The 57,671-nt window shown below is 47.5% G+C and carries 52 protein-coding genes and 3 pseudogenes (1 of these 55 running past the window's edge); 39 read left to right on the top strand and 16 right to left on the bottom strand.

What is annotated here, in order from left to right; all coding sequences use genetic code 11:
• A protein-coding gene (locus tag AB447_RS17610) for an alpha/beta hydrolase family protein (protein ID WP_231592032.1) crosses the window boundary here: on the bottom strand, positions 1-258 show its beginning. The gene continues 1,557 nt to the left of window position 1, outside the view; the window shows 258 of its 1,815 coding nt (coding positions 1-258); its start codon is at positions 256-258; its stop codon lies off the left edge, out of view.
• 140 nt (positions 259-398) lie between these two features.
• Between AB447_RS17610 and AB447_RS17605 the strand changes: the two genes are divergently transcribed.
• On the top strand, positions 399-980 hold the full coding sequence (locus tag AB447_RS17605) for a YhcN/YlaJ family sporulation lipoprotein (RefSeq protein WP_048353486.1): 582 nt from the start codon (positions 399-401) through the stop codon (positions 978-980).
• Positions 981-1,101: 121 nt separating this feature from the next.
• The gene (locus AB447_RS17600) at positions 1,102-2,049 is read left to right on the top strand and encodes a peptidase MA family metallohydrolase (protein WP_048353485.1); all 948 of its coding nucleotides are present in this window, start codon (positions 1,102-1,104) and stop codon (positions 2,047-2,049) included.
• On the opposite strand, the gene AB447_RS17595 is transcribed toward AB447_RS17600, so the two are convergent.
• A complete protein-coding gene (locus AB447_RS17595; protein WP_048353484.1) occupies positions 1,972-2,625 on the bottom strand; it encodes a spore coat protein in 654 nt (217 codons plus the stop codon). The genes AB447_RS17600 and AB447_RS17595 overlap by 78 nt on opposite strands.
• A gap of 517 nt (positions 2,626-3,142) precedes the next feature.
• Between AB447_RS17595 and AB447_RS17590 the strand changes: the two genes are divergently transcribed.
• From AB447_RS17590 to AB447_RS17560, 7 genes are all read left to right on the top strand, one after another.
• On the top strand, positions 3,143-5,173 hold the full coding sequence (locus tag AB447_RS17590) for an ATP-binding protein (RefSeq protein ID WP_048353483.1): 2,031 nt from the start codon (positions 3,143-3,145) through the stop codon (positions 5,171-5,173).
• Between the two features lie 113 nt (positions 5,174-5,286).
• Positions 5,287-8,865: a 5'-nucleotidase C-terminal domain-containing protein gene (locus AB447_RS17585; protein ID WP_057957677.1), complete on the top strand. Its 3,579-nt coding sequence runs from the start codon at positions 5,287-5,289 to the stop codon at positions 8,863-8,865.
• A complete protein-coding gene (locus AB447_RS17580) occupies positions 8,862-9,434 on the top strand; it encodes a class D sortase (protein WP_048353482.1) in 573 nt (190 codons plus the stop codon). The genes AB447_RS17585 and AB447_RS17580 overlap by 4 nt, the downstream gene beginning before the upstream one ends.
• A gap of 277 nt (positions 9,435-9,711) precedes the next feature.
• Positions 9,712-10,866 carry a betaine/proline/choline family ABC transporter ATP-binding protein gene (locus AB447_RS17575; protein ID WP_048353481.1) on the top strand — a complete coding sequence of 385 codons (1,155 nt, stop codon included), beginning with the start codon at positions 9,712-9,714 and terminating at the stop codon, positions 10,864-10,866.
• A complete protein-coding gene (locus AB447_RS17570; RefSeq protein ID WP_048353480.1) occupies positions 10,859-11,512 on the top strand; it encodes an ABC transporter permease in 654 nt (217 codons plus the stop codon). Before AB447_RS17575 ends, AB447_RS17570 begins: the two co-directional genes overlap by 8 nt.
• Positions 11,513-11,526: 14 nt before the next feature.
• Entirely contained in the window at positions 11,527-12,438 is a 912-nt protein-coding gene (locus AB447_RS17565; protein ID WP_048353479.1) for an osmoprotectant ABC transporter substrate-binding protein, read from the top strand.
• Between the two features lie 19 nt (positions 12,439-12,457).
• Entirely contained in the window at positions 12,458-13,111 is a 654-nt protein-coding gene (locus AB447_RS17560) for an ABC transporter permease (protein ID WP_048353512.1), read from the top strand.
• A 50-nt stretch (positions 13,112-13,161) separates the two neighbouring features.
• On the opposite strand, the gene AB447_RS17555 is transcribed toward AB447_RS17560, so the two are convergent.
• Entirely contained in the window at positions 13,162-14,073 is a 912-nt protein-coding gene (locus tag AB447_RS17555) for an RluA family pseudouridine synthase (protein ID WP_048405702.1), read from the bottom strand.
• A 121-nt stretch (positions 14,074-14,194) separates the two neighbouring features.
• On the opposite strand from AB447_RS17555, the gene AB447_RS17550 reads away from it, so the two are divergent.
• The 5 genes and pseudogenes from AB447_RS17550 to abc-f all read left to right on the top strand — a co-directional run bounded on the left by AB447_RS17550 (position 14,195) and on the right by abc-f (position 19,464).
• A complete protein-coding gene (locus AB447_RS17550; RefSeq protein ID WP_046129694.1) occupies positions 14,195-14,557 on the top strand; it encodes a DUF5365 family protein in 363 nt (120 codons plus the stop codon).
• 163 nt (positions 14,558-14,720) lie between these two features.
• Positions 14,721-15,125 carry a CBS domain-containing protein gene (locus AB447_RS17545; protein ID WP_373688041.1) on the top strand — a complete coding sequence of 135 codons (405 nt, stop codon included), beginning with the start codon at positions 14,721-14,723 and terminating at the stop codon, positions 15,123-15,125.
• A 137-nt stretch (positions 15,126-15,262) separates the two neighbouring features.
• Positions 15,263-15,925 (top strand): HAD family hydrolase, encoded by a 663-nt coding sequence (locus AB447_RS17540; protein WP_046129765.1) that lies wholly within the window; start codon positions 15,263-15,265, stop codon positions 15,923-15,925.
• Positions 15,926-15,947: 22 nt separating this feature from the next.
• Positions 15,948-17,482 (top strand): annotated as a pseudogene (locus tag AB447_RS17535) (GNAT family N-acetyltransferase).
• A 344-nt stretch (positions 17,483-17,826) separates the two neighbouring features.
• Positions 17,827-19,464 carry a ribosomal protection-like ABC-F family protein gene (gene abc-f / locus AB447_RS17530; RefSeq protein WP_048353478.1) on the top strand — a complete coding sequence of 546 codons (1,638 nt, stop codon included), beginning with the start codon at positions 17,827-17,829 and terminating at the stop codon, positions 19,462-19,464.
• Between the two features lie 52 nt (positions 19,465-19,516).
• Here abc-f and AB447_RS17525 read toward each other — a convergent pair.
• Positions 19,517-20,048: pseudogene (locus tag AB447_RS17525) on the bottom strand (N-acetyltransferase family protein).
• Positions 20,049-20,167: 119 nt separating this feature from the next.
• Between AB447_RS17525 and AB447_RS17520 the strand changes: the two are divergent.
• A complete protein-coding gene (locus AB447_RS17520) occupies positions 20,168-21,079 on the top strand; it encodes an AEC family transporter (protein ID WP_048353477.1) in 912 nt (303 codons plus the stop codon).
• A gap of 114 nt (positions 21,080-21,193) precedes the next feature.
• Complete coding sequence (locus AB447_RS17515) at positions 21,194-22,537, top strand: aspartate aminotransferase family protein (protein ID WP_048353476.1); 1,344 nt, start codon at positions 21,194-21,196, stop codon at positions 22,535-22,537.
• Positions 22,538-22,583: 46 nt separating this feature from the next.
• On the opposite strand, the gene AB447_RS17510 is transcribed toward AB447_RS17515, so the two are convergent.
• Positions 22,584-23,576 (bottom strand): quinone oxidoreductase family protein, encoded by a 993-nt coding sequence (locus AB447_RS17510; RefSeq protein ID WP_048353475.1) that lies wholly within the window; start codon positions 23,574-23,576, stop codon positions 22,584-22,586.
• Positions 23,577-23,741: 165 nt separating this feature from the next.
• Here AB447_RS17510 and AB447_RS17505 point away from each other — a divergent pair, with 165 nt between their 5' ends.
• The 12 genes and pseudogenes from AB447_RS17505 to AB447_RS17455 all read left to right on the top strand — a co-directional run bounded on the left by AB447_RS17505 (position 23,742) and on the right by AB447_RS17455 (position 34,286).
• Positions 23,742-24,299, top strand: a complete 558-nt coding sequence (locus tag AB447_RS17505) for a glycerol-3-phosphate responsive antiterminator (protein ID WP_048353474.1) — start codon at positions 23,742-23,744, stop codon at positions 24,297-24,299.
• A gap of 198 nt (positions 24,300-24,497) precedes the next feature.
• On the top strand, positions 24,498-25,313 hold the full coding sequence (locus AB447_RS17500; protein WP_048353473.1) for an MIP/aquaporin family protein: 816 nt from the start codon (positions 24,498-24,500) through the stop codon (positions 25,311-25,313).
• A gap of 28 nt (positions 25,314-25,341) precedes the next feature.
• Positions 25,342-26,832 carry a glycerol kinase GlpK gene (glpK, locus tag AB447_RS17495; protein WP_048353472.1) on the top strand — a complete coding sequence of 497 codons (1,491 nt, stop codon included), beginning with the start codon at positions 25,342-25,344 and terminating at the stop codon, positions 26,830-26,832.
• 144 nt (positions 26,833-26,976) lie between these two features.
• Complete coding sequence (gene glpD / locus AB447_RS17490) at positions 26,977-28,644, top strand: glycerol-3-phosphate dehydrogenase (RefSeq protein ID WP_048353471.1); 1,668 nt, start codon at positions 26,977-26,979, stop codon at positions 28,642-28,644.
• Positions 28,645-28,833: 189 nt separating this feature from the next.
• On the top strand, positions 28,834-30,576 hold the full coding sequence (locus tag AB447_RS17485; RefSeq protein ID WP_048353470.1) for a phospho-sugar mutase: 1,743 nt from the start codon (positions 28,834-28,836) through the stop codon (positions 30,574-30,576).
• Positions 30,577-30,714: 138 nt separating this feature from the next.
• Positions 30,715-31,173, top strand: coding sequence for a DUF6773 family protein (locus AB447_RS17480; RefSeq protein ID WP_048353469.1), 459 nt, complete (start codon positions 30,715-30,717; stop codon positions 31,171-31,173).
• Positions 31,174-31,220: 47 nt separating this feature from the next.
• Positions 31,221-31,421: a helix-turn-helix transcriptional regulator gene (locus AB447_RS17475; RefSeq protein ID WP_048353468.1), complete on the top strand. Its 201-nt coding sequence runs from the start codon at positions 31,221-31,223 to the stop codon at positions 31,419-31,421.
• Between the two features lie 40 nt (positions 31,422-31,461).
• On the top strand, positions 31,462-31,677 hold the full coding sequence (locus AB447_RS26975; protein WP_053071174.1) for a hypothetical protein: 216 nt from the start codon (positions 31,462-31,464) through the stop codon (positions 31,675-31,677).
• A 3-nt stretch (positions 31,678-31,680) separates the two neighbouring features.
• Complete coding sequence (locus AB447_RS26970; RefSeq protein ID WP_232517642.1) at positions 31,681-31,848, top strand: hypothetical protein; 168 nt, start codon at positions 31,681-31,683, stop codon at positions 31,846-31,848.
• A 129-nt stretch (positions 31,849-31,977) separates the two neighbouring features.
• Positions 31,978-33,125 (top strand): annotated as a pseudogene (locus AB447_RS17465) (GAF domain-containing sensor histidine kinase).
• Positions 33,113-33,763 carry a response regulator gene (locus AB447_RS17460; RefSeq protein ID WP_048353467.1) on the top strand — a complete coding sequence of 217 codons (651 nt, stop codon included), beginning with the start codon at positions 33,113-33,115 and terminating at the stop codon, positions 33,761-33,763. Before AB447_RS17465 ends, AB447_RS17460 begins: the two are co-directional and overlap by 13 nt.
• A gap of 4 nt (positions 33,764-33,767) precedes the next feature.
• The gene (locus tag AB447_RS17455) at positions 33,768-34,286 is read left to right on the top strand and encodes an NADPH-dependent FMN reductase (RefSeq protein WP_048353466.1); all 519 of its coding nucleotides are present in this window, start codon (positions 33,768-33,770) and stop codon (positions 34,284-34,286) included.
• Positions 34,287-34,311: 25 nt separating this feature from the next.
• Here AB447_RS17455 and AB447_RS17450 read toward each other — a convergent pair whose 3' ends face one another.
• A complete protein-coding gene (locus tag AB447_RS17450) occupies positions 34,312-34,560 on the bottom strand; it encodes a YhdB family protein (protein ID WP_048353465.1) in 249 nt (82 codons plus the stop codon).
• Between the two features lie 206 nt (positions 34,561-34,766).
• On the opposite strand from AB447_RS17450, the gene AB447_RS17445 reads away from it, so the two are divergent.
• Positions 34,767-35,087: a DUF3889 domain-containing protein gene (locus tag AB447_RS17445; RefSeq protein WP_048353464.1), complete on the top strand. Its 321-nt coding sequence runs from the start codon at positions 34,767-34,769 to the stop codon at positions 35,085-35,087.
• A gap of 26 nt (positions 35,088-35,113) precedes the next feature.
• Here AB447_RS17445 and nsrR read toward each other — a convergent pair whose 3' ends face one another.
• Positions 35,114-35,545, bottom strand: coding sequence for a nitric oxide-sensing transcriptional repressor NsrR (gene nsrR, locus AB447_RS17440; protein WP_048353463.1), 432 nt, complete (start codon positions 35,543-35,545; stop codon positions 35,114-35,116).
• 264 nt (positions 35,546-35,809) lie between these two features.
• Here nsrR and hmpA point away from each other — a divergent pair, with 264 nt between their 5' ends.
• Both hmpA and AB447_RS17430 read left to right on the top strand, forming a co-directional pair.
• Positions 35,810-37,021, top strand: a complete 1,212-nt coding sequence (gene hmpA / locus AB447_RS17435; RefSeq protein WP_048353511.1) for an NO-inducible flavohemoprotein — start codon at positions 35,810-35,812, stop codon at positions 37,019-37,021.
• 78 nt (positions 37,022-37,099) lie between these two features.
• Positions 37,100-38,509 (top strand): SpoVR family protein, encoded by a 1,410-nt coding sequence (locus AB447_RS17430; protein WP_048353462.1) that lies wholly within the window; start codon positions 37,100-37,102, stop codon positions 38,507-38,509.
• A gap of 30 nt (positions 38,510-38,539) precedes the next feature.
• On the opposite strand, the gene AB447_RS17425 is transcribed toward AB447_RS17430, so the two are convergent.
• Entirely contained in the window at positions 38,540-39,898 is a 1,359-nt protein-coding gene (locus AB447_RS17425; RefSeq protein ID WP_048353461.1) for an alkaline phosphatase, read from the bottom strand.
• Positions 39,899-40,339: 441 nt separating this feature from the next.
• On the opposite strand from AB447_RS17425, the gene AB447_RS17420 reads away from it, so the two are divergent.
• Positions 40,340-40,696: a serine O-acetyltransferase gene (locus AB447_RS17420; RefSeq protein WP_232517643.1), complete on the top strand. Its 357-nt coding sequence runs from the start codon at positions 40,340-40,342 to the stop codon at positions 40,694-40,696.
• A 336-nt stretch (positions 40,697-41,032) separates the two neighbouring features.
• Positions 41,033-41,857 (top strand): C40 family peptidase, encoded by an 825-nt coding sequence (locus AB447_RS17415; RefSeq protein ID WP_048353459.1) that lies wholly within the window; start codon positions 41,033-41,035, stop codon positions 41,855-41,857.
• A 48-nt stretch (positions 41,858-41,905) separates the two neighbouring features.
• Here AB447_RS17415 and AB447_RS17410 read toward each other — a convergent pair whose 3' ends face one another.
• Positions 41,906-42,784: a LysR family transcriptional regulator gene (locus AB447_RS17410; protein ID WP_046129714.1), complete on the bottom strand. Its 879-nt coding sequence runs from the start codon at positions 42,782-42,784 to the stop codon at positions 41,906-41,908.
• Between the two features lie 111 nt (positions 42,785-42,895).
• Between AB447_RS17410 and AB447_RS17405 the strand changes: the two genes are divergently transcribed.
• Entirely contained in the window at positions 42,896-43,996 is a 1,101-nt protein-coding gene (locus AB447_RS17405) for a citrate synthase/methylcitrate synthase (protein ID WP_057957676.1), read from the top strand.
• A gap of 385 nt (positions 43,997-44,381) precedes the next feature.
• Here AB447_RS17405 and AB447_RS17395 read toward each other — a convergent pair whose 3' ends face one another.
• On the bottom strand, positions 44,382-44,840 hold the full coding sequence (locus AB447_RS17395) for a MarR family winged helix-turn-helix transcriptional regulator (RefSeq protein WP_053075372.1): 459 nt from the start codon (positions 44,838-44,840) through the stop codon (positions 44,382-44,384).
• A gap of 461 nt (positions 44,841-45,301) precedes the next feature.
• On the opposite strand from AB447_RS17395, the gene AB447_RS17390 reads away from it, so the two are divergent.
• The 3 genes from AB447_RS17390 to AB447_RS17380 all read left to right on the top strand — a co-directional run bounded on the left by AB447_RS17390 (position 45,302) and on the right by AB447_RS17380 (position 49,857).
• A complete protein-coding gene (locus AB447_RS17390; protein WP_048353457.1) occupies positions 45,302-46,714 on the top strand; it encodes a branched-chain amino acid transporter BcaP in 1,413 nt (470 codons plus the stop codon).
• Positions 46,715-46,848: 134 nt separating this feature from the next.
• Positions 46,849-48,207 carry a sodium-dependent transporter gene (locus AB447_RS17385; RefSeq protein WP_048353456.1) on the top strand — a complete coding sequence of 453 codons (1,359 nt, stop codon included), beginning with the start codon at positions 46,849-46,851 and terminating at the stop codon, positions 48,205-48,207.
• 24 nt (positions 48,208-48,231) lie between these two features.
• Positions 48,232-49,857: a pyridoxal phosphate-dependent decarboxylase family protein gene (locus AB447_RS17380; protein WP_048353509.1), complete on the top strand. Its 1,626-nt coding sequence runs from the start codon at positions 48,232-48,234 to the stop codon at positions 49,855-49,857.
• A gap of 69 nt (positions 49,858-49,926) precedes the next feature.
• On the opposite strand, the gene AB447_RS17375 is transcribed toward AB447_RS17380, so the two are convergent.
• Positions 49,927-50,778: an AraC family transcriptional regulator gene (locus AB447_RS17375; protein ID WP_048353455.1), complete on the bottom strand. Its 852-nt coding sequence runs from the start codon at positions 50,776-50,778 to the stop codon at positions 49,927-49,929.
• Positions 50,779-50,860: 82 nt separating this feature from the next.
• The gene (pdxR, locus tag AB447_RS17370; RefSeq protein ID WP_048353454.1) at positions 50,861-52,249 is read right to left on the bottom strand and encodes a MocR-like pyridoxine biosynthesis transcription factor PdxR; all 1,389 of its coding nucleotides are present in this window, start codon (positions 52,247-52,249) and stop codon (positions 50,861-50,863) included.
• A 107-nt stretch (positions 52,250-52,356) separates the two neighbouring features.
• Between pdxR and AB447_RS17365 the strand changes: the two genes are divergently transcribed.
• Complete coding sequence (locus tag AB447_RS17365) at positions 52,357-52,788, top strand: GNAT family N-acetyltransferase (RefSeq protein ID WP_411801445.1); 432 nt, start codon at positions 52,357-52,359, stop codon at positions 52,786-52,788.
• A gap of 32 nt (positions 52,789-52,820) precedes the next feature.
• Here the strand turns inward: AB447_RS17365 and AB447_RS17360 are convergent, their stop codons facing one another.
• The 3 genes from AB447_RS17360 to sigM are packed head-to-tail and all read right to left on the bottom strand — an operon-like array spanning position 52,821 to position 54,653.
• Entirely contained in the window at positions 52,821-53,111 is a 291-nt protein-coding gene (locus AB447_RS17360; RefSeq protein WP_048353453.1) for a hypothetical protein, read from the bottom strand.
• The gene (locus AB447_RS17355) at positions 53,099-54,169 is read right to left on the bottom strand and encodes an anti-sigma factor (protein ID WP_048353452.1); all 1,071 of its coding nucleotides are present in this window, start codon (positions 54,167-54,169) and stop codon (positions 53,099-53,101) included. Before AB447_RS17355 ends, AB447_RS17360 begins: the two co-directional genes overlap by 13 nt.
• The gene (sigM, locus tag AB447_RS17350; protein ID WP_006636629.1) at positions 54,162-54,653 is read right to left on the bottom strand and encodes an RNA polymerase sigma factor SigM; all 492 of its coding nucleotides are present in this window, start codon (positions 54,651-54,653) and stop codon (positions 54,162-54,164) included. Before sigM ends, AB447_RS17355 begins: the two co-directional genes overlap by 8 nt.
• Before the next feature lie 437 nt (positions 54,654-55,090).
• On the opposite strand from sigM, the gene AB447_RS17345 reads away from it, so the two are divergent.
• Positions 55,091-55,690 carry a lysophospholipid acyltransferase family protein gene (locus AB447_RS17345; RefSeq protein ID WP_048353451.1) on the top strand — a complete coding sequence of 200 codons (600 nt, stop codon included), beginning with the start codon at positions 55,091-55,093 and terminating at the stop codon, positions 55,688-55,690.
• 91 nt (positions 55,691-55,781) lie between these two features.
• On the opposite strand, the gene AB447_RS17340 is transcribed toward AB447_RS17345, so the two are convergent.
• Entirely contained in the window at positions 55,782-57,638 is a 1,857-nt protein-coding gene (locus AB447_RS17340; protein WP_232517644.1) for an acyl-CoA thioester hydrolase/BAAT C-terminal domain-containing protein, read from the bottom strand.
• Positions 57,639-57,671 lie beyond the last annotated feature (33 nt).

The following is a 57,671-nucleotide window of genomic DNA, read 5'->3' as shown; positions in this document are numbered from 1 at the left end:
TTGTTCATCTCCGTCGTTGTCAAATGCGGCAAAGAGCTCTGAACCGTCTTTGCTGTAGGCGATTCCGCTTGAATCCTGATTCAAAAAAGTGATCTGATAAGGATAGAGATGAGGAAGATCCATCGCCCACAGGTTTGATTTTCCGTTGATATTGGTATCAAAGACAAGCTGCGTTTCCTCAGGATGGACGGCAAAATCGGTAATGCGCAAAACGTCAAATATTTGTTTCGCCTTCTTCAAAGCATCGGTATGCTGCACTTCTCGAAGCACCTCCAATTTTTGTATGTCTTCAAAGATCATCATAACAGATTTGCGGGTATAAAAGTCGTGCTTTGTACGAATAAATAACACGAAAAAGAAAAACCTAAAGGTAAATCATTAAAGGAGGCACTTTGTTCATGTTCAACAAGAAAAAAAGCGCAATTGCCGCTTTTCTTCTCCCGTTATTATTTGTCACCGGATGCGGAATGGCGAATCAGGGGGAGAATGGCCGTAACAACGATAATTTTAGAAATGTCACATACAGGGATAACCGCGATGCTAATGACCGTACACCAGTGGACAATGTCGCAGATCGAAACAATGTCAGAGACGTCAATGATGTCAACAATGTCAACAATGTAAATGATGATAACCGCAATGGAAACAATATGAGAGAGGCTGACGATATCGCCGACAAAATCACTGACATGAAGGAAGTTAACAATGCGACTGTTATCGTGACAGACAACAATGCTTATGTGGCGGTTGTATTGACGGGAAATAAGCAAGGAGATGTTACGCAAAGTTTGAAAAAGAAAATTTCCGACAAGGTCAAAGCAACAGACAAAAGCATTAATAATGTCTATGTTTCGGCTAATCCGGACTTTGTTGACCGGATGCAGGATTATGGAAGAAGAATTCAAAAAGGTGAACCAATCAAAGGTTTGTTTGATGAATTTGGCCAAATGACCCGCAGGATGTTCCCTGAGCAAAAATAACACCAGGTTGAAAAAGGCAGACGATTTAAAAATCGCCGGCCTTTTTTATTTTGGCCGAACGCACACATTTAGAGTTCCCTGCATAAAGTAAGAGACACACTCTTAAAGTGGGGGTGCAGCGGTGGGGAAACGTGTAAAAGCGGCCCTCGTTCTATTGGCGGCGGGCATATTGTTTGCGGCCGTTTTTCATCAAGACAAGGCAGGCGATATCCCCGTTTCCGGCGGCCCGGACACGCAGGAATTGCTCAAGTCGAAGGAGATGACCCGTTTTCGCCAAGTCAGCATGTATTATTCAGAACGGGAAAAGCCTTTGCTAAAGCTGACGAAACAGACGCTGAACGATGCTGCAGATCTCAATCGGATGCTGTTTCAAAACCTGCGTTTACACGGGATTGATCTCGTCTTTTTTTCAAGCCCAAAGGAAATCGAAGCATTTTCAAAGCTGTCAAATATCACAGGCTTTTATTCGGATGAAACGCGAATGATCGGACTGCTTCCTGAGGAACGGGAGCGCCTTCTCAAAGGAGAAGGATTTGCCGTTTTTCTTTACGAGCGGGTGCTGATTCATGAATATACTCATTATGCCTTTCATGAAAAGCTCAGGGAGCTCGGATCTGAGCCGGAGGACTATCCGCTCTGGTTTCATGAGGGTGTCGCCGAATGGGCTGCGGCCCATGATACGGCATATGTACGGGCGCTGCCGTCCGTCGTCCCCTTTGCCAAATTAAAGACTGACCGGCAATGGCAAAAAATGCGCGAGGAGGATGAAGCGGACATTTATTTGCAGAGCTATTACATGATTGATGAGCTTGTCAGAAAAAAAGGCAAAAGCGTTATCCTCGATATCATGAAAGAGACAGCGGAGGGCCATACTTTCGAACAAGGCTTCAAAGCCGCCGTCAACGAGGATATATCACAGTTTGAAGAGGAGTTTAGACGAAAATATGATCACGAAAAAACGGCATTGTGCGATCCAATGCCGTTTTCTTTGTTAATGAATGGGTCCCTGCTGTCCTGCGCCTTTGGTTGGCATCTGCATTTGGCCTTGGACCGGGGCGTAAAGGGATAGCATTTTTTGCATGTCCTGAGGAGCGAGCTGCGGAACCTGATAATAGCCGTGCTTGTTTTGATAAACAAAAATTTCGTAAGCCATTTCAATATAGTGAGGAATTTGGTCCGCCAGCACCCTTCTGCAAACCGGGTTTGTCACTTCCGGAGCAGCCATCGCCAAAGCTGAAGTGCCCGATTTAAGCAAGCCGAGCATGAAGCTGCTGATGCACGCATCATCAATTTGCTGAGGGGACATCTTCGGCTTTTTCGGCTGGGTTTCCTTTAAGCCGTATACGAATTGACGATTCTCTTTCATCATATAAGTAGCGGTTTCCTGGCTTGGCTTTTGTCCCGTCCGGAAGCACTCCGCCGTAAGATTGTACTGTGACATAATAAATTGATGCTGTCTGTCTAAAATGTCCATCAGCTCACGATCCTGGACATGCTGTCTGAACATCATGTACTGCTCAAGGATGCCGATCATACCAGACAGCACTTCGTGCATGTCAAAAACCTCGTGGCCCCCGTGATTCATGTGCTGCATTCCTTCGTTGCCCTTGTTGATTTGCATTTGATCCTGGTTTTGCTGATCCATTGTGGAATCCTCCTTCAATTTAGTACAGGTGTTATTTTTTGTCTGAACCTGCATTTTTATTCAAAAAAGGAGTATTCGCTGGAATGGATTTAAAGGGATTTTGTACGAACCGTCGAATAGAGTAGTTCAGAAGAACAAATTAAAAGGGGTTCATAGCTGAATCCTCCTTAGGATTTAGCCCGCGAACAATGGCGGTCTCCGAATCTAAAGATCCGTGTCAGATCCCCCGTCTGTTATGGACGAAAGGCCGGCGAAAGTAAAAAATGATCGTGCCCAAATCAGAGGGCCGCCGGAATTTCGGAACTTACGAAACCGGCCGGTTTTTCGTCATGAAAGCTTTTTAAAATGAAAGGAAGTGTACTCTCTAACATCCCTTACCGCCTCTCCGCGTTCATCTGTAAGGATTCTCCCTCCGGAAAAACCGTATCAGCTGCCGAAGCATTTATTTTCATCATGATTCTTGAGAAAAAAGGTTTGTTTCCTTTTTTATTTTGCGCTTAGAAAAGGAGGATTTTATATGCTGGGCTCAAGTGAAACAATCGGAAAACTATCAGGTTTATTTTCTGATGCTGAAACTGTGTATTCAAAGGTGCAAACGGACGTATATAAAAAAATCCATGAACTAAGTGAATTCCACAAACTGGATGATATTTTTCTGTCATTGATCGATCAGTATGTAAACCCGTGCCTGATCCTCAATGACAGGGGAGAAATCGTGGCGTCTTCGGTCAGTGCAGATCAATTTTTAAAATGTTCAAAAGGAAACAGCAGCCGCGTTTTTCCCGCCGGTCTCTCCGTTCCGGTCAGCGCAGCTTTGCAAAAGGCAAGAAAAGAAAAAAGGGAGGTCGAGTTCAATCACGTTCCGGTTTATTTGAACGGAAAGCTTTCTTTCATCACCTTGAAGCTGGAGCGTTTTCCGCGCCAATACCATACGCTTTACGTGCTGTTTATGAAAGAAGAAAAAACGGGGAAAAACAAGCTGCCGCCTGTTGAAGGTGACGAAGATCAGTCCCATTCCGATATTCGGCATTTACACCGGATAATAAAGGATCTTGAGGTTTCTAATGAAGCATTGACCGCCGCCAATCAAAAGCTTATGACCGCAAACAGGGAATTGATGACGATCAATCAGACATTTGAAAGGAAAATTGATGAGCTGTCTTCCCTCAATGACCATTTGGACCATCTGCTGATCAACACGAACATAGCCGCGCTTTTTTTGGACGGGAATTTGAACGTGAAATTGTTCACTCCTGAAGCGGCAAAGATGCTTCAATTGAAGCAGAGTGACACGGGCAGACCGATAGGCGATCTCAAAGGTCTGTTCAAATATGCCGATTATACGGAAGACTTAAAAAGGACGCTGGTTGAGAAAAAAACGATTCAAAAGGAAATAAAAGCAGGGAACGGTGACTGGTACGCGGTCAAAATGATCCCTTCCTATTCGGGCGAAAAAGCGGAGGGGATCGTGATGACGTTTTCCGATATTACCGAGCTGAAAGCGACGAATGAGGCGCTGCACATCAGCGCTCAGGCGATTGAACAAAGTCCGGCCAATATTTTGATCGCTTCTGTCGACGGAACCGTCCAATATGCGAATAAACGGTTTTGTCAGCTGATCGAAAAAGAACAGTGCGAGATCATCGGCGAACACGTTATAGCTTTGTACGAACATCATTTTATGTGTGATGAACTTTCTGCCCGTTGGAAACTGGCCGCTGAAAAGCAGCCCTGGACCGGCGAAATTCATTATCAAGATGAGAAAGGCCGCGACAAGTGGGAGCAGGTTTCGCTCGTTCCCGTGGAAGACAGGATGGGGAATGTGCAGCAGGTTCTGCAGATTTCCGAAGATATCACAAATGAGAAGCAATCGGAAAAAATGCTTATCAAATCGGAAATGCTTTCAGCCGTTGGACAGCTTGCAGCAGGCATTGCCCATGAAATCCGCAACCCTCTTACATCGCTGAGAGGATTCCTCCAATTGATGATTCAGACGAAAACATACGAGAAGGAATACGCCGAAGTGATGATGTCGGAATTCATCAGGCTTGAGTCGATCATCAACGAGTTTCTCGTATTGGCGAAAACAAAATCGGCGACACTTGATCAGGTTCAGGTGAACACGCTCCTCAAAGATGTCTGCATGATTTTGGAATCGCAAGCCGTTTTGAACAATGTGCGGATCGAGAAGGAGCTGAGCGAGAAGCTTCCTGAGATTCTCGCAGTCTCAAATGAGCTGAAACAGGTGTTTCTTAACATTCTTAAAAACGCGATCGAAGCGATGGAACATGCCGAAGGAGTGATTTCCATCCGCTCATACAGGGAAAAAGACAGCGTCTTCATTACCTTTGAAGATCAAGGCAAAGGCATTTCGAAAGAAGCGCTCGAAAAGCTCGGCGAGCCTTTTTACACGACGAAAGAAAAAGGTACGGGCCTCGGGCTCATGGTTACGTTTAAAATCATCGAAAATCACGGGGGAAGCATTCATTTTGAAAGTGAAGAAGGCAAGGGAACGAAGGTGACATTGAAGCTTCCGGCTAAAGAATGAGAATAAGGTCAGCCCTGTTCTCATTCTTTTTTAAAATGTTTACAAAATCCTAATATGGATTTTATAAACATCAGGTATATTTGACAGGAAGCAACAAAAAAGGGGGCGGATATATGGTCAAAATGTTAAAGAAGCGTTTTGCGCCTTTGGCGGTCATCGCAATGTTTATGGCGTCATCGTTCCTCGCGCCGTATACGCAAGTCTCTCGAGGAGAGGAGCAGCCGATAACGGTAAGGGAAGCGATCGGCAATAACCCGGGGAGCGCTCTTGTTGAAGGGGATGTCGTCGGCCACACCGTTTCGAAAGGAAGCTACAGATTCACCGGCCCATTTGAGAATGATTACAACATGGCAATCGCTGATCAAAAAGATGAAACATCGCCTGAGAACATACTTCCCGTTCAAATTCCCGCCGCATTCAGAAGCCAATTCGGCTTAAAAACGAATCCGCACCTTATCGGAAAAAAACTGATCGTTAAAGGAGAACGTTCCTCATATTTTCAATCCCCGGGTTTAAAATCTGTTCAATCCATCAGGCTGACGGAGGGCAGCGGAGAACCTCCCCGCCCGGACGTAACGTCGATAGCGGAAGCACGCAAGCGCATGAATGAAACCGTCACAATCAAAGGGACCGTCACGGCGAACCAGTCTGCGATAGGCGGCGGGAAACTGTCAACCTACATGCAGGACGATACGGGGGGAATCAACATTTTTTCTCCTTCCCAAGCTGATTTTCCGGAGCTGAAGGAAGGGATGAACGTTTCGGTCACTGGAAAAGTCGCGTCATATAAAGGGCTGACAGAAATCGTTCCCGCCTCCGGCGGAATCGAGGTAACAGGTGAAGGTGCGACCCTGCCGAATGCGTTCTTATTGCCCATAGAAGAACTGAAACGCGCAGAAATCGAGGATCAATATGAAGGGCGTCTCGTGAAAATAAAAGGATTTATTGAAACAAAGCCTGACTCCCCGGCGGGGGGAGGCTACAACATCACGATGATCGATGCAAACTACAACCCGCTGACGCTCCGGGTAATGGAAGACACGAACGCCGTTCACTTGATTGAACAAGGCAGATGGTTTGAGGTTACTGGGATTTTAAGCCGTTATAATACGCTTCAGCTGCTGCCGAGAAAGCAGGAGGACATCAAAAAGCTGGACGGGACCGACAATCCGCCTCCCGTTTCGGAAGGCGAGTATGAAGGCGTTGTGGACCGCGTCGTTGACGGGGATACGATCCACTTAAAGGAACCGGTGCTCGGGACGACAAAGGTGCGATTTGTGAATATGGATACGCCTGAAACGTATCATACACCAAAAAACGAGCTGGATGAAAACCAGCTGAAACACGGAAACCGTGCGAAACAATACTTGCAGTCGATGTTGTCAAGAGGAGACAAGGTAACCGTAAAAGTCGGCAAAGAAGCGAAGGACAGCTACGGCAGGCTGCTCGCCCAGGTCATGACAGAGGATGGCGTAAACACGAATTTGGAACTCGTCAAAAAAGGGCTGGCTGTGACATATTTTATTTGGCCTGTCAGCAGCGGAACGGACTACGAGCTGTTCCAACAGGCGGTCAAAAAAGCGAAAGACGAGCGGCTTGGCATGTGGGACGCGGATGACCCGCTTCTTGAACTGCCGTTTGAATTCCGTGCAAGAGAGCAGGGGAAAGGGCTGACGAGGTATGTCGGCGACTCGGAGGACAAAACGTATGTGGCGCCCGACAAATGGCGCGAGGTTCCGGTTGAAAGGCGAATCTTCTTCGCATCTTCAGAGGAAGCGGAAAGAGCCGGCTATTCGAAAAAGGAAAACAGCGGAAATATCTCTTTGCGCCTTTTAAGCATGAACGACCTGCACGGCAAAATCGATCAGCAGTATAAGCTTGATCTTGACGGTGACGGACAAACGGACGGAACCTTCGGCAGAATGGACTATGCCGCCGCTTTAATAAAAGAGCGAAAAGCCGGGCGGAAAAACGCGCTCCTCGTTCACGCGGGAGATATGATTGGCGGAAGCTCGCCTGTATCCTCTTTGCTTCAAGACGAACCGACGGTCGAACTCATGGAGGAAATCGGCTTTGATGTCGGCACGGTCGGAAACCACGAATTTGACGAAGGAACAGACGAGTTTCTTCGAATCCTGCACGGCGGAGAGCATCCGGAAGGCAAAGGGACGAAAGGCTACGACGGGCAGAATTTTCCGCTCGTCTGCGCCAACTGCAAGCTGAAAAACAGCGGTGCCGCCTTTTTGCCTCCGTATGAGATTTTTGACGTGGAGGGCGTTCCGGTTGCTTTCATCGGCGTGGTTACAAGGTCTGCCGCCGATATGGTCATGCCTGACGGAATCAAGGACATCGAATTCACCGATGAGACAAAAGCTGTCAATCAGGCCGTTAGTGAATTGAAGCAAAAAGGCGTCCGCTCAATCGCCGTGCTTGCTCATATGACGGCTTCCCAACATGGCACCGGCGTAACGGGTGAGTCGGCCGAGCTTGCAAAAAAGGCGGATCCTGAAGTAGATGTGATTTTTGCCGGGCATAACCATGAAGAAGTAAACGGCATGGCAGGCGGGGCTTTAATCGTTCAGGCCTCCGAATACGGCAAAGCGATTGGTGTGGTTGACCTGGAAATCGACAGGGACACGAAGGATATCGTCCGAAAAAAGGCGGAAGTCGAATACGTCAACAAGAAAACGATCAGCCCCGATCCGGCTGCAGCCGGCATATTAAAAAAATATGAACAGATGGTCGGCCCGATCATCGGAGAAAAAATCGGTGAGGCGGCTCATGACATGGCCGGCGGATATTCAAACGACGGGGATACCCCGCTCGGAAATTTAATCGCCGACGGAATGAAGCATGCGATGAACTCTGACTTTGCCTTAATGAACGGCGGCGGAATCCGCCAGGACTTAAAAAAAGGCCCGATTACATGGGGAGATGCTTTCAATATCCAGCCATTCGGAAACGTCCTTGTCCAGCTTGAGATTAAAGGAAGGGATTTGTACGACATCATCGATGCGCAAATTTCTCCGGTATACGGTCCTGACTACAGCATCAGCGGCTTTACATACACCTGGGATCCAAAAACAAACAAAACGGCCGAAATCCTCTTAGAGGACGGTTCACCGATTGACAAAGACCGAACCTATACGGTAACCGTCAATCATTTTATGGCATCTGCATCAGGCGGCAAATATCAGCCGATTTCCCGCCTCGGAAAAAACCCGGTGACAGGGCCTGAAGATATCGAGGCAACGGTGCAATTTATCAAAAGCTTTAAAGAACCGATATCGTATACCTCTGAAGGGAGAATTAAAAAGCTCGGGGGAGACGGAGGTGCGGGAGAGAAACCGGGAAACGGAGGAAGTGAACCGCCTGATGATGCTCCGAACGATCCCTCGCCCGGAGAAGATGAAAAACCTGATGATGCAGGCGGCTCTTTGCCGGGCCCGCCTAAAAGCGCAAAAGGGTTTTTGCCCGCGCAGGGCGGAGACGAAATAAGCGCTACTCAAGGTACCCATACAGCAGAACGTTCGGAGGGAATATTTCCGGGGAAAAGAAACGATAACGAACAAAACCGGCATTTCCTTTCGGATACCGCCGCGAATCTGTACAGTCCGTTGTTTTTGGGAATTGTGCTTCTTTTCTGCGGTATAATGGTTTATATGCGGAAAAAGGGGTCATCCAATCTATGAAAATGAAGGTGTTTTCTTTGCTGCTTATTGCAGCCGGTTTATTGATTATCGTTTACGGCGGCTGGAAAATATACGACACGAACAGGCAAACGGGAGATTCATTGACAGATGCCAAAAAGGCGGTCGCCGCGGGAGGCTCCCTTGACGGATCGTCTGCCGAATCGTTCAAACCTGCAATGGGAGAAGCTGTCGGCATTTTATACATTCCGAGATTAAAGGCCGAATTGCCGATCGTGGAAGGTACGAGTGCTGATGATTTAGAAAAAGGCGTCGGCCATTATAAAGGCAGCTACTATCCTAAGCAGAACGGCCAAATCGTTCTTTCCGGGCACAGGGACACGGTTTTTCGCAGAACGGGGGAGCTTGAACTCGGAGACCGGCTGGAAGTAGAAATGCCGTATGGCCGTTATGCATACGAAATCATCAAAACAAAAATCGTTGACCAAGACGATACTTCGATCATCACGCTGCAAAACAAAAAAGAGGAATTGGTGTTGACGACGTGTTATCCGTTTTCTTACATCGGAAACGCGCCGCAGCGCTACATTATATACGCGAAGCCGCTTTAAGAAAGCAACGGCTGTCACATGGCTGACAGCCGTTTTCTTATTCGTGACAAATTGCTTATTTCACGAGGATTCCAAAGGAATATGGAGCAAACTTGAGGATACGGCAGTTGAACAGAGGACACTTGCATTCACAAATATTTCACATCTAATATGGCCGCTTCATCAGCTTTAGGTTTTTCAGATGATCATTTATAATATAAACGTTAAATTTTTCTGAAAAAACAAAAATAAATTTAACGATTTTAATATTTTTAACAAAATTGTGGAGGTGCAGTTGTTGCTAAAACTGGAAAACGTCTCAAAGGTGTATAAAGGAGGCAAAAAAGCTGTTAACGGCATTCATTTGGACATCGCAAAAGGCGAATTTATCTGTTTCATCGGCCCGAGCGGCTGCGGAAAAACGACGACGATGAAAATGATCAACCGCCTGATCGAACCGACGTCAGGCAGCATCTATATTGACGGTGAAAATATCATGACTCAGGACGCCGTCAAGCTTCGCCGAAAGATCGGCTATGTCATTCAGCAAATCGGGCTTTTTCCGCACATGACGATTCAGGAGAACATTTCGCTCGTTCCGAAGCTGCTGAAATGGCCTCAGGAAAAACGGAAAGAACGGGCGCGCGATCTGTTACAGCTCGTTGATATGGGGCCGGAGTATTTGGACCGCTACCCTCACGAACTGAGCGGGGGTCAGCAGCAGAGAATCGGCGTTTTGCGGGCGCTCGCCGCCGGGCCGCCGTTGATTTTAATGGATGAACCGTTCGGCGCGCTTGATCCGATTACCCGTGATACGCTCCAGGAAGAGTTTAAAAAATTGCAGAAAACCTTGAACAAAACGATCGTTTTTGTGACCCATGATATGGATGAAGCGATCAAGCTTGCGGACCGGATTGTCATTTTAAAAGACGGCGGGATCGTCCAGGTCGGCACTCCAGATGACATCTTGCGGTACCCTGCAAACGATTTTGTCGAAGATTTTATCGGAAAAGACAGGCTCATTCAATCGACCCCCGAAATCGAACGTGTGGAACAGATCATGAATGCCGATCCAGTCACCGTAACGGCTGATAAAACGTTGTCAGAGGCGATTCAGATCATGAGGCGGCATCGCGTCGACTCGCTGCTTGTCATCGATGAAAAGCGGCGGTTTCGCGGATATGTCGATGTTGAAATCATCGATCAGATGCGAAGAAAAGCAAAGCTCGTCGGCGAGGTCGTCCATACCGACATTTATACGGTGAAAAAACACGAGCTTCTTCGCGATACCGTAAGGAAAATTTTAAAACGGGGCATCAAATATGTGCCTGTCGTCGATGAACACAACCGCCTCACAGGCATCGTCACAAGAGCGAGCCTCGTCGAAATCGTATACGAATCGATTTGGGGAGAAGAAAATCTGCTGAGCGCAGGAGGTGCTTCGTTTGGCTGAAGCTCTTCATTTTTTGCAGATAAACGGATCAGAACTGCTTTATAAAACATGGGAGCATTTTTATATTTCATTCATCGCCCTATTCCTCGGAATCATTGCGGCGGTTCCTCTCGGTGTGCTGTTGACGAGAATGAAAAGGGGAGCGGGTGCTGTCATCGCGGTTGTAAATGTCATTCAGACGCTGCCGAGCCTTGCGATTTTGGCATTTTTTATTCCGCTTTTAGGAGTTGGAAAGGTACCGGCGATCGCAGCTTTATTTTTCTATTCAGTCCTACCGATTTTACGAAACACATATACAGGGATAAAAAGTGTGAACGGCAATTTATTGGAGTCGGGAAAAGGAATCGGTATGACTGCATGGGAACAGATCCGCCTCGTGGAGCTGCCGCTGTCGGTTCCGGTAATCATGGCAGGGATCAGGACATCGGCGATTTATTTGATCGGCTGGGCGACCTTAGCATCTTTCATCGGCGGCGGCGGCCTTGGCGACTACATTTTCATCGGGCTTAATTTGTATCAGCCGGAATATATCATCGCAGGCGCCGTACCGGTTACGCTTCTCGCCATGATAACCGACGCTGTATTATCACGGACGGAACGAAAAGTGACGCCGAATGGATTAAAAGGGCTGAAAGAAGTTTCATAAGGAGTTGGCTGAATATGATCATGACATATGTCAGGAGGATACTGATCGCCGCATCTTTCATCATGCTTAGCGCCTGCGCGCTCCCCGGACTAAAAGGAGACGCCGGACAAACGATAAAGATCGGGGCGCAAAGCATGAGCGAATCGGAAATCATCGCAAGCATACTCGCTCAGCTGATCGAACACAACACAGGTTTACAAACGGAAACGATCAAAAACCTCGGGTCCAATGCGGTACAGCAGCAGGCTTTGCAAAAGGGCGAAATCGATGTGGCGGCAACCCGCTACACAGGGGATGCTTTAACGGGAACGCTGAGGATGAAGCCTGAAAAGGATCCGGAAAAGGCGCTCAAGCTGACGCAAAAGGAATTTAAAAAACGGTATCAAATGAAATGGTTTAATTCGTACGGGTTTGATAACACCTATACGTTCACCGTGACACGGGAATTGGCGGAAAAACATCACCTTGAAACGATATCCGATTTGAAAAAGGACGCATCCCAATATAAGCTTGGCGTCGATAACTACTGGATGAAAAGAGAGGGAGACGGATACAACGCTTTTATGAACGATTATCGCATCGCATTCGGCTCCACGTACCCGATGCAGATCGGCCTCGTCTATGACGCGGTAAAAAACGGGAAGATGGACGTCGTTCTCGCGTATTCGACAGACGGGCGGATTAAAGCGTACAACCTGAAAATGTTAAAAGACGACAAACGGTTTTTCCCGCCGTATGACTGCTCTCCCGTCGTTCCCGAGAACGTGCTGAAGGAGCACCCGGAGCTTGAAGGCGTTATCGATAAGCTGATCGGAAAAATCGACACGGAGACGATGCAGGAACTGAACTATGAGGTCGACGGAAAGCTCAAGGAGCCGTCGGTCGTCGCCAAGCAGTTTTTAGAAAAACATCACTATTTTAAATGAAACGGAGGGATCGATGGCAATGGATGTCTTGCAGCAGCTTGGCACGTATTATGCGCATAACGGCGGCTATGTTCTTGAAGAATGTTACAGGCATTTTCTGATGGCCGCCTACGGCGTGCTGTTTGCGGCAATTGCCGGCATTCCGGCGGGAATTTTCATCGCCCGCTATCAAACATTGAGCGGCTGGATCTTTGCCGTAACGAATGTGATACAAACGATTCCGGCACTGGCGATGCTCGCCGTTTTGATGCTTGTGCTTGGCCTCGGAGCGAATACGGTGATCGTCTCGCTGTTTCTCTATTCGCTTTTGCCGATTATCAGGAACACTTATACTGGGATCAAAAGCATTGACCACGCCTATTTAGAAGCCGCGAAAGCGATGGGCATGACGAAATTGCAGGTGCTACGGATGGTGGAGCTTCCGCTTGCCCTGTCCGTCATCATGGCAGGCTTGAGAACTGCGCTTGTCATCGCGATCGGAATAACGGCAATCGGAACATTCGTCGGGGCGGGCGGTCTTGGCGATATCATCGTCAGGGGATCAAATGCAACAAACGGAACGGCGATTATTTTGGCGGGGGCGATCCCGACCGCCCTCATGGCGATTATCGCCGATCTTCTCATGAGCTGGCTGGAACGGACACTTTCTCCGCTAAAGGGAAAAAAAGCTTAATGAAAAAGGATGATCCTAAAAACTTCACGGGATCATCCTTTTTTGAGTGATCATAGCAGTTCCGCTTTTGCGGCAGCGGTTTTCAAATCATCGGGAAGCGGAGCTTTGACGGTCAGACGTTCACCGCTGATCGGATGGGTGACGATGATTTCTGCGGCGTGCAGCGCCTGCCTTTTCAGGAGGCCGGTTGAGCCGCCGTACAGCGCGTCTCCTGAAATGGGATGGCCGAGATGGGAAAGGTGAACCCGGATTTGATGGGTTCTGCCCGTTTCGAGCCGCAGCTCGCACAATGAGACATCGTATTTTGGCCGGTAGCCTTTTACTTCATAATGGGTGACGGCCGGCTGTCCTGTCGGGGATACCCGTCTTCTGACAGGATGGTATCTGTCCTTCCCGATCGGGTTTGCAATGGTTCCCTTTTTGTTTTTGAAGGCGCCTTCCGCTATGGCGATGTATGTTCTTGCGAGCTCTTTCCTTTGCAGCTGTTCGTCCAATAGTGCGTGGGCAAGGCGGTGCCTGGCGAATACGACCGCCCCGCTCGTATCTTTATCAAGGCGATGGACATGGCGGATTTTTCGTTCTGCCCCGTTTGTTTGATCGTAGAATGCGACAAGATTGCTGAGCGTTCCTGTCTGCCCCTTTTCATTAGGATGCGTCGCCATGCCAGGGGGCTTGTTCACGATCAGCATATGGTCGTCCTCGAATAAAACGGACAGTTCGCCGTACTCAGGGATAACGCCGCTGTCTTCTTCTTCTCTAAGATCGATGTCGATTCTGTCCCCTTTTTTCAGCCGCACGTTGTCAGATACCGCTTTATGATTGATTTTTATTTTTTGATTGGCGGTCCAATATTGAATGACCGGCTTTGAAGCCTTCGTTTCCTGCTTCAAAAACGTAAACAAATGGCCGCCGTCGTGGCGGCTGCCTGCAAGGAAAGTCAAGCCGTGATATTGTTGGTTCATTTTTACTCTCCTTTCTGTCTAAAGCCTTTCAGCCGTCAGGAAACACTTACCTCCACAACCCCGGGTTTTTGTATGCTATTCTGTTTGAAGAGATTTCAACAAGGGATGAAGGGTGATACATATGCGCATTGTGAAAGCAGCAACAGAAGAACAGGAAATCTATATTGAAGAACTTGTCTCAGAGCTTTATCAAGTATTTCCGATTTACTTTAGCAAACAACAATTGAAAGAGCTGAAACAGCAGGGTGTGCTCGATTTTAAGGAGCATGTATACAAGGGGACGCTCGATGAAGCATTTCAGATCATCACCAGCCTGCAGCTGATCCACACATTGCTTACAAAATCGAAACGACAATGGGTATTAAAAGACCGCGAGCTTTTTGATAAAAACAGCCGGAAGCTCAATACTTGCGGCCTGCACTTTCCGTTAACATCGTCCGACTTCCATATCCCGCACAGTGAAAAACAGGAATTGCTGATGTAATGAGCTTTCCCCCAGGGGAGAGCTCTTCTTTTTTATGAAAAGACTATAAAGGAAAAATACGAAAAACACAAGGATGGTTTCAACTTCCTTTGTAGCCTGTTCGTTGTCTGTGCATACTAACAACCGAAAGGGGTGCAGTCTATTGAATAAAGTCAGCAATGCGATGTCAAAGCAGGTGGTGACGGTTTCATCGAATCAGACGGTAAAAGAAGCGGCGGAACTGATGAGCCGGCATAATGTCGGAGCGATTCCGGTCGTTGACCAGGGTGTATTGAAAGGGATGATCACTGATCGCGACATTACGCTCAGAACCACGGCTCAAGGCCAGGACGGCCAGACACCGGTCTCTGATGTCATGACGACGGATGTTGTATCAGGCAATCCGAACATGAGCCTTGAAGAAGCGTCACACCTTATGGCACAGAGTCAAATCCGGCGTCTGCCGATTGTGGATAACAATCATTTAGTCGGCATTGTCGCGCTTGGGGACCTCGCGGTAAACGAGTTGTCAAACGAGTCTGCGGGACAGGCGCTCACGAACATTTCCACTCCGACTCAAACGCAATAAAGCAAAAAGAGCTTGCCGAAATGAGCAGGCTCTTCTTGTGTTTAACATAACATTTTTGAATGCTCCGGGCTTTTCAAGGGAAAGTAAGAAGGATACAATTAGTGTGCAAACAGGCAAAAGGAGTTGGACAAAGCACGATGATAAAAGCAGTGATCTTTGATTTTGACGGCCTTATTTTAGATACAGAAACACACGATTATGAAGTGCTTCAAGAAATTTTTGAAGAGCACGGCTCAGCTCTTCCGATGTCGGTATGGGGGAAGGTGATCGGAACGGCTGCAGGCTTTCAGCCTTTTGTTTACCTGGAAGAACAGGTGCAAAAGAAGCTTGATCAGGAAAGGCTGGAAAGCTTGCGGAAAGAACGCTTTTTGAAACGGCTTGAAAGCGAAAAAGCGCGCCCCGGAGTCGAGGCCTACTTGACGGCGGCAAAAGAACTCGGACTAAAAATCGGCCTTGCGTCAAGCTCTGATTATAAATGGGTATCACAGCATTTGAAGCAGATCGGCCTGTACGACGATTTTGAATGCATCAGAACGGCCGATGACGTTGAGGAGGTCAAGCCGAATCCGGAGCTGTACTTGCAGACAGCCGAGTGCCTCGGCGTACAGCCTGGGGAATGCCTCGCTTTCGAGGATTCCGTCAACGGATCGATGGCGGCAAAGCGCGCTGGAATGAAGTGTGTCATCGTGCCGAATAAAGTGACGAAAAGCCTGCTGTTCGAGCATTATGATCACCGCCTTGAATCGATGGCGGAAATGGAGTTGGAACAGCTTATCAAAAAAGTGTCTGATCAAGCTTAGCCAAGCGAGAGGAGGAAGAGACGTGTCTGAAAAATTGGATCTTTCCCGTTTTGAAAAAAAGATCGTCATCCGCAATATCGAAGAAAAAGACATTGAAAGCATCATTGAGCTTCAGGAGCTTTGTTTTCCGGGGATGGTTCCTTGGAAGCGGGAGCATCTGGAAAGCCATCTTCAGTATTTTCCGGAAGGGCAGTTCTGTGCGGAGCTTGAAGGGGAAGTGATCGGCTCCTGCTCCAGCCTCTTGATCAATTTTGACGAATATGACGACCGTCATACATGGCAGGATATCACAGATGACGGCTATATTACGAATCACAACCCCGACGGCCTGAACATGTACGGCATTGAAGTGATGGTTCATCCCGAATACAGAAGAATGAAAATCGGCCACCGCCTTTATGAAGCGCGAAAGGATCTGGCGAGGCGGCTCAACTTAAAGAGCATCATCATCGGCGGCCGGATTCCGAACTATCACAAATACGCCTCTGAGATGACGCCGAGGCAGTACGTCGAACAGGTCATTCACCATCAGATTTATGATCCGGTGCTGTCGTTTCAGCTGCTGAACGGCTTTACGATGATGAGGATCAATCCGAACTATCTGCCGGATGACAAGGCATAGCAAATATGCGACATTGATGGAGTGGAATAATGTCGACTATATGCCGCAAAGCAAACGCTACTACAAATCGGCCTTCCCGGTAAGGATTTGCGTGATTCAATACGAAATGAAGCAGATTCATTCGTTTGAAGAGTTCGCCAACCATCGAGTACTATGCAGATGTCGCATCAGACGCGGGAGCCGATTTTGCTGTTTATCCGGAAATTTTCACGACGCAGCTGATGTCTTTTCTTGAGGAGCGTTCCCCGAGCCTTGCCGTTCAGCGGATTACCGAATATACGGAGGATTACATCAGCTTGTTCACAGACCTTGCCGTCAAATACAACGTCAATATTATCGGCGGCTCCCATTTTGTCGAAGAGGAAGGGAAAATCTACAACATTGCTTATCTATTCAGAAGAGACGGCACGATTGAAAAGCAATATAAGCTTCATATCACGCCGAATGAACGGAAATGGTGGGGGATCAGCAGGGGAGACGAGGTGCGTGTGTTTGACACAGATTGCGGAAAGATCGCGATTCAGATTTGCTATGACATCGAGTTCCCCGAGCTTGCCAGAATCGCAACGGAAAAAGGCGCGAAGATCATCTTCACGCCCTTCTGTACAGAAGACCGCCAAGGGTATTTGCGCGTCAGATACTGCGCTCAGGCGAGAGCTGTGGAAAACCAAGTGTACACCGTCATTTCCGGGACGGTCGGAAACCTGCCGCAAACAGAAAACATGGATATTCAATATGCGCAATCGGCGATTTTTGCGCCTTCCGATTTTGAATTTGCAAGGGACGGAATCTTCGGCGAATGCAATCCGAACATTGAAATGGTCGTCATCGGCGACGTCGATCTGGAAATTCTCAGAAGGCAGCGCCAAGACGGTACGGTCCGTCAGCTGAAAGACAGACGCCACGACATTTACCGGATTCATTATAAAAAATAACGTGTGAACAGCCGGCACCCTAGTGGCCGGCTTTTTGCGATTGACTTTCTGTTTTGTTTTTCATATATTGGATGTATGTAAAGGAGGTGGAAAAGATGAATCAAACTGGTAAGCGCATGACAGACGTGCAAGCCCACTTGTATATTTGTCGCGCAATTTTTTCCGGAGAATGCGTATTACGGGATCAGTCTGCCCTTTTTTACACATTCATGAGGAAAAAATACCAGTGAGAGACATCTGCCCACAATCGGATTTTAACTGCTTTTTGATCTTGACGGCAGCATGTTAGCTCTGCCGTTTTTTTTATGGCCGGATGTCTCTTCGCGAAACGGAGGAAGAGATTCATGGCAGTATGCAGTGTACAAAACGTGACACAGTCATATGGAGGACATGCGGTTCTCAGCGGAGTGTCATGCGAAATAAAACAAGGCGAACGAATCGGTCTGATCGGCCGCAATGGGGAAGGGAAAACGACGCTGTTGAGGCTGATGAGCGGGCAAGTGAAGCCTGATGAAGGACTTGTCACATGGAAGAAGGGAATATCGGCCGGTTTGCTGAAGCAGTCGGCGGCGCATGCCGGGGAACAAACGGTAAAAGAGCTGCTGTTTGATGTGTTTGCTTCATTATGGAATATACAGAACCAGCTGTCTGCCATCGAACGGCGGCTGGCAGAGGAACAAGACGCGGAAACACTCGAACGGCTGCTTGAACGCTATGGTGCGCTGCAGGACGAATTTCAGCAAAAAGGCGGTTACGAGATCAGCTCGCAAATCGAACGCGTCGCCGCCGGCTTGAAGATCAGCCGTCTGCTTGATGCAAAATGGCGGGATGTAAGCGGAGGAGAGCGGACGAAAGTCGGCTTGGCGAGGCTTTTGCTGTCGTCTCCCGATCTGCTTTTATTGGATGAGCCGACAAACCATTTGGATCTGGATGCGGTCGAATGGCTCACAACATTTGTCAAACAGTACAAAGGGACGGCGGTCATCGTTTCTCATGACCGGTATTTTTTGGATGATGTCGCAACGTCCATTTTTGAAATCGACCAGGGAGAGCTTCACGTATACCAGGGGGATTATTCCGGGTATACGATTGAGCGCGAAGAACGCCTGATCAGAGAGTTCCAGCATTATCAGGACCAGCAAAAAAAGATCAAAAAAATGAAGGAAACGATCAAGCGTCTGAAGGAATGGGCAAACAGGGCCAATCCTTCAAACGAGGGACTGCACCGCCGCGCCAAAAGCATGGAAAAGGCATTGGCGCGCATCGATGTTCTAAAAAAGCCCGCACTCGACCGAAAGAAAATCGATCTCGCCTTCAAAATGAACGACCGAAGCGGAAAAGACGTCGTCAAGCTTGAAAATGTGAAAAAGCGCTTTGGAAAACGGGAGCTGTTCAGCGGGTTGCACATGCATGTCCGCTTTCAGGACCGCGTTGCCATCGTCGGCGAAAACGGAAGCGGCAAAACGACGCTCCTTTCGATCATCAGCGGTACTGCGCCGGCTGACAGCGGCGAGGTGCAGCTTGGGAGCAGTTTGTCTGTCGCTCATCTGACCCAGCATGTCTCGGAAATGAATGAAGAGCACTCCGTCCTGGCTGAGTTTCGCGATCAAGTCACTGCGACCGAAGGCGAAGCCCGAATGATGCTGGCGAAGTTTTTGTTTTACGGACACTCCGTGTTTAAAAAAGTGAAGGACTTAAGCGGAGGAGAGCGCATGCGCCTTCGCCTGGCCCAGCTTGTCCATCAGCATCATAACGTGCTGATCCTCGATGAACCGACAAACCATTTGGACATCGAATCAAAAGAAGTGCTCGAAGAGGCGCTCGCCCGATTTCAAGGGACGATTATCGCGGTTTCCCATGATAGATATTTTCTGGACAGGATGTTCAATGTCACGTATTGGCTCAGCGGCGGCCGTCTGACGCGATATGAAGGCAATTATACGTTTGCGAGGGAGAAGCGGCGGAATGAAGGCGAAGGTTGAGGAGAGAATGGCGGAGCCTGAATCGGCTCCGCACTTTCCATTGGCTGTTTTGTCATTCGTTCCATCTTCCCATTATGATCGTATTGTAGTATTTGCCGTCAGAAAGGATTTTGTCATTTTTCAGGATGCCTTCTATCTCAAAACCGTATGTTTGATAGCGTTTAATCGCTTTCTCATTTGTTTCTAACACTTGAAGAGCTATTTTTTTGATGCCGCTCGCGTCGGCCCAAAAAATAGATTGCTGCAATAGGTTTGTCCCGATGCCGTATCCCCAAAAATCCTTTAACACGCATACCCCGAATTCGGTCTTGTGAGAGAATCTGTTCAAATCTGCTCCTTCGCATCTTGAAAAACCTGCGATCCGGCCTCGTACTTCCGCTGTCAAAAATAAATTCCGGCGTTTGTATGATTTGTTCAAACCGCGGCGCATCGATGAATGCATCTCCTTTTTCCCTGTCCAAATTTTCGGTTTCCCCGTCGATCCGCACTCTTAATGCGGATAATGCTCCTGCGTCTTTTTTGGCGGCCGACCGAATCGTATAGTGCATTCCTTTCACATAAAAATCCCGTTCGTTTAAGACCATGGCAGGCTCCCTTCCATTTGATCCGTCGTGCTTATTCTATCATATTGAAAATAGATGGAATTTTCTTTATCATTAAACATAACACTGAAAGCGGTTTATACATAAAAAGAAGGTGCATCATGGAATTTCTACTCGTTTTGCTCCCTGTTTTCGGAGTATTTGCCATCGGATATGCCGGGCAGAAGCTGCTTGGCTTTGACATTCAAAACCTGTCTAAAATGTCCCTTTATTTAATGTCTCCTTTTTTGGCGTTCGATACGTTTTATGAAAACAAGCTGACCATGGATTATTTATATATGTCCGTTTTTGCCCTGGGCCTTTGCATCGCTTTGATTCTATTGGTCTATCTCATCTCCTATATTTATAAGTATTCCAATCAGGAACGCTGCGCTCTTATTTTGTCGTCAGCCTTCATGAACAACGGGAATTATGGGACGCCCGTCGTTTTGCTCGTCTACGGTGCGGCAGGGCTTGACATTGCCGTTGTGCTGATGGTGATCCAGCAGCTCGTCATGAGCACGATCGGTCTCTATTATGCGGCAAAAGGGAGCTCTGAACGAGCCGGCTTTAAAACGGTGATGAGCAGCGTGACGCGGATGCCTGTCGCCTACGGGGCGCTGCTCGGAATCGCACTACAGCTGAGCCATATTTCGATTCCCGAACAGTTTATGACGGCAATTAAATTGGTCGGGGACGCCGCGATTCCGACGATCATGATTATTCTCGGGATGCAGCTCGCTGCGATTTCGTTTAAACATATCGAATATCGAAAAATCTCTTACTCGCTTTTGCTCAAGCTCATCGCATCGCCGCTTATTGCTTTGGGGTTTGCCCTTATCCTTCCTGTCAGCGATTTGGTCAAACAGATTATGATCCTGTCGGCTGCCATGCCGACTGCCGCGAATACAACGCTGATGGCTGTTCAATTTGGAACAAAACCGGAAATCGTATCAAGCGCCACCTTTATCAGTACGATGCTCAGCATCGGCACGCTGCCTGTTGTACTGTGGATGCTTTCCGTATGGGTCTGACCTGAATGTTTCAGGCGGCCCTTTTTATCTTTGAAAAGGAACTGCATCTCCTATGAAGAAATGAAATACATATAAAATTGTATGGTTTTTTAGATCATGAAATGGGGTGGACAAATGACGGTACAGGAAAATCGCGCGGATCTCAAAGCGAAAGATCAGCAATACCTTTGGCACGCCATGAGCGGGACGGCTTCCGATCCGGCCCGGCTTGTCGTGAAAAAAGCCGAAGGCGCCTGGATTACGGACATTGACGGCCGCCGTTTTTTGGACGGAATGGCCGGGCTGTGGTGCGTCAATGCCGGCTACGGCAGAAAAGAGCTCGCAGATGCGGCGTATGAACAGCTGCTTGAGATGCCTTACGCCCCGCTGACGAACACTCATGTTCCCGCCGTCCGGCTGGCTGAAAAGCTGAATGAATGGCTTGGCGGAGATTATGTGATCTTTTTTTCCAACAGCGGCTCTGAAGCAAATGAAACGGCTTTTAAAATCGCGCGCCAATATCATCAGCAAAACGGGGAACATGCGAGATATAAATTCATTTCCCGCTACAGAGCCTATCACGGAAACACGATGGGAGCGCTCGCTGCAACCGGGCAGGCGCAAAGAAAGTATAAATACGAACCGCTCGGCCACGGATTCATCCATGTACAGCCTCCTGATCTGTACCGCAATCCTGCTGATCGCGATACGCTTGAAAGCGCTGAAGACATTGGCAAGGTGATGACGTGGGAGCTTCCTGAAACGGTCGCCGGCGTAATCATGGAGCCGATCATTACCGGAGGAGGCATTTTGATGCCGCCTGACGGGTATATGGCAAAAGTCAAAGGTATATGTGAAACGCACGGTGCGCTCTTGATCTGCGATGAAGTCATTTGCGGCTTCGGCCGGACGGGCGAGCGGTTCGGCTTTATGAATTACGGCGTAAAACCCGATATCATCACAATGGCCAAGGGGATGACGAGCGGCTATCTTCCGCTTGCGGCAACCGCCGTCAAACGGGAGATTTATGAAGCGTATGCAGGTGACGGCCCTTATGACCGTTTCCGCCATGTCAATACGTTTGGAGGAAGCCCGGCCGCGTGTGCACTGGCGATCAGAAACCTTTCCATCATGGAGGAAGAGCGCTTAATCGAGCGGTCGCGCGTGCTTGGCGAAAGGCTGCTCAGCGAGCTGAAGGAGGCCGAAGACAACCCGAATGTCGGGAACGTCCGCGGGAAGGGGCTTCTTGTAGGGATCGAACTCGTAAAGGATAAACGGACGAAAGAGCCGGCCGATATGGCGGACGTGAACAAAGTGATCGGGGAGTGCAGACAGAAAGGATTGATCGTCAGTAAAAATGCGGACACGGCGGCCGGATACAACAACGTCATCCAGCTTGCGCCCCCTCTCAGTTTGACGGAGGAAGACCTTTCCTTCATCATTAGCGTGCTGAAGGAAAGTCTGCGCTGTTTAGCTTAAAAGAAGCGGGCGGCCGTCAGTCGGGCCGCCCGCTTCTAAAGGCACTTTACGCGTCCATGACGAGGGCGATTTTTCCGAATTGTTCTCCATTCGTCATCCGGTTAAAGGCATTGCGTGCATCTGACAAAGGATACATCTTATCGATGATCGGCCGAAGCGAATGGCGCTCTATAAACTGAAGCATGTCCCGGAACTCCTCAAGGCTGCCCATTGAAGTGCCGATGATGCTGAATTGCGGGAAAAAAAGCGAGCGCAGAGGAAGCTCGATGCTGTCTCCGGAGCTTGCGCCAAAATTGACGATCCGTCCGTTCGGCTTCAGAATGTCAAAGTATTTCGGAAATGTCGCCGGTCCGATGCTATCAAGGACAAAATCGACTTTTTCCCCTTTGAGGCTTTCGCTCCAATCGCTGCTGCTGTCAAACGCGCGATCTGCGCCGTGATTCAGCGCTTCTTTTCTTTTTTCTTCGCTCCGCGACGTGACGGTGACCTGTGCACCGGCCGCCTTGGCCATGAGCAGGGCGTATGTCGCCACACCGCTTCCGATGCCGGTGATGAAGAGATGCTCGCCTTTTTCCAGCCGGCCTTTTGTGAAAAGAGCCCTGTAGGCGGTAAGCGCTGATAAAGGCAAGACCCCGGCTTCTTCCCAGGTAAGATAGGCCGGTTTTGGAAGGACGTTTTTTGCAGAGGCAATCACATATTCTGCAAAGGTTCCGTCAGAAGGCCCGCCGAGAATGTCGGGAACTTGCGGGACGGAATCCGTGAATTCCCAGGTGATGCTCGGATTGATGATGACCTCTGCGCCTGCCGCGAGACCTGATACGCCCTCGCCGATTTCTTCGACAATGCCCGCCCCGTCAGATCCGGGAATGAAAGGCGCTTCGCCTTCTTTTCGCGAGCGGAAGAGAAAAAGGTCGCGGTGATTGAGCCCCGCCGCTTTTACCTTGATTTTTACTTCCCCGTATCCGGGTGATCGAACGGCTGCGTCTGTTATTTTCAATCCCGCAAGACCGTCCGTACCGCTATGGATGATCGCTTTCACGAAAATTACCCCTTTCTTTTCTCAAATGATGCTAACATTATGGCTTGGCAAAGGATGAATGTAAAATGTTCTGCCTGGGGAACGATTATACCTAACCAGGGGATTGCAATAGAGGGGAATTTCCTTTAGTGTAATACAGGATGCAAACGAAGAAGGAGATGGAACATGAGTTTTCACGATCAGCAAATTTTACCGGCGATTCGCAATATGAAGCAGTTTGACATTTTCCTGGACAGCCCTTTTTTATACGGCGTTCTTCTTGATATTCACCTTGGACGGCTGGGAGGCGTGATCAGTGCGGCGAGAGCCAGGGGCAAAAATATGTTTGTGCACGTTGACTTAATCCAGGGTATTAAGCATGACGAATACGGAGCCGAATTTATCTGCCAGGAAATGAAGCCGGCCGGCATTTTATCAACGAGATCAAGCGTGATCGCCAAGGCGAAGCAAAAGAAGGTGTATGCGATTCAACGGATGTTTTTAATCGATACGAGCGCCATGGACAAAAGTATTGAACTGGTCAAAAAACACCGGCCAGATTTTATTGAAGTCCTCCCGGGGGTCGTGCCTGAATTGATCAGGGAAGTAAAAGAAAAAACGGGAATTCCGATATTCGCGGGCGGCTTCATCCGCTCCGAGAATGACGTGAAAAACGCCTTGGCGGCGGGGGCGTCCGCTGTAACAACGTCCGATACAGAGCTGTGGAAAAAGTATTGGATCTGAGCGAAAATAATGAAAAAATATTGACAACGCTTTCATTATACGATACGATCGTACCAAGTTGATACATTGTGACGGAGACCCGGAGACCACAGCAGTTCTTTACCTTATGTAAAGAAGTTTTGCTGTGTTTTTTTATGGTCTTTTAGACACAGTGAAAACTTATATTTATAAAGACTGATTTTCTTAGGAGGGGTAGCCTTGACAGCATTTTGGGGGGAAGTTATCGGAACGATGCTGCTCATCGTCTTTGGCGCAGGAGTTTGCGCCGGCGTAAATTTAAAAAAATCACTTTCTCATCAATCGGGATGGATCGTCATCGCATTTGGCTGGGGGCTTGGCGTGGCCATGGCCGCATATGCCGTCGGCAATATCAGCGGAGCCCATTTAAATCCGGCCCTCACATTGGGACTGGCATTTGTCGGCGATTTCCCTTGGGAGCAAGTGCCTGCCTATATTTGCGGACAAATGCTTGGCGCTTTTTTAGGAGCCGTTCTTATTTTTCTTCATTATTTGCCGCATTGGAAAGAAACAGATGACCAGGGAGCGAAGCTTGGGGTGTTTTCGACAGGACCGGCCATTCCGAATACATTTGCCAACCTGTTCAGTGAAACATTCGGTACATTTATTCTCGTACTCAGTATTTTGACTATTGGCGCAAATAAATTTACCGAAGGGCTGAACCCGTTGATCGTCGGTTTTTTGATCGTGGCGATCGGCCTGTCGCTCGGGGGAACGACAGGGTATGCGATTAACCCGGCGCGTGATTTGGGTCCGAGAATCGCCCATTTTGTACTTCCTATACCGGGAAAAGGAGGCTCCAACTGGCGCTACGCATGGGTGCCCGTCTTCGGACCGATTCTCGGAGGATCGTTCGCCGGCGTTTTTTACAATGCGGTATTTAAAGGGCACATGACAAACACCTTTTGGATTGTAAGCGCTGCAGTAGCTGTGATATTGTTAGGTTTCTATATATATTCGAAAAAACAAGCGGCAGAGAATTCGGTTCATTTGTAACTTAAGGAGACAATAAGGGGGAGTTAAAATGGAAAAGTATATTTTATCTCTTGATCAAGGAACGACAAGTACAAGAGCGATTATTTTCAATAAAGAAGGAAAGATTGTGCATACCGCGCAAAAGGAATTCAATCAGTATTTCCCGAATTCCGGCTGGGTTGAACACAATGCAAACGAAATCTGGGGGTCCGTATTGGCTGTCATTGCCTCAGCGCTTTCTGAATCAGGAATCCAAGCCGGACAAATCGCCGGCATCGGCATCACAAACCAGCGGGAAACAACGGTTGTCTGGGATAAGCATACAGGCCAGCCCGTTTACAATGCGATCGTCTGGCAGTCTCGGCAATCCGCAGACATTTGCGAAGAATTAAGAAACAAAGGATATGAAGACAAGATCAGGGAAAAAACGGGACTGTTGATCGACCCTTATTTTTCAGGCACAAAGGTCAAATGGATTTTGGATCATGTAGAAGGAGCGCGGGAAAAAGCGGAAAACGGCGACCTGCTCTTTGGAACGATCGATTCATGGCTGATCTGGAAGATGTCGGGCGGCAAAGCTCATGTGACCGATTATTCAAATGCCTCAAGAACGCTGATGTTCAACATTTACGATTTGAAGTGGGATGATGAACTGATCGACATTCTCGGCGTTCCGAATTCGATGCTTCCTGAAGTCAAGCCGTCTTCCCATGTGTACGCCGAAACGGTCGATTACCATTTCTTCGGGAAGAACATTCCGATTGCAGGGGCGGCAGGCGATCAGCAGTCCGCGCTGTTCGGGCAAGCCTGCTTTGAAGAAGGCATGGTCAAAAACACATACGGCACCGGCTGCTTTATGCTCATGAACACCGGCGAAAAAGCGATTAAGTCAGAGCACGGCCTGCTGACGACGATCGCCTGGGGCATTGACGGAAAGGTTGAATACGCCCTTGAAGGAAGCGTATTTGTCGCAGGCTCCGCCATCCAGTGGCTTCGCGATGGGCTGAGAATGTTTAAAGATGCGAAGGAAAGTGAAACATACGCTGTAAAAGCACAATCTGCTGATGGTGTATATGTGGTTCCGGCATTCGTCGGCTTAGGTACGCCGTACTGGGACAGCGACGTTCGCGGCGCCGTCTTCGGTTTAACCCGCGGCACGACGAAAGAGCACTTTGTCAGAGCGACGCTCGAATCCCTCGCGTATCAGACGAAAGATGTGCTCGATGCCATGGTGGAAGACTCCGGCATTTCGGTCAAAACGCTGCGGGTGGACGGCGGCGCCGTGAAAAACAACTTCCTGATGGAATTCCAGGGAGACATTCTTGATGTACCGGTCGAACGTCCGGAAATCAATGAAACGACAGCCCTCGGATCAGCTTATCTGGCGGGTCTTGCCGTCGGCTTCTGGGATGATCGGTCAGAGATTGAAGACCAGTGGAAGCTGGATAAACGATTTGAACCGAAAATGGAAGAAGAAGAGCGGGAAAGCCTTTACAGCGGCTGGAAAAAAGCAGTTAAAGCAGCTAGGGCTTTCAAATAAGCAGCGGGTATGTTACAATGAATGCAAGTTAATAGAAACGGTTGGAGAAGAGGAGAGACCACAGGCACCAAAGCAGTTATATTGCTTTGGATGTTTGTGGTCTCTTTTTCTATTATTTGCCGTGACAACAAGGGAGGACTTTTAATGGATACAGTTTTTTCAAGCCGCAAGCGGGATGACATCCTAAAGAATATGACAAAAGAGAAGTATGATGTGTTTATTATCGGAGGAGGGATTACGGGTGCCGGAACGGCGCTTGACGCCGCATCGCGCGGGATGAAGACCGCTCTTTGCGAAATGCAGGATTTTGCCGCGGGAACATCAAGCCGTTCAACAAAGCTTGTTCACGGAGGGCTCCGCTATTTAAAGCAGTTTGAAGTAAAAATGGTCGCCGAAGTCGGGAAGGAACGGGCGATCGTCTACGAAAACGGCCCGCATGTGACAACGCCTGAATGGATGCTTTTGCCGATGCACAAAGGAGGCACTTTCGGCAAATTCACGACTTCAATCGGCCTCAGGGTGTATGACTTTTTGGCAGGAGTCAAAAAAGCCGAGCGGAGAAGCATGCTGACCGCAAGAGAAACGCTTGAAAAAGAGCCGCTCGTGAAAAAGGACGGCTTAAAAGGCGGAGGCTATTATGTCGAATACCGGACAGACGATGCCAGACTGACGATCGAAGTGCTGAAAGAAGCGGTTAAATTCGGGGCGGAAGCTGTCAACTATGCAAAGGTAAAAGAATTTATCTACGAAAACGGAAAGGTTGCCGGCGTCGTGATCGAAGACGTCTTTACGAAGAAAACGTACCGCGTCCATGCAAAAAAAATCGTTAATGCGACAGGCCCGTGGGTCGACAGCCTGAGAGAAAAAGACCGCTCAAAAGAAGGCAAGCACCTTCAGCATACAAAAGGCGTCCATCTTGTATTCGATCAGTCGGTCTTTCCGCTGAAGCAGGCCGTCTACTTTGATACGCCGGACGGCCGCATGGTGTTTGCCATTCCGAGGGACGGCAAGGCATACGTCGGAACAACCGACACCGTCTATAACAAAAACCTTGAACATCCGAGAATGACGACCGAAGACAGGGACTACGTCATAGACGCGATCAACTATATGTTCCCTGACCTGAACATCACCGCAAATGACGTGGAGTCAAGCTGGGCCGGACTCAGACCTTTGATTCACGAAGAAGGAAAAGATCCGTCTGAGATTTCCCGGAAAGATGAAATATGGACATCAGACTCAGGCTTGATCACGATTGCCGGAGGAAAGCTGACGGGCTACAGAAAAATGGCTGAACATATCGTTGACCTTATCAGAACCCGGTTAAAAGAAGAAGGGGACAAAGACTTCGGACCTTGCAAAACAAAAACGATGCCGATTTCCGGAGGGCATATCGGCGGTTCCCAAAACCTTGAAGCCTTTATCGAGGAGAAGGCGAAAGAAGGAGCGGCACCGGGCTTAACCGAGCAAACGGCCAGACACCTTGCAGCAAGATACGGATCGAACACAGACCGCCTGTTTGAACGGGTTCAAATGCTGAAAGATGAAGCTGCCAAGCGCGGTATTCCCGTTCACGTACTGGCGGAAATCGATTACGCGATCGATGAAGAAATGGCCGCGGTTCCGGCGGATTTCTTCGTTTGCAGAACGGGCGCACTGTTTTTTGACATCAATTGGGTCCGCACCTATAAAGAAGGACTTACGGATTATATGAACGATAAGCTGAACTGGGACGAAGACACGAAAGAAAAGCATCTGAAAACGCTTGATGAGCTCCTTCATGACGCGGTCGTTCCGCTGGAAAGCAAATAGCCCGTCACGTACAAATGACACGGTCTGACATGTTGAAAAACCGGACCGGAATATCCGAAATGGCGCTGCCTTTATAAAGGCAGCCTCATTTTTTATGTTGTGCCAACTTATTTTGGACAAAGCCGCCGTTTATCGATAATATAAAAGCAGAACAGCTGCTACATAAGCTAGAAAATTGGGAGGTCTGACATGAGCTGGAAAACAAGCTATGAACGCTGGAAAAACACTGAAAATTTAGATCCTGAATTAAAATCCCTCCTTCTCAATGCGGAAGGAAATGAGAAAGAACTAGAGGATTGCTTTTATAAAAAGCTTGAATTTGGAACGGCGGGAATGCGCGGAGAAATCGGACCCGGTCCAAACCGGATGAACGTCTATACGGTCCGCAAAGCATCGGCCGGCCTCGCATCGTATATAGCCGCAAACGGTGAAGAAGCAAAGAAGCGGGGAGTCGTCATCGCTTACGATTCGCGCCACAAATCGCCGGAATTTGCGCTGGAAGCAGCAAAAACGCTTGCTGCAAACGGAGTGCAAACGTATCTGTTTGACGAGCTTCGCCCGACGCCTGAGCTTTCATTTGCTGTAAGATACCTTCACGCGTATGCGGGCATCGTGATTACAGCGAGCCACAATCCGCCGGAATACAACGGCTATAAAGTATACGGAGACGATGGTGCACAGCTCCCTCCCGCCGCAGCGGACAAGCTTATCGAGCAAGTCAATGCGATTGAAAACGAATTGGAGATTCCAGAGGGTAATGAGAAAGCTTTAAAAGAAAAAGGGCTCATCAAGATCATCGGGGAAGACGTCGACCAGGCATATCTTGACAAGCTGACATCAATTTCCGTCAACCCGGACCTTGCGAAGGAAACGGATGTAAAGGTCATTTTTACGCCGCTTCACGGTACGGCCAACAAATCTGTCAGACGGGGACTTAAAGCCCTCGGCTATGAACACGTGACAGTCGTTCCCGAGCAGGAACTTCCAGATCCCGATTTTTCAACGGTGTCTTCGCCGAATCCGGAAGAGCACGCCGCTTTTGAATATGCGATCAAACTGGGAGAAAAAGAGGAAGCCGATATATTGATCGGAACAGACCCTGATGCGGACCGGCTCGGTGTCGCCGTAAAGGACCAAGAAGGCCGCTATGTCGTCCTGACAGGCAACCAGACCGGAGCGCTCCTGCTTCATTATTTGCTTTCTCAAAAACAGCAAAAAGGAATCCTGCCTGAAAACGGAGTCGTCTTGAAAACGATCGTGACAAGCGAAATGGGCCGCGACATCGCTTCTTCGTTCGGACTTGATACGGTCGACACGCTTACAGGCTTTAAATTCATCGGAGAAAAAATCAAGCAGTATCAAGCAACCGGCGAATATACCTTCCAATTTGGCTATGAAGAAAGCTACGGCTATTTGATCGGCGACTTTGCAAGAGATAAGGATGCTGTTCAGGCCGCCCTTCTTGCCGTCGAAGTATGCGCCTTCTATAAAAAGCAGGGCAAATCCCTTTACGACGGATTGCTTGAGCTGTTTAAAACGTTCGGCTATTACCGCGAAGGCTTGAAATCCCTCACCTTAAAAGGGAAGGAAGGAGCCGAGCAAATCGCGGCTATCCTGAGCACGTTCAGACAGCAGCCGCCGCTTTCAATCGCCGGAAAAGACGTTGTATCTGCAGAAGACTATCTAGTCGGCAAACGGACGCTGCTCAAAGAAAACAAGGAAGAGGCGATCGATCTTCCAAAATCGAATGTGCTGAAATATTTCCTTGAAGACGGTTCATGGTTCTGCCTCCGTCCGTCAGGAACCGAGCCTAAAGTGAAATTTTACTTCGCCGTCAAGGGAGAAACAAACGAAGACAGTGAAGCACGTTTGAATACCCTGACTGACGAAGTCATGAAACAGATCGACTCGATCGTAAAAGCAAATGCATAAAGGTTGAAAGGCCGCCGCCCGCACCCGCAGGCGGCTTTTTTGTTTGAGTTGATTTAAGAATCCATCTGGTGTAATATATATTTAACGAAATGTAATATATATATTACATCATTGGTTTTCGGAAAGGAGACGGTTGTCATGAAATTTTTGAAAAGCGGGGATGAATACGTTGAAAAGAAAATGAACCAATTTTTTAACGAATCCGGTATGCTGCTCGCTTTTTTATTGCTTTTAGATGTGATCGTCAGAGGCATCATATTGGATAGAGAACCATCAGAATACGTTGTGAGCGGAATCGGCTTTGGACTGTATGCTGGCTGGGTCTTTTTCCGGTATCTGTTTTCCGGCTTGGAATACCCGGACATTGCCAGCAAACAGACTTATCGCAAAAAAAGAAAAGAAATGATGGCAGTCAGCATTACGTCAGGTTTCATTTTTCTGTTTTTAACGATTGCGTTCACGGGAATACCCGGTCATGCAAAAGAATGGCTTGATCTTGTGATGATGGTCTTTCTGTTTGTTTTATTCTATTTTCTGATCAATGTCATCTCTTTACGCATGTCTTTTAAGAAAAATAAAGATCTTTTGGATGACTGACTGAATCTAAAGTCAAAACAGAAACATCGCAGGAAGCAGGTGAGCAAATGGTAAACCGAGTCAAATTGGCCCGGATCGAAAAATCATTAACACAAGCCCAGTTGGCAGAACGGGTTGATGTGACGCGGCAAACGATCGGGCTGATTGAAAAAGGAAAATATAATCCGACGCTGCAGTTATGCATCGCAATCGCAAAAGCGCTGGATAAAACGTTGGATGATTTATTTTGGGAGGAAGATAAAAGATGATGAAGTGGTTTGCATCAGCAGATGAATACGTTGAAAAAAAATGACTCAATTTTTCAGTGAAGCAGGCATATTGACCGCCGCTCTGCTCCTGGCCGACATCGTTATCAGAGGCGCCGTTCTGCACAGGGATTTGGCAGAATATATTGTTTATATTCTTTTCCGCTATTTGTTGTCAGGGATGGAGTATACGGACATCGATAATGAGAAAGCCTATCGCAAAAAAAGAAAACAAGTGATGTCCGGCAGCATGGTCTGAGCCGTGATCGTTCTGTTTGCCGACGTCATGTTCACCGGTCTGCCGAATGACGCCGGGGAATGGGGAAAAATGATCCTGTTCGGCCTGCTTGTCGTATTATTCTGTTCCTTGATCAGTTTGGCCTCTTTGAAAATGTCCTTCAAAAGAAACAAAGACATCCTGGACGATTAACGTTTCAGCCCAAAGTCTTATAAAAATTCAGGCGAATCGGGCCGGCTATTCCCTTCTAATGAAAGAGCCGTTTTTAAAAAAACGCGTGTATAATGAAGAAAACAAAGGGCATGAAAGGCGGATGAACGGTTGAAAGAAGACACCCGTTTCGAAAAGTTGAAAACATTGAAAGAAATAGCGGAGACGTTGAATGAAGGAAATGACCTGAAAGAAACGCTTAATGCCGTTTTGAAAAAGCTGCTCCGCTTAACAGGCCTTCAAACGGCATGGATTTTCCTGATTGATGACAAGGGCGGATTCGAGCTGACAGCCTCTGCTTTTTTGCCTGAAGCCCTGATGTACGATGAGAAGCGTTTAATGTGTGAAGGGGACTGCTACTGTCTTTATCAATACAGACAGGGAAGACTGGATAGAGCGACAAATATGATCCATGCAAGCGGATCGATACGGCGATTGACATGAAAACGGGAGACCCCGAAGGCATTACCCAGCATGCAACGGTGCCCCTCACAGATCAAAACAAGCGCTTCGGGCTGCTGAATGTTGCGGCTCCGGAGAAGATTCATTTTGATAAAGAGGAGCTCGCTCTCCTGGAAGCCGTCGCCCTTCAGATCGGCACGGCGATCAAGCGGATGAAGCTTGCCGAAAATGAACAAAGAAACGCGCTTCTGACAGAGCGGAACAGGCTTGCCCAGGATCTGCACGATTCGGTTAACCAAATGCTCTTTTCGGTAAGCCTTACGGCAAAAGCGGCGGGGGAGATGACGGACGATTCCGAGCTTCGCGAAATGCTTGAATTTATTCAAAGCCTCTCACATGAAGCGCTTCATGAGATGAGGGCGCTAATCTGGCAGCTTAGGCCGCAGGGGCTTGAAGAGGGGGTGGCGGCGGCCATTGAAAAATACGCCGAAGTCATCGGGCTCAATGTGAAGCTGACGCAAAGCGGTGTGCTCCGTTTTTCACAAGCAGAGGAAGAATTAATTTGGCGCTTGAGCCAGGAAGCCCTCGCCAATTGCAAAAAACATGCTGAAGCCGGGCTGACGGAGGTGAGAATCAGCCGTTCTTCGTCATCTATCATGCTCGAAATCGAGGATGACGGAAAAGGGTTTAAATATAACCCGGATTCAAACATCCCAACGCTCGGCTTAAAGGGGATGAAAGAGCGGACAGAGCAGGCGGGCGGTTCGTTTTCGATCAGGTCGGAAATGAATAAAGGAACGAAAATCACGATTATTCTGCCCTGCAACGGGAAGGGGGAAGCCGAATGGAGAAAGTGAAAATCGTCATTGCCGATGACCATCATATCGTCAGAAAAGGTTTGCTGTTTTTTTTCAAAACGAAAAACGACCTGGCCGTCATCGGGGAAGCGTCGACAGGCATAGAAGTATTGGACATCCTGGAAGAAAAGCGGGCGGACATCGTGTTAATGGATCTTTCCATGCCTGATATGGACGGCATCGAAGCGACAAAACGGATAAAAACGCTCTATCCTTCCGTCAGAGTCATCGCTTTGACAAGCTATGCCGATCAGTCGCACGTCATTCCCGCCATCCAGGCAGGTGCTGAAGCATATCAGCTCAAGGATACGGAGCCTGATGAACTTGTCGAAACGATCCGGTCCGTTCACGCCGGGCGCCATACATTGGATCCGAAAATCATGTCCCACGTATTCCGCCACATGGCACAGGCCGACGAAAAAGAAAAAATACACCAATTAACAAATAGAGAAAAAGACGTTTTATTTGAAATCGCCAAAGGCAAGAGCAACAAAGAAATTGGCGCAGCGCTTTTCATTACCGAAAAAACGGTGAAAACGCACGTATCCAATCTGTTGTCAAAGCTTGGCCTGTCAGATCGTACGCAGGCAGCGCTGTTTGTCGTGAAACATCATATAGATCCAAAAACTAGGAGATGAAAATATGAACATAACCGTGATCAGCGGAACCGCAAGAAAAAAAGGAAGAACGAAAATTGCCGCTTCGTATATCGCCGCTGCATATCAGGCCCGTCTCATCGATTTAAGCGAATTCAGCCTGCCGATCTTCAATGGAGAAGATGACCAGTTTCAACTGGAAAACGTCCAAACGTTAAGAACGTCAGTTAAAGAAGCAGACGCTGTCGTGTTATTATCCCCTGAATATCACAGTGGCATGAGCGGCGCGTTGAAAAACGCGCTTGACTTTTTAAGCAGCGAGCAATTCGCAAGCAAGCCGGTTGCGATTTTCGCGTGCGCCGGAGGCGGAAAAGGCGGGATTAACGCGTTGGCCAATATGCGCATCGTGGCGCGGGGAGTCTACGCAAACGTGATTCCCAATCAGCTCGTGCTCGATCCTATTCATATAGACGATGAAAACAACACCGTCACAGAAGACGCAAAAGCGAAAATAAAAGATGTGATGGAAGAACTTCTAAAGTTCGCGAAATTTCAAAAAGCCTGACGCACGAAGGTGCGCCGGGCTTTTTTCAGGTGAAAACGAGCACGCCGCTGTCTTCACCGTGTCCGGAAAATGAGGCGTGGTCAATATACTGAAGCAGGTCATACAGCCTTTTCTCGACAATCGCATCGTCTCTTTCAAAATTGTAGGCATGCAAAAAATGTTCAATCCGCTTTGACAGTAAATCATCTTCCGTGCGCACCATGAGAATGAGAAGATTATCCCATTGTGACCGGTGTGTATAGTACAAAGCTTTATCATAATCAGCGTTATTCAATTCGCCACTCTCCCTTCTTTCTTTAGGAGTCCTGATTATTTTATGTGCCGGGGACGTTTTTTTCTCTGGGCAAAAGTTGGTCTCCCTGAGGCGACAGCCTAGAAATATGAGGATTGCATAACGCAAAAATTCGAAAACTGTCTGCATGGAGCTCCGTTTTCTGGTCATGATAAAACATGAGTACAATGACAATCGGAGAGGTAAACATGAAAAAACTTTTATGCGCGGTTTTTTTCAGCATCGTCTTCATCGCGTCTTTCACGGCAAAAGGCCATCATGCAATAGAAGAGCACGATTCTGTTGAAAGATGGGAACGAATCGCCTGGAGCGCGCTGGAGGAAAAGTATAAAGGCGCTTCTCTGAAGGATTATGAATATATAGGGCGGACAGAAATCAATGATGAAGAGACAAAAGACGTATTCCGGGTAACCGTCAATCAGAAAGGCAAATCGTTCCCCGCCCATGCCGAGGTATATTTCCATCCGGTCACCAATGCGATTATCAGCGTTCAGATTTTTCCTTTATAAAAAAAAGAAGGGCGGATGCCCTTCGATTAACTCAATAATTTACGTATATTGTCCTGATTAAAGATAACATCCTGGAGCGTATATTGATCCAATACGGCCAAATATGCGGAAAGCGCTTTGTTTAACACGTGTTTTAATCCGCAGTTCGGCGAAAGAATGCAATTGTTTTTTTCTTCGCTAAAACACTCCACAAGATTAAAATCGTCTTCCGTTTTCCGGATGACTTCTCCGATAATGATCTGTTCAGGAGCCTTTCCGAGACGGATCCCGCCGTTACGGCCGCGGATCGTTTCAACGTAGCCAAGCTTGCCAAGATCGTAAATCACCTTCATCAGGTGGTTTTTTGATATGGAATAGGTATCGGCGATGTCTTTTATATTGACAAGCTCGTTTGAGTTTCTGGTTGCAAGAAAAATCAGTACCCGTAAAGAATAATCGGTATAATTTGTTAATTTCATCGCATTTACCTCAATCAAACAAGTTTCCATTATCTTATCACATTTGCATTCGTTTATGATGGTCTTAGTCAATTTGTTACAAAATTATAAAACATTCTTCTTGAATATTGCTTTAATCCTAATGGATGTCTAAGATAAAGATGTATCCAAAATACATCTTTAATTGAGAATAAACAAATGATTTTGCTTAAAGATGACCGTATTGCACCTTTAAAGATGTATTTAAAATACATTTTTAAAGTGATCTGGAGAGGAGCAAACGATATGCTATCTGAAAAAACTATGCAAATTGTGAAATCGACCGCACCTGTATTAAAGGAAAGAGGAACTGAAATCACCGTTTGTTTTTACGAGAGAATGTTCAACGCGCATCCCGAATTAAAAAATATCTTTAACATGTCCCGCCAGAAAACGGGAGGACAGCCGAAAGCTTTGGCATTTACGGTGCTGCAGGCTGCCGAGAACATCGACCGGCTTGAGGCGCTGCTTCCGGTAGTCGAACAAATCGGCCATAAGCATAAAAGCCTGCAAGTAAAACCCGAGCATTATCCAATCGTCGGCAAGCACTTGCTGGAAGCGATTGAAATCGTCCTCGGGGAAGCTGCGACTCCGGAGATTCTCCAAGCTTGGGCAGAGGCTTATGAAGAAATCGCACGGGTGTTTATCGAAATCGAAAAACAAATGTATGAGAAAGCCAAAAGGGCAGGAAGCTGGGAAGGTTTCAAACCGTTTGTCGTCGTTGAGAAACGCCGGGAATCTGAAACGATCACTTCTTTTTATGTGAAACCGGCCGACGGATCGGACTTGCCTCCGTTCACTCCCGGCCAGTACGTATCTGTCCGCATCAAAATTCCCGGAGAGCAGTACTTCTTGACCCGGCAGTACAGCCTGTCAGATGTGTGGAATAAAGACTATTACCGGATATCGGTCAAACTGGAAGCTGAAGAAGGCCAACCGAAAGGAAGAGTATCAAGCTATTTACATGAAGAAATGGAAGTTGGCGGCTCTCTTGAATTGAGTGCTCCGGCAGGAGACTTCGCCCTATCCGAAGAATCGGACAAGCCGGTTTATTTCATCAGCGGCGGGTCGGGAATTACGCCGGTTATGAGCATGGCAAAAACGCTGGCCGCAAAAGACAGCGGACGCCGGATCACATTCGTTCACGCCGCAAAATCAGAAACGCACCACGCGTTCAAAGAAGAAGCCGAAAAACTCGTCAGCGGAAATCAGGATAACAGGCTGCTGTTTATTTACAGCCGCGGAACTGAAGCCGTATCAGAACACGTGATCAACGGCCGGATTGATGAGGACCTTTTAAAATCGATCGTGAAAGATCAGGACGGAGAATTTTATGTATGCGGACCGCTTTCTTTCATGAAAAGCGTCATCAGCGGATTGAAAAAACTTGGAATTCCGACGGAAAACATCCGCTACGAAAGCTTTGCTTCATCGCTTGATATGCAAATCGCTAATTAAAACATATTCCCGCACATTTCATCTTTTGACGCCCCCCCTCATACAATAAAGATAAGTCCAACCGGGGGGGATTCAGTATTGAGCGTGCGGGAGCAGAAAAAACTGGAGCGGGCGATTGAAGAAATTACGGAGATCGCGAAAGGATTCGGCCTTGATTTTTATCCGATGAGATATGAAATATGCCCGGCTGAAATCATCTATACATTCGGCGCATACGGGATGCCGACGAGATACAGCCATTGGAGCTTCGGCAAGCAGTTTCACAAAATGAAGCTTCATTACGATTTTGGTTTGAGCAAAATATACGAGCTTGTCATCAATTCAGATCCCTGTTATGCTTTTTTGCTTGACAGCAATTCGCTTGTCCAAAATAAACTGATTGTCGCTCACGTACTTGCCCACTGTGATTTCTTTAAAAACAACTGCAGGTTTCAAAATACAAAGCGCGATATGGTCGAAAGCATGGCTGCAACGGCGGAGCGGATCAAGCATTATGAGACGCTCCACGGTGCAAAGGAGGTCGAAGCTTTTCTCGACGCGGTTTTAGCGATTGAAGAGCACATCGATCCGTCATTGGTGCGCCCGAAGCTTTCGTGGAGCATTGATGATGAAGACGATGAGGAAGAAGAAAAGTCCTCATCACCGTATGATGATCTGTGGGAATTGGACCGGAAAGAGCCGAAGCAGAACAAGAAAAAAGCGAAAAAGAAATTTCCGCCGAAATCCGAAAAAGACATTTTGCTGTTTATTGAGGAACATTCACGGGAGCTTGAGCCCTGGCAGCGGGATATTTTGACGATGATGAGGGAGGAAATGCTGTACTTCTGGCCGCAGCTCGAAACAAAAATCATGAATGAAGGATGGGCGTCCTACTGGCACCAGCGGATCATGCGCGAGCTTGACTTAACCTCAAGCGAGGCGCTTGAGTTTGCCAAGCTGAATGCCGGCGTCGTCCAGCCTTCCAAAACCGGCATTAATCCATATTATCTCGGGCTGAAAATATTCGAAGACATTGAAGAACGGTACAACAACCCGACAGAAGACATGAAGAAGATGGGGGTTCAGCCGGACTCGGGAAGAGAGAAAATCTTTGAAGTCAGAGAAATCGAATCAGATATTTCGTTTATCCGCAATTATTTGACGAAGGATCTCGTCAGGCGGGAAGACCTTTATCTGTTTCAAAAACAGGGAAGGGATTATAAAATCGTTGACAAGGACTGGAAGTCGGTGCGCGACCAGCTTGTCAGCATGCGGGTAAACGGAGGCTTTCCTTATCTGACCGTTGAAGACGGGGATTATATGAAAAATTACGAACTGTATATTAAGCATTGGTACGAGGGGATCGAGCTGGATTTAAAATACCTTGAAAAAGTCCTTCCCTATCTCCATCAGCTCTGGGGAAGAAGCGTCCATGTCGAAACCGTGCTCGAGGATAAGCCCGTCATGTTTTCATATGACGGAAAGGCGGTTCACCGCAGATATTTGTAGGCGAAAAAAGAGGGGAAGCCCCCCTCTTTTTTATTTTCTGTTCTTTAGGATCTTAAAGATGTTTTTTGCTTGGTCTGTATTATCCAAGAGGCCTGTGAACTGTTCTTTTCCCGGGCCGAAGGCATAGACCGGCACTTCCTCGCCCGTGTGGTCGCCCGTTGTCCAGCCTGTATGCGAACGGTTGTCAAAAATCGCTTTAATCGCTTTTTCCACGGCGTCCGCATTTTTTGTCTCGGCCGCTTTTTCAACGTTGTTGATTTCTTCCTTCGTTAAGGTGAAGCCAATCCGGTTTTTTAGTACGCTTGAAACCGGTTTGCCGCTTGCGATTTCATTCGCCATGAAGGCAGGGGTCTTTTTGGCTGCCAAAATCGGTTCAGGGAACCAGTTTTTCTGTCCGTCCGTTCCGACCGTCATTCCGCCAGTGGAATGATCAGCGGTTGCGATGACGAGCGTATGCTTGTCCTTTTTGGCAAAATCGACGGCCGCTTTAAACGCTTTTTCAAAATCTTTCATTTCGCTCATCGCGCCGACAATATCGTTGTCATGGCCGGCCCAGTCAATTTGGCTTCCCTCAACCATCAGGAAAAATCCTTTTTTATTTTGTTTGAGCCTTTCGATGGCGGACTTGGTCATGTCTTGAAGAGACGGTGTTTCCGCGCTTCGGTCTATCGCTTTGTCAAGCCCGCCGTCCGCGAACAGACCGAGAACCTGCCCGTTTTTGTCCTTCTGCAGCTGTTTTTTATTTGTCACATAGCTGTATCCGTCTTTTTGAAAGGCCTTTGTCAAATCGCGGTCTTTCCGTACGAAATTCGTTTTGCCTCCGCCGAGGAGAACGTCAATCCTGTGCTTTCCTTTGATTTTGCCGTTGAAATAGTCATCTGCGATCTGGTCCATGTTTTTTCGTGATTCGTTGTGCGCACCGTAAGCGGCCGGGGTGGCGTGTGTAATCTCTGAGGTTGCAACCAGCCCTGTTGACATTCCTTTCGCTTTTGCTTGTTCGAGGACGGTTTTGACCGGTTTTTTATGTTTATCGACGGCGATCGCGTTATTATACGTTTTCACGCCTGAAGACATGGCCGTGGCGGCTGCCGCCGAATCGGTGATGTTGTATTCCGGGTCATCGGGATACGTCATTTGCAATCCGGTGAGGTATTTGTCAAATTCAGTCGGTGTGCCCTGTTCTTTGTTTTTGAATGAACGGTAGGCTGAAGTGTAGGAAACGCCCATCCCGTCGCCGATCAAGAAGATTACGTTTTTAATGTCAGGCTCCTTTTTTTTCGATTGCTTTGCAAACGCTTCGTCTGTTCCGTTAAATCCCGTGCCGATAACAGTTCCGATTGCCAAGGCTGAAATTCCGGCAACCGCAAAAATTTTGGACTTTAATCCCATTCGATATTTCCCCCTTTAGCGCATCAGCTTCATGTTTTATCGTAAAGGAACGATGTTTGACGTGTTTTAACGGAACATAAAGAGGGTGTTAAAAAATTGTAAAAAGGCAGAAGCCGGGATTGCGAACATTCACAAAATAGATCGAAATACCTCGGTGAAGAATGATTACAAACGATTGTTTTTATGTTAATATCAAGAAAAAAGTGGGTGTTATTGGTGATCTCTACGAAAAAAGAATTGCGATATTATCTGGAACAAGACTAGAAGGCTTTAGGCATCTCAAACCGAAAACGGCCCAAACGGTTTGGCGATTACATATGGAAATATCAAATATGCCTGCGAAAGCATGAATACTACACGAATACGGACTCAAGAATATGGAAGCATGTTTACAGGTACCTTCATAAGAAAAAAGGATTAAAACTCGGCTTCGACATCCCCGTGAACGTGTTTGGGCCCGGATTAAGAATCAACCATTTTGGCTTAATCGTTGTGAACAGCAATGCCAAAATCGGCGCAAATTGCGACATTCACCAAGGAGTCAACATCGGACAGAACCATGGCCAATATGATGTTCCCACTATAGGCGATCATGTATGGATCGGGCCGGGTGCGAAGCTGTTCGGCAAGATACAGATCGCAAACGGCATCACGATCGGAGCCAACGCCGTCGTCAATAAGTCGTTTACTCAAGAAAATATTACAATAGCCGGTGTGCCTGCTAAACAGATTAAAGAGGGCTGTACTGCGCAAGATGAGCCTAACTGCCCGCAAAAAGGGGAACCTGTCCATCTGTAAACGCCGTACCCGGATTCTTTCGTTTTTCCTCACAATTGCCATGCATAGAGTTTAGACCCCATGACTGAATTCTCCATAAATGCAATGATTTAACCAGTTTGGCTTTGTCGTATTCCAGTTACGTTTGAAACACAAATGAAATATTTAATACCCTTAAAAACTTTTTTTAAAAACGAATAATTAAGCAATTTGATGCAGGAAGTCAAGACTATTTCTATTGGAATGTCCTCCTTATAATAGAAACAGAGGAAGGCTGAAGCGTCAGCCGTTTCGATGATTCTATCAGAAACTATTATTTTAAAATAATTCGTGAAAATCTGCTTATGGGAGGACAACATGAAGAAACAAGTTTTAACAGCAACAACGGCGATTGTTTTGGGAAGTTCATTGTTTGCAGGTGCGGCATCCGCACAGACGGTGAAGGTGAAAAAAGGCGATACATTATGGGGATATTCAAAAAAGTACGGAACAACAGTCAGCAAGATCAAAAAGGAAAATAAACTGACGTCAAATACCATTTACATAGGCCAAACGCTGTCCATCAATGGAAGCAGCAAACAATCAAAAGTATCCAGCTCTTCTTCAGCGACGCACAAGGTCGTCAGAGGAGACAGCCTTTGGAAAATTTCAAGGTCTTATAACATGACCGTTAATGAATTAAAAAAGCTGAACGGCTTGAAAACAGATCTCATCCGGATCGGACAAGTCCTGAAAGTGAAAGGGACAAGCAGCGTAAAATCGACATCCGGCAGCACAGCAAGCAAGACGACAACATCCAGCAAAAAAACAGTACAAAGCTCATCTAAGCTTAATACATCAAAGCTTGTCTCAGATGCACGCGCTCTGATCGGAACTCCTTATAAATGGGGCGGTACGACTCCTTCAGGCTTTGACTGCAGCGGATTTATCTGGTACCTGTTGAACAAGCAAACAAATGTGGCGAGAACGAGTACAGCCGGATACTGGAGCTCTATGACAAAAGTATCAAGCCCTGCGGTTGGCGATTTTGTCTTCTTTACGACCTATCAGGCAGGACCGTCACATATGGGTGTTTACATCGGAAGCAACAAATTCATTCATGCAAGCTCAGACGGCGTGATGATCAGCGATATGACATCAAGCTATTGGAAGCCGCGCTACCTTGGCGCAAAACGCTTCTAATCGCCCCTTTAGAAAACCCGTTCCCTGATGAACGGGTTTTTTTGCGTCTTAAAACCGAAACTGTGACAAGAACGCCAGAAAGCTCTGTACTTTCTCATTGTCAATCAGGCTGACTGCATATCCTCCTGCAACCGGAAGCTGCATAAAGTCGCACGGAACCTCTATTAATCTTCCTTCCATCAGTTCGCGACGCACGGTCGATAACGGCAAAAATGAAATCCCGAGTCCTTCCGAAATCAATCGTTTCGTAATATGCGTCTGGGAAACGAGCATCGTTCTGACAAACGGAAATTTGAGCCTCAGCTGGCGGACCAAATCATCCCAATATTCGGGATGGTTGTGGGTAAGCAGCAAATATTGTTCAAGCAGTTCCTCGACATCAAGCGGAGGAGCGCTTTCAGGTTCGCGCCCGTCGTGAGGGGCGACGAGAATGACAGGGTCGCTGTACATCGAATAGCAGGTCAGGTTTGACGATTGCACTTTTAAACAGCTTAATCCGACATCTGCTTCACCGGCTAATATTAAAGGCGCGATTTCCGCCGACTCGGCGATTTTGATTTTCATTTCCGAGTCTGGGTGCAATGACGTATATTTCTTCAGGATAAAAGGCAGGATCGTATCGGCGATGAGCGGCGAGACTGCCAGGTTCAATGTTTGCAAGTATCCTTGCCTGATTCTGTGAAGCTCGGCCATGCTGGATTCGTAATCTTCCAAAAGCCGCAGGGCAAAAGGGAGATATGCCCTGCCTTCTTTCGTTAAGTGAATGCTTCTTCCTTTTCTGACGAATAATTGGCAGCCGAGCTCTTCTTCAAGCAGTTTGATTTGAACGGTGACAGTCGGCTGGGATATGAACAGCGTTTCTGCTGTCTTTCTGAAATTTTCGTATTTTGCAGCTGTAACGAAGGTGTGAAGCCATTTGAAATCCATATCGTTCCTCCTGATTAATTTTATTAATCAAAGACATCAATATAATTCAATATTTTTTAAATATTATATCAACTATAATGAAAATGACAAAGGAAAAAGGAGGAATCTCAGTTGGTATATCATGGATTAAAAGGGATTGCATGTGTGGAAACATCGATCAGTCATATTGACGGTGAAAAAGGAAAGCTCATCTACAGGGGATACAACGCAGAACAACTGGCACTCACCTCAACTTTTGAAGAAGTCGCATATTTGATCCTTCACGGAACGCTCCCACAAGAAGAACACCTCAGACAATTCAACGAAATGCTTGCTTCTTACCGCGCATTGCCGGAATCGGCCGAACGATTGATCAGGAGCCTGCCGGCGCAAATGGACGATATGGCGGTCCTGCGTACGGTCATCTCTTCATTCGGAGAAAAAACGTATACATTCCGCCCGACAATGGAAGAGGCCGTTCGGCTGATCGCCGCCGCTCCATCTATCATTGCTTACAGAAAACGTTTAACGGACGGACGCGAGCCCGTACAGCCGCTTAGCGAACTGGGCTTTGTAGAAAACTATTTTTATATGCTGAAAGGGAAACGCCCGACAGAAGCGCAAAAAAAGGCGCTTGAAACGTATATGATTCTCGCGATGGAACATGGCATGAACGCGTCAACTTTTTCGGCAAGGGTGACGGTATCGACGGAATCCGATCTTGTCTCAGCCGTGACGTCCGCGCTCGGCACGATGAAAGGGCCTCTGCACGGCGGAGCGCCGTCAGCCGTCACGGAAATGCTGGAGGACATTCGGGAAAAAGAAAATGCCGAAAGCTATTTAAGAGAAAAGCTTGAAAAAGGCGAAAGGCTGATGGGATTTGGGCATCGCGTGTATAAGACGCACGATCCGCGGGCGAAGGCCTTGAGGGTGAAGGCTGAGGAAATTGCCGGAGGCGATCGGGATATCGATCTGGCGCTTCATGTCGAAAACACCGCCATCCCCCTGCTGGAAGAATATAAACCGGGCCGGAAGCTTTATACGAACGTAGAGTTTTATGCGGCAGCCGTCATGAAAGCGATCGATTTTGACGCATCATTGTTCACGCCTACATTTTCGGCAGCGAGAATGGTCGGATGGTGCGCACACGTGTTAGAGCAGTCTGAAAATAATACGATTTTCAGGCCGTCTGCTAAATATATCGGAGAAATGGCCGTTCCGTTAACACAATAAAAAACGAAACAAGCTGACGTTGGTCTTTAAGGCGTCAGCCCGTTTCGTTTTTTTGCTCTATTGTTTTACTCAAGAAGCCTCTTCAGCGGCGCTTGAATCGATGGCTGATCCTCATACTGCTTGTATGACCCCATACACCAATCACTCCGCATATTTTTCGCCTTCTGCAGCACGCGAATCACGCCCAGCAGCGATCACCGTCAAGCGATTCTGAAGCTGACGGATGCCGGACATTCAAATAAAGAATGAGACAAATTTCCTGTTTTCGGAGTCATCGCCGGTTTTAGAGCCGGGTCAGGACGGAGCGAATGAAAGACAATGGGAAGTCCCATTGCGGTCACTCTGTGAACATTTTGATTTGTCATTGCCGTTTTAAACGTGCTGATCACGATTCCAGTTTGCGAGCTTCCTCGGCGATTCGCTCGAACGACTGAATAAACGGCTTGATTTCCGCTTCGTCAAGAACTTCGAGCAGCCTCGTGAGCGCGTCGCGGAACTGCCTGCTTGCTTTCTCAAGCGCCGCTGCTCCTTTCTCGGTAAGCTTCAGAATCGTGACGCGCCTGTCGCGCGGATCGTTCAATCGTTCGACGAACTCGTTTTGCACAAGCCGGTCAATGATGACCGTGATGGCGCTTGGCTTTACTTCCATTCGTTCAGCCAGAAGAGAGGATGTCATTCTCTCCTCATCGGCGATTTGTTTCAGAATGAAACATTGCTGCCCCGTCAAACCGTCTTCGAGCTTTGCTGTAAACCAGGTAAACAGCTTTTTATTCGTCGCCGCCAATGCCTTATGAAATCGCTCGGTGTAATCGTTCCATTCTTTCGATGTATGGGAGATTGTCATTGTTGATTCACCTTCTCTTTTTATTCCTCTTGTTAAAATTACTGTTTATTAACATTTAAATAAGTTAAATAAATGATAAACGAGAACGTTTGATACTGTCAAGGACAGTCCGGTTAATATGCAGCCTTTGCTGCGAGATGGGTGAATGTTTTGTAAATACTAGAAAATGTATCCAGGTTTGACCCTGTAAAACACTATTTCAAAAATTAAGATTGGTAGATTATTTTACGTATTTTTTCCTGTAATACCAACTATGTGATAGAGTATAGAAAATATTTTAAAAATTTTGTTTTCTTTTTTCGTTTTTCTTATATAATAAGAACAGGATGTGCGTAGTATTTTCGGATAATATTAACTGAAAATTCAGAATATATGGATTTTTAGGGGGTGGTGCTTTAGAAAGTGGTGAGCTAAAACCGCAAACTCAGGTAAATTCATTATTCCATGGGAGTGAAGTCATAATGAAAGGCGGACTATTCAGAAAAAAAGGGATTGACAGCTTAATTGCTGCGACAAAAGGGGAAAAATCTTTAAGGAGGGATCTCGGCTCCTTTGACTTAACGATGCTTGGGATCGGGGCGATTATCGGTACGGGTATTTTCGTACTGACGGGTACAGGCGCTTTGACGGCGGGACCGGGGCTTGTGCTTTCATTCGTTATCGCTGCATTTGCGTGTTTGTTTGCCGCTTTGGCGTATGCCGAATTCGCTTCAACCGTACCGGTCTCAGGATCGGTTTATACGTACACGTATGCGACGCTTGGGGAATTGATGGCGTTTATCATCGGCTGGGATTTAATTCTGGAGTATTCATTGGCTGTTAGTACGGTATCTGCCGGATGGTCCGGTTATTTTCAATCGTTTTTGAACGGGATCGGCATTCAGCTTCCCGTTGAATTGACAGCCGCTCCGGGCGCAATAAAAGGAACTGTAACGTATTTTAACCTGCCTGCATTTTTAATTGTCATCTTAATTACTTTTTTACTGTATCTTGGAATCCGTGAATCCAAACGGGTGAACAATATTATGGTCGTGATAAAAATCCTCGTCGTATTCGTATTTATCGCGGCTGCTGTCATGTATGTAAAGCCAGCCAACTGGCAGCCGTTTATGCCGTTTGGTTTTACGGGCGTATTCAACGCTGCGGCGCTCGTTTTCTTTGCCTTCATCGGATTTGATGCCGTGGCTTCCGCCGCTGAAGAAACGAAAAATCCGTCGCGCAATCTGCCGCGCGGGATCGTGTATTCACTGCTCGTTTGTACCGTCTTATATGTCGTCGTATCAGCAATCATGACAGGCGTCGTTCCGTTCATGCAGTTTAAAGGCATCGACCATCCGGTTTCGCTTGTCCTTCAAGTCACGGGCCAGAACTGGGCAGCGGGCATTATTGACGTAGGGGCCATCCTCGGGATGACAACCGTTATGCTGGTCATGCTTTATGGACAAACCCGCGTCATGTTTGCGATGTCCCGCGACGGTTTGGTTCCCCGGGCGCTGTCCAAAGTCCATCCGAAGCATAAGACGCCGTATATCAATACATGGTTCTTCGGCATTCTTTCTGCTTTAATGGGAGGATTCGTTCCTTTGGATGAGCTTGCAAAACTCGTCAATATCGGAACGCTTTCTGCGTTCATCCTGATTTCCATTGCGGTCATCGTGATGAGGAAGACACAGCCTGATCTGCCGAGGGCATTCAGATGTCCGGCAGTACCGCTTGTTCCGATTTTAGCCGTGCTGTTCTGCGGTTTTCTCATTCTGAACCTTGGCGGAGAAACGATCATGCGTTTTCTGATCTGGCTGGTGATCGGTCTTGCCGTCTACTTCCTGTATTCGAGAAAGCATTCAAAACTCGGGCAAACGGAAAATGACTCTTAAAAAGGATATGAAAAGAAGCAGCTGACAAGGCTGCTTCTTTTTGTCTATTCGGAAAAATGAAAATATGGAAGAAAGCTTTAAAAAAAGCCGCAAAATAAGAGATAATAGAATCGAAACAGAAAGGAAGTGAATGAATGAGCGACCGAAATTTATCAGTGAAATGGGCATCCAAAATCGGGTTTGTCCTCGCTGCTGCGGGGTCTGCCATCGGACTTGGCGCTATTTGGAAATTCCCTTATGTCGCGGGAACCAACGGAGGAGGCGCATTTTTTCTCGTCTTTGTTCTTTTTACGATCCTATTGGGATATCCCCTGTTATTGGGAGAATTTATATTAGGCCGAAGAGCCCGGTCTGATGCCATCGGTACATATAAAACAATCGCGCCCGGTACGGCCTGGGTTGTAACGGGATGGATCGGAATCGCCGCATGTTTTCTCGTGCTCACGTTTTACAGCGTGATCGGCGGCTGGATTTTGCTTTATATCTTGAAAGCCGTGACAGGTTCTTTATCAGGACTTACACAACCTGAATACGGGGAGCTTTTCGGCTCGATCATTAAAGATCCGCTGCAGACGCTGGCGGCGCAGCTGGCGTTTATCGTGATGACGATCATCGTCGTAGCCAAAGGGGTGCAAAAAGGAATCGAACGGGTCAGTTCCATCATGATGCCGCTCTTATTCGTTTTATTTATCACGCTCGTCGTGCGGGCACTGACGCTCGATCATGCGATGGACGGCGTTCGCTTTCTGCTCGTACCCGACTTTGGCAGCCTCACGCCTCAAGCGATTCTTTTTGCGCTTGGACAAGCGTTTTTTACGCTGACCCTCGGCGTGTCAGTGATGGTGACGTACAGTGCGTATTTGTCCAAAACGCAAAATTTGCCGAAATCGGCGTTGTCGATTGTGATCATGAACCTCGCTGTGACGCTCCTTGCCGGTCTGGCGATCTTTCCGGCTGTTTTTTCATTCGGGCTTAAAGCAGATGAAGGGCCGACGCTATTGTTTGCGGTGCTTCCGGCCGTTTTCGACCGGCTGCCGTTCGGAATGCTGTTTTTCGTCGGATTTTTGATCGCGTTTTTATTTGCCGCGCTGACGTCTGCTTTTTCAATGATTGAAATCATCGTCGCGGCTATCACGAAAGGCGATGATACGGGAAGGCGAAAATGGACATGGTCGATTGGCCTTTTGATATTCATCGTCGGCATTCCGGCATGTCTCTCTTACGGTATGCTCGATCAGCCGCTGATTTTCGGCAAAACGTTTTTCGATGCGGCGGATTATGTCGTCAGCAATATCCTCCTGCCTCTGGGAGCGCTCTTAATGTCGCTTTTCATTCCTTTAAAATTGTCAAAAACGGATTTATACAATGAAATGAAAAGCGGATCGGGAGCGGGGAAAGGGTTTTTTCTCGTCTGGTATTATCTTCTCCGTTTTCTCGTTCCGCTTGCCATTGTGCTTGTCTTTTTGAATTTAATCGGAGTGTTTACATTTTAATTGACGTGGAGATGAGGGAATATGATGAAACATATTCAAAGGATGTTTCCAAGCGAAGACGGCAACAGAGAGGCCAGGTATGAACTGCTTGGTCTGTTTGAAACAGTGCTTGCCGGAATGGATAAGCGAAAGGATCCAAAACGGCTCATACTCGGAAAAGAGGAAGATGTGTCGGCTGATTATTATCAACGCATCATCGATCAGGCCGCACTGCCTGAAAAAGGACTCGGCGCGAAAAAAAGCGTTGAACAGCTGTTAAACCTGCTGGACGGGCATCGCTTTTTAAACCGTCAATATGTTGCAAATGCCACTCCGCTTCCAAATCATGCAAGCCTGGCCGGGAATCTGCTGATGGCGCTTTTAAACGGAAACAATTTATGGGATGTCGACGGCACGGCAGCTGCCAAAACGGAAGTGGAGATCACGGCGATGCTGTCTGACATCGTCGGCTATGACAGGCAAAAAAGCACCGGATTTACAACATGGGGCGGGCAGGGAGCCGTCTTTCAATCGCTCAGGCTCGCGATCGCGAATGCCTGTCCCGAAGCAAACGAAAAAGGAACTCCGCCCCATTTATACGCGTTTTGTTCAGAGCTTTCGCATTTCAGCCTCTATAAATCGATGCAGGCCGCAGGGATCGGGACAGACCATTTGATCCGGATAAAAACAAATGACGACCATTCGATGAACCTTGCTGATCTGCGCGAAAAAATGGAGACGGTCATCGAAAGCGGCGGTCTTCCGGTTTATGTGCTGGCAACGCTCGGAACGACTGACACATTCGGGATTGACGATCTGGCGGGCATCAGGCGCACGGCGGAGGAGGTCACAGCCAAAAACGGGCTGCCCCACATATACATACATGCCGATACGGCGATGGGCGGAATGTACAGCTTTTTTAACGAATACCATTTTGAAGAAAATCCGCTCGGATTTGAGGAAGAAGTACTCGGCGTACTGGCGTTCTACCAGTCTCATTTTCGGAACCTCAGCCTTGCGGACAGCCTCGTGTTCGATTTTCATAAGCTCGGCCAAACACCGTATGCGACAAGCTTATTTTTAGTCAAAGACAGAACGGCATTGCGAGCGGTCGATCTTGATCCGGATGAAACGCCGTATGTCGGGAACAGAGGCTTTGGCAGCTATCATACTAGCTATACCCTTGAATGTTCGCGAATGGGAAGCAGCATTCCGATCTATGCGTCTTTGCTTGCCTTCGGCATCGAGGGCTATCAGGAGCTGTTGGCGAACTACATCAGGGTGAATGCCGCGTTTCGCAGGAAGCTGACAGAAGCGTTTCCGAACGCGGCCGTCACAAATGGGATTTCGCCGGTGACGACCTTCAGGTTTTACCCGGGAGTTGTCCGCTATCAAGATGAGATAAGCGGAAACATAACAGAAGAAGAGGTTCTGGAGATTAACCGGTATAATGAAAAAATCGCCGAAACATTGGGGCGCTTCCGCAGCCAAACTTATTTCGGCAGCACGAAAAAGCAGCGGTACGTGTATCCGGTCGACAGCCGATCGCCCGTACCGCTCTATGTTCAAAAATTTTACAGCGTTTCCCCCTATACGATGGTGGAAACGGTTGATGAGTATATCGACTTTTTAAAAGCTCACATTGAGCCGCTTGATGTCATGATAGGGTGAGCTTCGAAAAAGCTATGGAAATCTTCCATAGCTTTTTTTATACATTTATCGCTTCTTCATAACCGGCACTCATATCTCGCTTTTGAAGGATGACGAATCGGTATCTTTGCTTTCATTCCAAAGGATTTCCGGACCTTCCGTCTGTTCATAGTTCGATGAAGGGAACCATTCGGAATAAATCCGCCCCCATACATCCTGCAAGGTGTCCGGAAATGGTCCGGCTGCCTCGAATACGGCCCATGTTAAGGCAGGAACCTCAAGCTGTTCAAAGTGATCCGGACACTTTTTCGTCGTGGCCGCGCCAATATAATGATCAAGTTCTCCTTTCTCTTCCATCCGGCCTTCGGAAAAATTCGCGGACGCTTGAATGAGTCCGATAGGCTCCACATTAGACAGTCTTTTTAGCTGAGCGATCGACTCCTTATTCAACGTTTTCCACATAGCGGCGATTTCCGGATTGATTCCGCGGAATACGATCGGGACTCTTTTTCGTATACCGACTATTTGAAACGCACCTTTTTCTTCAATTCGATAGTTCATTTCGCTTCCTCCTTTAATGGTTAGCTGGAAGGTCATTTTTGGGTACGCTTTAAGCGTATGTGCGCCGCATCTGGCTTCAGTCGGTGTAATGCCGTGCAATTTTTGAAATGCCCGGGTAAAAGCGTCAGGGGAATCGTATCCGTATTTCACGGCGATGTCGATCACCTTGGCGCCGCTGTCATTCAGTTCAAATGCTGCAAGGGAAAGCCGTCTGCGGCGGATGTATTCAGACAGCGGAATGCCTGCAATGAAGGAAAACATTCGTTTGAAATGATATTCAGAGCAGAAAGCGAGCCTTGCCGCTTCTTTATAGTCAATGTCGTTCGTCAAGTTTTCTTCAATGTATCTCATCGCTTCGTTCATGATCTTAAGCGTATCCATCGTATGACCTCCTCATGTCTTACAATAGCAGAATCCCGGATGTGCCCATCCGACATTTCGTGCCCGATCATGCAGGGTGTTTTTAGCGCCATGCTTTTTTCAGTTTCTTGATTCCGGTTTCGATGTCTTCTTCGGAGAGTCCGCCAAATCCGAGAAGGACGGATGCCGATTTAGGAGGCTCCTCATAAGAAGCTGATACGGGATACACTTTTACCCCTTCTTCAAAAGCTTTCGAAATGAGCGTTTCTTCGCTTACTGCACCGTTTGCTTCAAGAATGATGTGGAGGCCTGCATTTTCCCCTTTGATTAAGACGCTTTCCCCTAATTCCCGTTGGACAGTTTCAAGGAGCGCTTTTCGTTTTTTGCGGTAAAGCGTCCGCATTCGATTGAGATGCCTCTGCCAATCGCCGCTTTTCATAAATTGAGCGACCGCATGCTGAACGTGGCGGGAGACGGTTTGCTTATACAGCGATGCAAGCCTAAGTCCATCTTTGAGAAGCGGGGCAGGGAGAACCATGTAGCTGACTCTGAGCGACGGAATGAGCGATTTCGAAAAGGTGCCCATGTAAATGACGCGGCTGTTTTGATCAAGGACCTGAAGAGAAGGAATCGGCTGTCCGGCATAACGAAATTCGCCGTCATAATCGTCTTCAATAATATAAGCGCCGTTTAGAGCCGCCCAGTCAAGCAGCTCCAATCTCCGGCCGACCGGCATGATCATCCCGAGCGGAAACTGATGCGACGGCGTGACATACGCGCCCTTCAAATCGTGCTGCCGAAGTTCCTCAACGGACATCCCTCTGTTATCTACTGAAATCGGAATTACTCGCAAACCGCCGGTTTTCAAAAACGTTTTTGACCGGTGAAAGCCGGGATTTTCAAATCCGACCGCCGCACCTTCACCAAACAGCCTGCATAAAAGCTGAAGCAAAATGGTTGTACCTGCTCCGATGATGACTTGTTCAGGCGTTGAGACAACGCCGCGCGACTCTCTGAGGTAAGAGGAAATCATCGATCGCAGCGCAATGTCCCCGGCTGCAGGCCCGCTTTGAAAAAGGGAAAAATCATCAACCGCATTGGCGAACGTTTTTTTCCATGCGGAAATGGGGAAATTTCTGAGATCGGCATGGCCGTGGTGAAAATCGATGATGTGCCGGGAAGGAGAAGCTTCGTCGTTCGCCGCTGTTTCAGGCGGGGGAGGAGGTGCCGTCCCATGGAAGCGCCCTTCTACTTCAGCCGCGTACCAGCCTTTTCTCGGCCTGCTGATCAGATAGCCTTCGGCCGTCAGCTGTTCGTATGCATGCTCAACCGTTGTTTGGCTGACATTTACATGCTTGGACAGCGCCCGTTTTGAGGGCAGCTTTGTTCCTGCCTTCAGGCGCCCGGCAAGAATTTCGCGTTTGAAAAACGAGTAAAGCTGTTGATAAAGCGGTCTGCCTTTTTCGGGCTCTAAAAACGGCGTGATATCCATATTGTCATCCTTTCTCACGGAAAACTGGCATGCTTTATTTTATCAAAACTGACTATTTTAATCATGCCATTTATGGAGGTAAAGTAAATGAGAAAGGAGTGTTGATATTGATTTACCATAAAGAGGTACAATCTGAAAAAGAGCTGCTTGAGGTTTATCCGATTATAAAACAGCTTCGGCCCCATCTCGATGAAACCGCGTTCTTGACGCTTGTCAGCAAAGCGCAGGCTTCTGAAAACTACAAGCTTTTTGCACTCTGCAACGATGACATGCCCGTAGCGTTGGCAGGCTTTCTGCCGAGAGTGTCTTTGAGCCAGGGCGTGCATGTTTGGGTAGCCGATTTGATAACGTGTAAAAAGCACCGCTCAAAAGGATATGGAAAACAGCTTTTACGGATTGTTGAAAAATGGGCAAGGGAACACGGCTGCTGCACTGTCGCTCTTTCGTCGGGAACAGCGCGGAAGAGGGCGCACCGGTTTTATGAGGAAAAGATGGACTACAAAAAGGCGAGCTATCTGTACCGCAAGACGCTTTCATAAAAAAATCCCCGATCAAGTCGGGGATTTTTCGTTTAAAAGCCAAGCTGCAGATTCGTATCGATCGAGACGATGGTCCATACGCATATGAGGATGAACAAATTGAGTATGACGCCGAGAAGCCCTAAACCCGTTCGGCCTTTTTTGATGAACAGCTCGATGATTCCAAGCGGTATGGCGGCCATTGCAAAAGGAAGCATTTTATAGGAATACGAGATCGTATCGCTCAAGATCGCCAAATTTAAAATGAAAAGGGAAAGAATCGCCGTTGCGACAGATACCCATCCAAATACATTATGTTCCTTAAAGATTCTTACCAATTCCATAGTTCCACCTCGCCTACTTTAGCTGCTTTGACAGGGCCTTTTTCGATCAGCCGTTCGATTTCTTTTGACGGACCGGTCACGACTGCTCCATACACATGAATGCCGTTTTGGTTAACATAGTCAATCCGTTTTGCAAGTTTCAAATCTTTTCTTCCTGATATGGTTTCGGCCCATTTATGATGCTGCGCCATATAGGAAAGCGCTGATTTAAATTGCTCATTCTCATTTTGATCAGGATGCTGGAATTTAAAGATCCGGCCTGAATCCTTCCCGGGAAAACCGATCGGTTCGGCGTACGGGTGATCTTTCAAATCGTCTTCCGTTTCGATGGCATTCCAAAGAACGCGAATATCGTATCCTTTTAACTTATCATACAGCTCATCGGTCGGATAGGATCTTTCGAAAGAAAGGAAGGCTTCGGTGACGCTTCCGCCGGGCAATTGCTTAAGGATCGCTTTGGCTTTTGCCACTGATTTTTCTTTCAGGCCGGCGGGATAGACAAAATACCGCTCCTCATTTGAAAGTTCCTGGTTGTATTGTTGGACCTGCGGAGGCTTCAGCTGGTCAAAGAACATATCCACTTCTTCATTTCCAACGATTTTCGTTACGTTTCCTATCTGTTTTTTTAACGGGAACTGGGCTTTCATTCCGAACAGTTTGACCTTGTTCACGAGCGCATCTGTATCAATTTGAATATTCGGCTGGGTGACGGCCACGGTCATTGATGCGGTCTGCACCAGCTCATTCCCTTTGCTGTCATGTCCGCCCAAGCCGTAGTATAAATAGCTGCCGAGCGTGCAGAGCGGCAGGATAATCAGCGTTGAAATGACGGCAAGCGTCGAGATTCGCAAATACGATTTGTTTTTCCCGTATCTCAAAATCGCTTTTTGTTTTTCTGGACTGATGGAAAGATCCCAGTTTTCATCTTTCATTTCCTGATCAAGCATTTCCTGATACGCTTCAAGCTTTTCAAGCTCTTCTTCCACCTGTATCATTTCCGCTTCGGAAAGCTCGCCGTTTTTATATTGTTCCCAACGTTTTTTGAAATCTTCATTCATCGTTAACACCTCTGTTGTAAAGTGCTTTCAGCCTCTGTCTGGCGCGAAATAAAACACTCTTAAAATTAGCCTCCGAGATATTCATCAAGCTTGACGCTTCCTTATAGTTCAGTTCTTTCAAATAATACAGCGTCAGCGCTTCCCTGTAGTTGTCGGGCAGCTGGTTCATATATAACGTCAACACTTCCTTGATTTCGACCTGGTGGGCCGGACTTTGGACCGCGGTTTGAAAAAGGCTTCCGATCAGATCGTCAGAAATCGTCACTTCCTTTTTATGCTTTCTGACATAATCGATAAAAGCATTGCGCGCCACCTGAAAAAGCCATGGCTTCACTTTGCTGTGGTCGTAAGAGTGGATGTGTATATAGGCTCTCATAAAGGTTTCCTGAAGCAAATCCTCTGCCAGATGCTTATCTTTCGTCATGGAGAGCAGAAACCTGTAAACATCATTCATGTACATTTGGTAAATTTCATCGATAGTCACTGCCTTTTCTCCCCTCTATGTTATAAACGCATAAGAAAGGTTTGAAGTTGCACTTATTATGTCCACGGCTGTCATTTCCTCCAATTTCTTACCCTTAAAAATCATCGCTATCCTATATAGTAACCAAAAATCATCCGGAAAGATAGAGAGAAGACGTTTTCGTGCATAAGCTTCCGGGAAAAACAAAACAGGGGGATTTCATGGACGATCGGCAGCTTGATCTGCCGGAAGCAGGACGGGGAAGGCGAATCCGCCTGACGCTTAATGGATGAAAACAAAAAGAAACTGAATCCCGAATTCATGGCCCGCTATAAAAACAGCCGGGTAATGCCCCGGTTTTTAAATGAAAAATCATTTTTTAGTACCAGGTAATAAAAAATATTGTTATAATAAAGAAGGGAAAACCTCATTTGACTACTACATAAAGGAAGTGCCATATGTATCAATTTATCGGTTATGCTGCAAAAGCGATTCTTTCTTTACGCGGCGGAATTAAAGTATACAATAAGGAAAATCTTCCTAAAGATAAGGGTTTTGTAATTGCCTGTACACATTCCGGATGGGTGGACGTCGTCACATTGGGCGTCGGCATTTTGCCTCTTGAAATTCACTACATGGCGAAAAAAGAGCTTTTTGAAAAAAAATTATCCGGTTCTTTCCTTTCCAGCATCAACGCTTTTCCTGTCGACCGCGAAAACCCGGGACCGAGCAGCATCAAAACGCCGATCAAGCTCCTGAAGGAAGGAAAAATCGTCGGCATCTTTCCGAGCGGGACGAGAACGTCTGAAGACGTCCCTTTAAAAAGGGGGGCGGTAACGATCGCCCAGATGGGAAAAGCGCCGATTGTTCCGGCCGCATACAGCGGTCCTTCCAACGGAAAAGAGCTTTTCAAGAAAGGCAAAATGAAATTGATCATCGGCGAACCCCTCAATCAGGAAGATTTCGCCCAATATTCGTCAAAAGAAAAGCTCGCTAAAATGACTGAAGCTTTAAATGCCAGCATTAAGTCGCTTGAGAAAGAGCTGAAGCAGCTATAGAAAAACGGAAAAAAAACAGCTTCTAAGCGGAAACGCACCTCCGACAGTCGGGCGGTGTCTTTCAGTCCAAAGAGGCTGTTTTTTGTTGCCGTTATATTGCATCTTTTAAAAACTGAAGCATCTCCCGCCAAAATGTTTCCGATGCCGCAGCATCGGCTTCAGATTCTCCGCCGTACACGATGCTCCCGCTGTTTCTCGCCGTTGTTGGAAAATACGGGGGCCTGATGTGATGGCCCGCGTGTTTAAAGCATACATGCTTAAAAGAATGCGAAAAGCGATGCTTTTTCAAGCGTTCGACAACCATCTCGCTCATGTACGCCGACGGCCAAACCAAATCATCTGTACTCGATGTTAAAAGGATTGGCCCATTTATATGTTCTGCTTTTATAATCGAAGGATCATCTTCGTGTACTTGATAGAGCGCATGTTTATAAAAATCGAGATAGGATTGCGGCTGCCTCTTTATTTTTTGTTTGAGCCATTTGGGCAGCATCGAAAGGCTGAAAAACGGGAGGGGGGTATAGGGCAGCGGAGAGCCCGCGACACTCCATGAAGATGTCTGCCGCAGGCGCTTCAGTCCCACTCCTTGAAAAACGATTCCCCCGCCCACGTGTGAGACGACAAAACGGATGTCCGGAAAGTGAGAACCGATCAACAGGGCGAGCTCTCCGCCTTTAGATCGCCCGAATATACCGATCTTCTCATGGTTTAGTCCGTCCTGCTCAAAAAGCCAGGCAAGGGCTTTCTGAAAATATTCCAGCGGGATGTCAACAAGCTTTTTCGGAAGGTGCCCGTAACGAAAATAGGGGAGTGCCAATGTGGCGTACCCGTAATTGGACAGCATCCCTGCCGTTGTTTCATCAAGTCCGCCGTCAGATCCGCCCAATACGATGATGACAGGGGGACGTTCGACAACGCGGGGGCGGAAAAAGGTTCCGGCTACCCCGTCTGCCTGTACTTCTTCTCTTATGACCGATTCCGAAATCATCAATCGTTCAATTTTTTTCTTTAAGATGTGGCTGCCGTTTTGCTTCACCTCGATATCAAAAACAGAGGGGGCAACCGTTTTTTTCTGAAATGAGCGGGAAGAGCCCTCAGCTTTCATGGACCAAAAAAGCCCCATTTGATCACAAACGCTGTATGTGCCTTGCGAAGGCGCCGTTATTGCGGGATCGACTTCTCCGGATTCGTCGGCTTGAAAAACCGCCCGGGATCTCCAGGTGACGCCGGCTTCATCGTGAACCAGGGCGGTGATTTCAGCTCTATCTCCCGGAGTCAAGCCGCTTAATTTTATCTTGATTTTTTCGTCCCATAGCGATGTTGAAGGGATATCTAAAACAGGCTCCCGGCTCATTAAGACAGCTCCTTTTTCAAGCTTTGTCCGGAATAAATCGACGCACTCATGGATAAAAGCATCCGTGTTTTCATCCGCTGTTACGTCAAAGGCCGGCAATTTCCGAAACAGAATATACTGGTTCAGCAATCCAAAGAACATCCTTGCGAGAAGCTGGAAGTTCCCGCTCGAAATGCTGCCCCGGTCATGCAGCTGCGAAAAATAAGAGGCTAAAAAATCATGTAATTTGCGGGGAATTTCTGCGATTAATTCGGCAACTTCCGGATCTTGCTTCGCTTCATTGAAGTACAGCCAAAACACGCCGTCCTTCTCCAGATTTTCTTCAAGGTATGCTTTGGCGATCAATGCCAGGTCCTCCTGCAGATTGCCGGACAGCTTACCTTCAATTGCGCTGGTAAAATCGCCTGAGGCGACATGCTGAATGACGCTTTCGCGAAACAGATTTCTTTTATTACCGAAATGTCTAAAGAGGGTAAGGTGATTGACGCCGGCTTTTTGTGCAATGTCTCTCGTGGACGCCGCCGCATATCCTTTTTCTTTAAAAAGGGTAAGCGCAGCCTGAATTAAACGTTCTCTTGTCAATTGTTTTGTCATTTGTTTCTCCTTTATGTAACCACTTGATTACAT

The sequence above is a fragment of the Bacillus glycinifermentans genome (genome assembly GCF_001042475.2).
Lineage (GTDB): Bacteria > Bacillota > Bacilli > Bacillales > Bacillaceae > Bacillus > Bacillus glycinifermentans.
This window is presented reverse-complemented; position numbering and strand designations above follow the sequence as displayed.

Excerpts from the sequence above, each read along its gene's own strand:
- AB447_RS17605 (WP_048353486.1), top strand. The coding sequence starts at position 399 with ATGTTCAACAAGAAAAAAAGCGCAATTGCCGCTTTTCTTCTCCCGTTA.
- AB447_RS17595 (WP_048353484.1), bottom strand. The coding sequence starts at position 2,625 with ATGGATCAGCAAAACCAGGATCAAATGCAAATCAACAAGGGCAACGAA.
- AB447_RS17590 (WP_048353483.1), top strand. The coding sequence starts at position 3,143 with ATGCTGGGCTCAAGTGAAACAATCGGAAAACTATCAGGTTTATTTTCT.
- AB447_RS17585 (WP_057957677.1), top strand. The coding sequence starts at position 5,287 with ATGGTCAAAATGTTAAAGAAGCGTTTTGCGCCTTTGGCGGTCATCGCA.
- AB447_RS17580 (WP_048353482.1), top strand. The coding sequence starts at position 8,862 with ATGAAAATGAAGGTGTTTTCTTTGCTGCTTATTGCAGCCGGTTTATTG.
- AB447_RS17565 (WP_048353479.1), top strand. The coding sequence starts at position 11,527 with ATGATCATGACATATGTCAGGAGGATACTGATCGCCGCATCTTTCATC.
- AB447_RS17560 (WP_048353512.1), top strand. The coding sequence starts at position 12,458 with ATGGATGTCTTGCAGCAGCTTGGCACGTATTATGCGCATAACGGCGGC.
- AB447_RS17555 (WP_048405702.1), bottom strand. The coding sequence starts at position 14,073 with ATGAACCAACAATATCACGGCTTGACTTTCCTTGCAGGCAGCCGCCAC.
- AB447_RS17550 (WP_046129694.1), top strand. The coding sequence starts at position 14,195 with ATGCGCATTGTGAAAGCAGCAACAGAAGAACAGGAAATCTATATTGAA.
- AB447_RS17545 (WP_373688041.1), top strand. The coding sequence starts at position 14,721 with ATGTCAAAGCAGGTGGTGACGGTTTCATCGAATCAGACGGTAAAAGAA.
- AB447_RS17540 (WP_046129765.1), top strand. The coding sequence starts at position 15,263 with ATGATAAAAGCAGTGATCTTTGATTTTGACGGCCTTATTTTAGATACA.
- abc-f (WP_048353478.1), top strand. The coding sequence starts at position 17,827 with ATGGCAGTATGCAGTGTACAAAACGTGACACAGTCATATGGAGGACAT.
- AB447_RS17520 (WP_048353477.1), top strand. The coding sequence starts at position 20,168 with ATGGAATTTCTACTCGTTTTGCTCCCTGTTTTCGGAGTATTTGCCATC.
- AB447_RS17515 (WP_048353476.1), top strand. The coding sequence starts at position 21,194 with ATGACGGTACAGGAAAATCGCGCGGATCTCAAAGCGAAAGATCAGCAA.
- AB447_RS17505 (WP_048353474.1), top strand. The coding sequence starts at position 23,742 with ATGAGTTTTCACGATCAGCAAATTTTACCGGCGATTCGCAATATGAAG.
- glpK (WP_048353472.1), top strand. The coding sequence starts at position 25,342 with ATGGAAAAGTATATTTTATCTCTTGATCAAGGAACGACAAGTACAAGA.
- glpD (WP_048353471.1), top strand. The coding sequence starts at position 26,977 with ATGGATACAGTTTTTTCAAGCCGCAAGCGGGATGACATCCTAAAGAAT.
- AB447_RS17485 (WP_048353470.1), top strand. The coding sequence starts at position 28,834 with ATGAGCTGGAAAACAAGCTATGAACGCTGGAAAAACACTGAAAATTTA.
- AB447_RS17480 (WP_048353469.1), top strand. The coding sequence starts at position 30,715 with ATGAAATTTTTGAAAAGCGGGGATGAATACGTTGAAAAGAAAATGAAC.
- AB447_RS17475 (WP_048353468.1), top strand. The coding sequence starts at position 31,221 with ATGGTAAACCGAGTCAAATTGGCCCGGATCGAAAAATCATTAACACAA.
- AB447_RS26975 (WP_053071174.1), top strand. The coding sequence starts at position 31,462 with ATGACTCAATTTTTCAGTGAAGCAGGCATATTGACCGCCGCTCTGCTC.
- AB447_RS17460 (WP_048353467.1), top strand. The coding sequence starts at position 33,113 with ATGGAGAAAGTGAAAATCGTCATTGCCGATGACCATCATATCGTCAGA.
- AB447_RS17455 (WP_048353466.1), top strand. The coding sequence starts at position 33,768 with ATGAACATAACCGTGATCAGCGGAACCGCAAGAAAAAAAGGAAGAACG.
- AB447_RS17445 (WP_048353464.1), top strand. The coding sequence starts at position 34,767 with ATGAAAAAACTTTTATGCGCGGTTTTTTTCAGCATCGTCTTCATCGCG.
- nsrR (WP_048353463.1), bottom strand. The coding sequence starts at position 35,545 with ATGAAATTAACAAATTATACCGATTATTCTTTACGGGTACTGATTTTT.
- hmpA (WP_048353511.1), top strand. The coding sequence starts at position 35,810 with ATGCTATCTGAAAAAACTATGCAAATTGTGAAATCGACCGCACCTGTA.
- AB447_RS17425 (WP_048353461.1), bottom strand. The coding sequence starts at position 39,898 with ATGGGATTAAAGTCCAAAATTTTTGCGGTTGCCGGAATTTCAGCCTTG.
- AB447_RS17415 (WP_048353459.1), top strand. The coding sequence starts at position 41,033 with ATGAAGAAACAAGTTTTAACAGCAACAACGGCGATTGTTTTGGGAAGT.
- AB447_RS17410 (WP_046129714.1), bottom strand. The coding sequence starts at position 42,784 with ATGGATTTCAAATGGCTTCACACCTTCGTTACAGCTGCAAAATACGAA.
- AB447_RS17395 (WP_053075372.1), bottom strand. The coding sequence starts at position 44,840 with ATGACAATCTCCCATACATCGAAAGAATGGAACGATTACACCGAGCGA.
- AB447_RS17390 (WP_048353457.1), top strand. The coding sequence starts at position 45,302 with ATGAAAGGCGGACTATTCAGAAAAAAAGGGATTGACAGCTTAATTGCT.
- AB447_RS17385 (WP_048353456.1), top strand. The coding sequence starts at position 46,849 with ATGAGCGACCGAAATTTATCAGTGAAATGGGCATCCAAAATCGGGTTT.
- AB447_RS17380 (WP_048353509.1), top strand. The coding sequence starts at position 48,232 with ATGAAACATATTCAAAGGATGTTTCCAAGCGAAGACGGCAACAGAGAG.
- AB447_RS17375 (WP_048353455.1), bottom strand. The coding sequence starts at position 50,778 with ATGGATACGCTTAAGATCATGAACGAAGCGATGAGATACATTGAAGAA.
- pdxR (WP_048353454.1), bottom strand. The coding sequence starts at position 52,249 with ATGGATATCACGCCGTTTTTAGAGCCCGAAAAAGGCAGACCGCTTTAT.
- AB447_RS17360 (WP_048353453.1), bottom strand. The coding sequence starts at position 53,111 with ATGGAATTGGTAAGAATCTTTAAGGAACATAATGTATTTGGATGGGTA.
- AB447_RS17355 (WP_048353452.1), bottom strand. The coding sequence starts at position 54,169 with ATGAATGAAGATTTCAAAAAACGTTGGGAACAATATAAAAACGGCGAG.
- AB447_RS17345 (WP_048353451.1), top strand. The coding sequence starts at position 55,091 with ATGTATCAATTTATCGGTTATGCTGCAAAAGCGATTCTTTCTTTACGC.
- AB447_RS17340 (WP_232517644.1), bottom strand. The coding sequence starts at position 57,638 with ATGACAAAACAATTGACAAGAGAACGTTTAATTCAGGCTGCGCTTACC.